This window comes from Gilliamella mensalis (genome assembly GCF_900103085.1).
GTDB lineage: Bacteria > Pseudomonadota > Gammaproteobacteria > Enterobacterales > Orbaceae > Gilliamella > Gilliamella mensalis.
Window position 1 is genome coordinate 1 of the sequence record NZ_FMWR01000004.1, and the last position, 56,737, is coordinate 56,737.

51 protein-coding genes and 2 pseudogenes are annotated in these 56,737 nt (G+C 35.6%); 19 read left to right on the forward strand and 34 right to left on the reverse strand.

Going from position 1 to position 56,737, the window contains the following annotated elements:
* From BQ5209_RS02215 to BQ5209_RS02255, 9 genes and pseudogenes are all read right to left on the reverse strand, one after another.
* Window positions 1-314 (reverse strand): annotated as a pseudogene (locus tag BQ5209_RS02215) (hypothetical protein); the annotation flags it as partial.
* A 77-nt stretch (window positions 315-391) separates the two neighbouring features.
* Window positions 392-3,217, reverse strand: a complete 2,826-nt coding sequence (gene tssH, locus BQ5209_RS02220; RefSeq protein WP_085246950.1) for a type VI secretion system ATPase TssH — start codon at window positions 3,215-3,217, stop codon at window positions 392-394.
* Window positions 3,218-3,294: 77 nt separating this feature from the next.
* Window positions 3,295-3,783 carry an Hcp family type VI secretion system effector gene (locus BQ5209_RS02225; RefSeq protein WP_085246995.1) on the reverse strand — a complete coding sequence of 163 codons (489 nt, stop codon included), beginning with the start codon at window positions 3,781-3,783 and terminating at the stop codon, window positions 3,295-3,297.
* A 40-nt stretch (window positions 3,784-3,823) separates the two neighbouring features.
* Window positions 3,824-5,584 carry an OmpA family protein gene (locus tag BQ5209_RS02230; RefSeq protein WP_085246951.1) on the reverse strand — a complete coding sequence of 587 codons (1,761 nt, stop codon included), beginning with the start codon at window positions 5,582-5,584 and terminating at the stop codon, window positions 3,824-3,826.
* 9 nt (window positions 5,585-5,593) lie between these two features.
* Window positions 5,594-6,259, reverse strand: coding sequence for a type VI secretion system protein TssL, short form (tssL, locus tag BQ5209_RS02235; RefSeq protein ID WP_085246952.1), 666 nt, complete (start codon window positions 6,257-6,259; stop codon window positions 5,594-5,596).
* Window positions 6,260-6,269: 10 nt separating this feature from the next.
* Entirely contained in the window at window positions 6,270-7,622 is a 1,353-nt protein-coding gene (tssK, locus tag BQ5209_RS02240) for a type VI secretion system baseplate subunit TssK (RefSeq protein WP_085246953.1), read from the reverse strand.
* Between the two features lie 27 nt (window positions 7,623-7,649).
* A complete protein-coding gene (gene tssC, locus BQ5209_RS02245) occupies window positions 7,650-9,182 on the reverse strand; it encodes a type VI secretion system contractile sheath large subunit (protein ID WP_085246954.1) in 1,533 nt (510 codons plus the stop codon).
* Between the two features lie 74 nt (window positions 9,183-9,256).
* Window positions 9,257-9,757: a type VI secretion system contractile sheath small subunit gene (gene tssB, locus BQ5209_RS02250; RefSeq protein WP_085246955.1), complete on the reverse strand. Its 501-nt coding sequence runs from the start codon at window positions 9,755-9,757 to the stop codon at window positions 9,257-9,259.
* 355 nt (window positions 9,758-10,112) lie between these two features.
* On the reverse strand, window positions 10,113-10,874 hold the full coding sequence (locus BQ5209_RS02255; RefSeq protein WP_085246956.1) for an IS5 family transposase: 762 nt from the start codon (window positions 10,872-10,874) through the stop codon (window positions 10,113-10,115).
* A gap of 180 nt (window positions 10,875-11,054) precedes the next feature.
* On the opposite strand from BQ5209_RS02255, the gene BQ5209_RS02260 reads away from it, so the two are divergent.
* The 6 genes from BQ5209_RS02260 to lysS all read left to right on the forward strand — a co-directional run bounded on the left by BQ5209_RS02260 (window position 11,055) and on the right by lysS (window position 16,242).
* Window positions 11,055-11,783 (forward strand): type 1 glutamine amidotransferase, encoded by a 729-nt coding sequence (locus BQ5209_RS02260; protein ID WP_085246957.1) that lies wholly within the window; start codon window positions 11,055-11,057, stop codon window positions 11,781-11,783.
* A 239-nt stretch (window positions 11,784-12,022) separates the two neighbouring features.
* Window positions 12,023-12,226 carry a VanW family protein gene (locus BQ5209_RS10925; RefSeq protein WP_208609925.1) on the forward strand — a complete coding sequence of 68 codons (204 nt, stop codon included), beginning with the start codon at window positions 12,023-12,025 and terminating at the stop codon, window positions 12,224-12,226.
* Window positions 12,177-12,515 (forward strand): VanW family protein, encoded by a 339-nt coding sequence (locus BQ5209_RS10775; protein ID WP_208609926.1) that lies wholly within the window; start codon window positions 12,177-12,179, stop codon window positions 12,513-12,515. The genes BQ5209_RS10925 and BQ5209_RS10775 overlap by 50 nt, the downstream gene beginning before the upstream one ends.
* Window positions 12,516-12,783: 268 nt before the next feature.
* The gene (locus BQ5209_RS02270) at window positions 12,784-13,410 is read left to right on the forward strand and encodes a Fe-Mn family superoxide dismutase (RefSeq protein WP_085246958.1); all 627 of its coding nucleotides are present in this window, start codon (window positions 12,784-12,786) and stop codon (window positions 13,408-13,410) included.
* 183 nt (window positions 13,411-13,593) lie between these two features.
* A protein-coding gene (gene prfB, locus BQ5209_RS02275) for a peptide chain release factor 2 (protein WP_143421830.1) occupies window positions 13,594-14,692 on the forward strand; the annotation gives its coding sequence in 2 pieces (ribosomal slippage) (window positions 13,594-13,668 and window positions 13,670-14,692; 1,098 coding nt in all).
* A gap of 32 nt (window positions 14,693-14,724) precedes the next feature.
* A complete protein-coding gene (gene lysS, locus BQ5209_RS02280) occupies window positions 14,725-16,242 on the forward strand; it encodes a lysine--tRNA ligase (RefSeq protein WP_085246959.1) in 1,518 nt (505 codons plus the stop codon).
* A 756-nt stretch (window positions 16,243-16,998) separates the two neighbouring features.
* Here lysS and BQ5209_RS02285 read toward each other — a convergent pair.
* Entirely contained in the window at window positions 16,999-18,267 is a 1,269-nt protein-coding gene (locus BQ5209_RS02285; RefSeq protein ID WP_208609927.1) for a uracil-xanthine permease family protein, read from the reverse strand.
* A 92-nt stretch (window positions 18,268-18,359) separates the two neighbouring features.
* The gene (upp, locus tag BQ5209_RS02290) at window positions 18,360-18,986 is read right to left on the reverse strand and encodes a uracil phosphoribosyltransferase (RefSeq protein ID WP_085246960.1); all 627 of its coding nucleotides are present in this window, start codon (window positions 18,984-18,986) and stop codon (window positions 18,360-18,362) included.
* A gap of 249 nt (window positions 18,987-19,235) precedes the next feature.
* On the opposite strand from upp, the gene BQ5209_RS02295 reads away from it, so the two are divergent.
* Complete coding sequence (locus BQ5209_RS02295) at window positions 19,236-19,598, forward strand: DUF805 domain-containing protein (protein ID WP_085246961.1); 363 nt, start codon at window positions 19,236-19,238, stop codon at window positions 19,596-19,598.
* 54 nt (window positions 19,599-19,652) lie between these two features.
* Here BQ5209_RS02295 and gntR read toward each other — a convergent pair whose 3' ends face one another.
* Complete coding sequence (gene gntR, locus BQ5209_RS02300) at window positions 19,653-20,657, reverse strand: gluconate operon transcriptional repressor GntR (protein WP_085246962.1); 1,005 nt, start codon at window positions 20,655-20,657, stop codon at window positions 19,653-19,655.
* Complete coding sequence (ung, locus tag BQ5209_RS02305; protein WP_085246963.1) at window positions 20,650-21,342, reverse strand: uracil-DNA glycosylase; 693 nt, start codon at window positions 21,340-21,342, stop codon at window positions 20,650-20,652. The genes gntR and ung overlap by 8 nt, the downstream gene beginning before the upstream one ends.
* A 449-nt stretch (window positions 21,343-21,791) precedes the next feature.
* Here ung and grcA point away from each other — a divergent pair, with 449 nt between their 5' ends.
* Window positions 21,792-22,175 (forward strand): autonomous glycyl radical cofactor GrcA, encoded by a 384-nt coding sequence (grcA, locus tag BQ5209_RS02310; RefSeq protein WP_085246964.1) that lies wholly within the window; start codon window positions 21,792-21,794, stop codon window positions 22,173-22,175.
* A gap of 460 nt (window positions 22,176-22,635) precedes the next feature.
* Here grcA and dnaJ read toward each other — a convergent pair whose 3' ends face one another.
* Together dnaJ and dnaK are read right to left on the reverse strand one after the other, a co-directional pair.
* On the reverse strand, window positions 22,636-23,763 hold the full coding sequence (gene dnaJ / locus BQ5209_RS02315; protein ID WP_085246965.1) for a molecular chaperone DnaJ: 1,128 nt from the start codon (window positions 23,761-23,763) through the stop codon (window positions 22,636-22,638).
* A 127-nt stretch (window positions 23,764-23,890) separates the two neighbouring features.
* Window positions 23,891-25,810 carry a molecular chaperone DnaK gene (gene dnaK, locus BQ5209_RS02320; protein WP_085246966.1) on the reverse strand — a complete coding sequence of 640 codons (1,920 nt, stop codon included), beginning with the start codon at window positions 25,808-25,810 and terminating at the stop codon, window positions 23,891-23,893.
* A gap of 231 nt (window positions 25,811-26,041) precedes the next feature.
* Here dnaK and satP point away from each other — a divergent pair, with 231 nt between their 5' ends.
* The gene (gene satP, locus BQ5209_RS02325) at window positions 26,042-26,620 is read left to right on the forward strand and encodes an acetate uptake transporter (protein WP_085246967.1); all 579 of its coding nucleotides are present in this window, start codon (window positions 26,042-26,044) and stop codon (window positions 26,618-26,620) included.
* A 68-nt stretch (window positions 26,621-26,688) separates the two neighbouring features.
* On the opposite strand, the gene asnB is transcribed toward satP, so the two are convergent.
* From asnB to polA, 6 genes are all read right to left on the reverse strand, one after another.
* The gene (gene asnB, locus BQ5209_RS02330) at window positions 26,689-28,365 is read right to left on the reverse strand and encodes an asparagine synthase B (protein ID WP_085246968.1); all 1,677 of its coding nucleotides are present in this window, start codon (window positions 28,363-28,365) and stop codon (window positions 26,689-26,691) included.
* Window positions 28,366-28,565: 200 nt separating this feature from the next.
* Window positions 28,566-28,910 (reverse strand): YdbL family probable chaperone protein, encoded by a 345-nt coding sequence (locus BQ5209_RS02335; RefSeq protein ID WP_085246969.1) that lies wholly within the window; start codon window positions 28,908-28,910, stop codon window positions 28,566-28,568.
* Window positions 28,911-29,015: 105 nt separating this feature from the next.
* A complete protein-coding gene (locus BQ5209_RS02340) occupies window positions 29,016-29,201 on the reverse strand; it encodes a YnbE family lipoprotein (RefSeq protein ID WP_085246970.1) in 186 nt (61 codons plus the stop codon).
* A gap of 11 nt (window positions 29,202-29,212) precedes the next feature.
* Window positions 29,213-30,862, reverse strand: coding sequence for an intermembrane phospholipid transport protein YdbH family protein (locus BQ5209_RS02345; RefSeq protein ID WP_085246971.1), 1,650 nt, complete (start codon window positions 30,860-30,862; stop codon window positions 29,213-29,215).
* 18 nt (window positions 30,863-30,880) lie between these two features.
* The gene (gltX, locus tag BQ5209_RS02350) at window positions 30,881-32,311 is read right to left on the reverse strand and encodes a glutamate--tRNA ligase (protein WP_085246972.1); all 1,431 of its coding nucleotides are present in this window, start codon (window positions 32,309-32,311) and stop codon (window positions 30,881-30,883) included.
* Window positions 32,312-32,596: 285 nt separating this feature from the next.
* A complete protein-coding gene (gene polA, locus BQ5209_RS02355; protein ID WP_085246973.1) occupies window positions 32,597-35,374 on the reverse strand; it encodes a DNA polymerase I in 2,778 nt (925 codons plus the stop codon).
* Between the two features lie 202 nt (window positions 35,375-35,576).
* On the opposite strand from polA, the gene folE reads away from it, so the two are divergent.
* The 5 genes from folE (at window position 35,577) to ispH (ending at window position 41,746) form a co-directional block, all read left to right on the forward strand.
* Window positions 35,577-36,236 (forward strand): GTP cyclohydrolase I FolE, encoded by a 660-nt coding sequence (folE, locus tag BQ5209_RS02360; protein WP_085246974.1) that lies wholly within the window; start codon window positions 35,577-35,579, stop codon window positions 36,234-36,236.
* Window positions 36,237-36,451: 215 nt separating this feature from the next.
* Complete coding sequence (gene ribF / locus BQ5209_RS02365) at window positions 36,452-37,390, forward strand: bifunctional riboflavin kinase/FAD synthetase (RefSeq protein WP_085246975.1); 939 nt, start codon at window positions 36,452-36,454, stop codon at window positions 37,388-37,390.
* A gap of 37 nt (window positions 37,391-37,427) precedes the next feature.
* Entirely contained in the window at window positions 37,428-40,235 is a 2,808-nt protein-coding gene (gene ileS / locus BQ5209_RS02370; RefSeq protein ID WP_085246976.1) for an isoleucine--tRNA ligase, read from the forward strand.
* A gap of 91 nt (window positions 40,236-40,326) precedes the next feature.
* On the forward strand, window positions 40,327-40,797 hold the full coding sequence (gene lspA, locus BQ5209_RS02375) for a signal peptidase II (protein ID WP_085246977.1): 471 nt from the start codon (window positions 40,327-40,329) through the stop codon (window positions 40,795-40,797).
* Window position 40,798: 1 nt separating this feature from the next.
* On the forward strand, window positions 40,799-41,746 hold the full coding sequence (ispH, locus tag BQ5209_RS02380; RefSeq protein ID WP_085246978.1) for a 4-hydroxy-3-methylbut-2-enyl diphosphate reductase: 948 nt from the start codon (window positions 40,799-40,801) through the stop codon (window positions 41,744-41,746).
* A gap of 2 nt (window positions 41,747-41,748) precedes the next feature.
* Here the strand turns inward: ispH and BQ5209_RS02385 are convergent, their stop codons facing one another.
* Window positions 41,749-42,003: a YfhL family 4Fe-4S dicluster ferredoxin gene (locus tag BQ5209_RS02385; RefSeq protein WP_085246979.1), complete on the reverse strand. Its 255-nt coding sequence runs from the start codon at window positions 42,001-42,003 to the stop codon at window positions 41,749-41,751.
* Window positions 42,004-42,349: 346 nt separating this feature from the next.
* Between BQ5209_RS02385 and BQ5209_RS02390 the strand changes: the two genes are divergently transcribed.
* On the forward strand, window positions 42,350-43,465 hold the full coding sequence (locus BQ5209_RS02390; RefSeq protein WP_085246980.1) for an efflux RND transporter periplasmic adaptor subunit: 1,116 nt from the start codon (window positions 42,350-42,352) through the stop codon (window positions 43,463-43,465).
* Window position 43,466: 1 nt separating this feature from the next.
* Window positions 43,467-45,434: a MacB family efflux pump subunit gene (locus BQ5209_RS02395; RefSeq protein WP_085246981.1), complete on the forward strand. Its 1,968-nt coding sequence runs from the start codon at window positions 43,467-43,469 to the stop codon at window positions 45,432-45,434.
* A 99-nt stretch (window positions 45,435-45,533) separates the two neighbouring features.
* On the opposite strand, the gene BQ5209_RS02400 is transcribed toward BQ5209_RS02395, so the two are convergent.
* Together BQ5209_RS02400 and BQ5209_RS02405 are read right to left on the reverse strand one after the other, a co-directional pair.
* Window positions 45,534-46,259 carry a DsbA family protein gene (locus BQ5209_RS02400; protein ID WP_085246982.1) on the reverse strand — a complete coding sequence of 242 codons (726 nt, stop codon included), beginning with the start codon at window positions 46,257-46,259 and terminating at the stop codon, window positions 45,534-45,536.
* 14 nt (window positions 46,260-46,273) lie between these two features.
* Complete coding sequence (locus BQ5209_RS02405; RefSeq protein WP_085246983.1) at window positions 46,274-46,543, reverse strand: YihD family protein; 270 nt, start codon at window positions 46,541-46,543, stop codon at window positions 46,274-46,276.
* Between the two features lie 307 nt (window positions 46,544-46,850).
* On the opposite strand from BQ5209_RS02405, the gene mobA reads away from it, so the two are divergent.
* Entirely contained in the window at window positions 46,851-47,435 is a 585-nt protein-coding gene (mobA, locus tag BQ5209_RS02410) for a molybdenum cofactor guanylyltransferase MobA (RefSeq protein ID WP_085246984.1), read from the forward strand.
* A gap of 123 nt (window positions 47,436-47,558) precedes the next feature.
* On the opposite strand, the gene BQ5209_RS02415 is transcribed toward mobA, so the two are convergent.
* On the reverse strand, window positions 47,559-48,587 hold the full coding sequence (locus tag BQ5209_RS02415; protein ID WP_085246985.1) for a threonine aldolase family protein: 1,029 nt from the start codon (window positions 48,585-48,587) through the stop codon (window positions 47,559-47,561).
* Window positions 48,588-48,671: 84 nt separating this feature from the next.
* On the opposite strand from BQ5209_RS02415, the gene mobB reads away from it, so the two are divergent.
* The gene (mobB, locus tag BQ5209_RS02420) at window positions 48,672-49,166 is read left to right on the forward strand and encodes a molybdopterin-guanine dinucleotide biosynthesis protein B (RefSeq protein WP_085246986.1); all 495 of its coding nucleotides are present in this window, start codon (window positions 48,672-48,674) and stop codon (window positions 49,164-49,166) included.
* A 69-nt stretch (window positions 49,167-49,235) separates the two neighbouring features.
* Window positions 49,236-49,922, forward strand: coding sequence for a monofunctional biosynthetic peptidoglycan transglycosylase (mtgA, locus tag BQ5209_RS02425; RefSeq protein WP_085246997.1), 687 nt, complete (start codon window positions 49,236-49,238; stop codon window positions 49,920-49,922).
* Between the two features lie 10 nt (window positions 49,923-49,932).
* Here mtgA and cobB read toward each other — a convergent pair whose 3' ends face one another.
* The 9 genes and pseudogenes from cobB to BQ5209_RS02470 all read right to left on the reverse strand — a co-directional run.
* Window positions 49,933-50,616 (reverse strand): Sir2 family NAD+-dependent deacetylase, encoded by a 684-nt coding sequence (gene cobB / locus BQ5209_RS02430; RefSeq protein ID WP_085246987.1) that lies wholly within the window; start codon window positions 50,614-50,616, stop codon window positions 49,933-49,935.
* A gap of 56 nt (window positions 50,617-50,672) precedes the next feature.
* The gene (locus BQ5209_RS02435) at window positions 50,673-51,488 is read right to left on the reverse strand and encodes a hypothetical protein (protein ID WP_085246988.1); all 816 of its coding nucleotides are present in this window, start codon (window positions 51,486-51,488) and stop codon (window positions 50,673-50,675) included.
* 4 nt (window positions 51,489-51,492) lie between these two features.
* Window positions 51,493-51,702 carry a helix-turn-helix domain-containing protein gene (locus BQ5209_RS02440; protein WP_085246989.1) on the reverse strand — a complete coding sequence of 70 codons (210 nt, stop codon included), beginning with the start codon at window positions 51,700-51,702 and terminating at the stop codon, window positions 51,493-51,495.
* 12 nt (window positions 51,703-51,714) lie between these two features.
* Window positions 51,715-52,293, reverse strand: a complete 579-nt coding sequence (locus BQ5209_RS02445) for a DUF2975 domain-containing protein (protein WP_167370298.1) — start codon at window positions 52,291-52,293, stop codon at window positions 51,715-51,717.
* A 163-nt stretch (window positions 52,294-52,456) separates the two neighbouring features.
* A complete protein-coding gene (rpoH, locus tag BQ5209_RS02450) occupies window positions 52,457-53,317 on the reverse strand; it encodes an RNA polymerase sigma factor RpoH (RefSeq protein ID WP_085246991.1) in 861 nt (286 codons plus the stop codon).
* Between the two features lie 200 nt (window positions 53,318-53,517).
* Complete coding sequence (gene ftsX / locus BQ5209_RS02455; RefSeq protein ID WP_085246992.1) at window positions 53,518-54,486, reverse strand: permease-like cell division protein FtsX; 969 nt, start codon at window positions 54,484-54,486, stop codon at window positions 53,518-53,520.
* Window positions 54,486-55,145, reverse strand: coding sequence for a cell division ATP-binding protein FtsE (ftsE, locus tag BQ5209_RS02460; protein ID WP_085246993.1), 660 nt, complete (start codon window positions 55,143-55,145; stop codon window positions 54,486-54,488). Before ftsE ends, ftsX begins: the two co-directional genes overlap by 1 nt.
* 9 nt (window positions 55,146-55,154) lie before the next feature.
* Window positions 55,155-56,078: pseudogene (gene ftsY / locus BQ5209_RS02465) on the reverse strand (signal recognition particle-docking protein FtsY); the annotation flags it as partial.
* A 143-nt stretch (window positions 56,079-56,221) separates the two neighbouring features.
* A partial coding sequence (locus BQ5209_RS02470; protein ID WP_085246994.1) for a pseudouridine synthase occupies window positions 56,222-56,737 on the reverse strand: 516 nt, incomplete at its 5' end.

The following is a 56,737-nucleotide window of genomic DNA, read 5'->3' on the forward strand; positions in this document are numbered from 1 at the left end:
GTGGGTAAGTCACTTAATGAGCGGATAGCGGAAGTGAATGGTTTGGTGATAACCGGATTAAAGGAAAAACAAGCTTTTTGATTGAGTACCGCCGCAAAGGATAACGCTTTATCCGAACTGGTAAAGGTAATTATATAACGCCACGGCTGATTTAGCCGCTCATCACCGTCAACATGCAACACCGATATCGGCGCACCCAGTCCATCAATGGTTAAGCTATAGCGGTTATGGCTCACCCCGCCCAAACCACTGACTAATCCATTAACCAATCCTTCACCTAATTGATTTATCAGATGATTAAGCGACCTCGCCATACTGTTTCCCTTTATCTCTATATTTAATCTTACCGTTATTTATATTAGTTTTTATTTTTCGTGACTTTTGTTATCTTTTACTGCTTGTTGTTTACTGTTCTCTTTTTTCCTCTTTTTGGTCTATTTTGGGTGGTTGCTTCTGCTACTTTGGTTGTTTCTATTGGTTCAGTTTTCGTTGTAACCTTTTTAGCTTTTGTTGACGTCGTTTTATCCTTTTTTGTTACCCACTCAAGTACAATGCCATCTTTTTCGTTAAAGTCGAGTTGTAACGTTAGTGCTTGATTGTTGTGATTGTTAACTCGTTGTAATAGCAGGTTAGATACCACAGGTAAAATTTGTTGATTTAAAATACTATCAATGTTACGTGCTCCTGTATCTGGCAATAAACATGCCGAAACCAAGGTATCGTAAAGTTTTTCACCGACATTAAACTCAATTTTGTAATGTTTTTGTAATCGGCTGGCAACTTTATTTAATTTCATTTCAACAATTTTGCGTAATGCTATATCACCTAATGGGGTATAAATAACCGTTTGAAAGCGTGCCAGTAACGCAGGTTGAAAATGTTCACGTATAATTGGGCGTAACAATTCATGTTGTGTTGCTATGTCGGCATTTGGCATTTCATCAAATAATGCCATTAATTCATCACTGCCTAGGTTAGAGGTCATTAATATTAAGGTATTACGAAAATCAATTTCACGACCTTCACCATCCCGCATAAAACCACGATCAAACACTTGATAAAATAGATTTAATACATCGCGATGTGCTTTTTCAACTTCATCTAACAATACAACGCTATATGGGCGTTTACGAACCGCTTCAGTCAATATACCGCCTTGGCCATAACCTACATATCCAGGTGGTGAACCTTTGAGTTGTGATACAGTATGCGCTTCTTGATACTCTGACATGTTAATTGTGATCAATGATTGTTCACCACCAAAGAGTGTATCAGCTAAAGCTAATGCAGTTTCGGTTTTACCTACCCCTGACGGTCCAACTAATAGAAACACACCCATTGGAGCATCTTCTGATGTCAGCCCTGTTTTTGCTGCACGGATCCGTTTTGCTATCTCAAATAGTGCGTTATCTTGACCCACTACACGCTGATGCAAATCATCCTCAAGTGCAAGTAAATGGCTTTGTTCATCTTTTAATAAACTTTCTAGTGGAACACCAGTCCAATCTGAAATAACTGAAGAAACAATACGACTATCAACATCTAACGAAAGTAAAGGTGTACTGCCTTGTAGTGCAATTAGCTGTTGTTGTGTTTCTGTCAATTGCTTGCGTATTTTGTTATCCGTTTTTGAAGTTAATTGTTTACGTAACTCAATTAGTTTTTCAACAAGTTCTTTTTCTTTTTCAAATTGTGTTTGTTGAATGGTCAGTTTATTTTGTAATTCATTAAGTTGCCGATCGATTTCAGCTATACGATCGGGTAATATATTTTCACCAAGAGCTAAATCTGCTTGTATAGCTTCTTTTTCGATCACAAATGAGGCAATTTTGGCTTCAAGTTGCGTAATTATCTCAGGTATAGTGTCAAGCCCCATTCGCACGCGTGCAGATGCGGTATCTAATAGATCGACCGCTTTATCTGGAAGCTGACGACCACTAATATAGCGCCTAGAGAGCGAAACGGCTGTTTTAACCGCATCATCTAATATATGAACACCATGATGTTTTGCATAACGTGACTTTAATCCACGTAACATAAGGCTGGCTTTTTCATCATCTGGTTCATCAACTTTAACAATTTGAAAACGACGCTCTAGTGCGGCATCTTTTTCAAAATATTGTTTGTACTCAGACCATGTTGTAGCTGCAATAGTGCGTAGTTCTCCCCTAGCTAGGGCTGGTTTTAATAAATTTGCTGCATCAGCGCCACCAGCGGAATTTCCTGCACCAATAATGGTGTGCGCCTCATCAATAAAAAGTAATATTGGGTTCGGTGATTGTTGAACAGCCTCAATCACATTTTTTAATCTTTGTTCAAATTCGCCTTTTACGCCGGCACCGGCTTGTAGTAAACCAAGATCAAGCGTTAATATGCTAACGTTTTCAAGGTTTTTGGGTACGTTACTTTCTGCAATGCGTAGCGCCAGTCCTTCAACCAATGCTGTTTTACCTACCCCTGGTTCACCCACTAAGATTGGGTTGTTTTTACGACGGCGAGATAAAATATCAATCATCTGCCTTATTTCACTATCACGACCAAACACTGGATCAATTTTACCTGCTTTTGCTTTTTCGGTAATATCTTCGGTAAATCGACTAAGTGCTGCTTGATAATGTTTTTGCTGTACCGCTTGCTGTTGGTTATTTTTAGTATCAGCAGTTTGCAAATCTTGTTTAGAATCCATTTTTGATTGCGCTGTGCCATCAATACCATTATCTACATAATAGCTATATTGATTTACTGGGCTTTCATCTGATGTTTCATTTAATTTAGTGCGCATTTTTTGTAATGAAACAACAGACAAGCTAAGTAGCTGCCATGCATCTTGTGCTTTTAAGCAGTGAGGCATTTCTTGTAGGGCTTGCAAAATATGTACAGAGCGAATGATATCTTCCTGATCTTCAAGTGAAGCCTTTAGCCATGCTGACTGTAATACCGCAATCAATGATGAGGATAAACTTGGTTTTGTATTAATGGTATGTGGTAATGTGTCTAGATAATTTAACAGCCCTTGCCACACTTTATCCATATCTAACTGATAATGCCTTGCAATAAATGTAATATCACCTGATCCTTGCTCTAATAATTTTATTAACCAATGTTCAAGTGTGATTTCGGTATGTGCTCTGGTTTGGCATAATTCAGCTGCCGCTTCAAGTGCTTTTGCACAATACGGATTGAGTCGCCTTAATAAAATAGACGGATCGGCAATCATTACTATTCCTTTCATTATATTATTGTTTATTAAAAAATGTTGATTCTGTCATAACAACAGAATCAACAAAAATCACATTAGCCTCTACTTTCTACCCAGCTATCTGAATGGATGATGTTGCCATCTTTATAAGTCCATGTGATTTTTTCATAACGTAATTCAATACGCTCTAAATGATTGTATTGTTCTTTTGTTGGATCTTTGATGTTGTGCATTTCAGGTTTAATAGAAACAACTTTTACGCCATCCATTAATGTATTGAAATATTCAACTTCTTGTCCTGCATCATTAATTTTGTACCATTTAATTTCAACAGACTTTAAGTTTTGACCTGTTGTTACAGCTTTGTAAAGGTAAGGTGATGAAGCATCAACTTCTTTAACAAATTCAAGTGCTTTATGAACACGTGTTCCTGTTAATTTACCTGTATTACCATCTGTTGGAATATAGACTTTGTGATCAAATTCAACCACTTCAACACTACCTTCACGACCTGCTACAGTTACAGAACCTTTAATTTCTGCACCGCCATCGTCTTTTAAAAACATGTACGCTGGAACTGCCATTATTTTTACTCCTTTTTGTTTTTGTTTTTGTTTCACATATTTAGTTTTCATCAGCCAAAATACAATTTGACATTTGAGGAACTAAACTAATTTCTACTCGTCGGTTTTTTGCACGATCCTCTAAAGTATCGTTACTAACTAACGGTTTTTTTGCTCCATACCCTTGTATAGCAAAACAGGTTTCAGGGATATCACTAGTTTTTATAATCCAGTTTCGTACCGCTGTTGCACGATCAAGTGATAATTGAATATTTTTATCTTTATCACCTGTTGAGTCGGTATGCCCTGCAATTAAAATAAGCCACCCTGTGTCGTGATTAGCATTTATCTGTTTTTTCATCTCAACTAAAGCATTAATTAATACCTTAGTTGAATCTGATTTTAAGCTTGATTGACCACTCTCAAATAATGCTAAACTATCTAAACGAATCACCGGCAGTGGTTCTTTTGTGATAATTTCTTTTTTTGTGATAATAATTTTTTCTGGTTCTGGCGGTTTAGCCACATAATCACTCATAGAAACATTTAATGGTTCAACTAATTGTTGCCCGTGATAAAGCCCCATTCCCAAACGAACAGGTTCTCCTTGAGCTAAATATTGATCTAACATTGTTCTATCTTCTTTGAGTTGTTCAAGTGCTTGTCGCTTTTCTTCATAACTATCCATTGAAATCAAACGATAATAATGAATATCATTTTGAATTTTTTCAGAAAGTTTAATATTGTTCCAAAACGATGCGCCTAAACATCCCATAATAAACAAAGAGGTGATCGTAATTAAGCCACAAATCATCAAGCAAATAGGTGAAAAAGGATAAGCTATTGGCATAAATCTAATTAGGGCATCTGGTGGGCTTACGTTATCTTCGACTTTATGATTATTTGGTAGTGATAAAGTCGTGATACTTTCCCATCTTTTTTGTATGATATTGTCATTGACAATAGATTGATTTATAGGATAAATCGCTATTGCTGTCGGTTCACATTTTGCAATAGGCTGTTTTGTGTCAGCTAATGTTTTTAATATGACATTTTCAATCCAAGATTGTGTTTCATTTAAAAATGGTGTTAATCGTAATCGTCTTTCTCTTTCACTAGTCGGTATTTTGATATCATTAACCCAATTATCTAGTGGTGATAAATAACGATCAAGCAAGCACAATTTGTGATTGAGTAATTGAAACCAGTAAACAGGTAATGGATTTTGTTCATCATAAATTAAATTATTTAGACCAATATGCGTCGATAAATAAACAGGTAGTTGATATTTTGCAATTCGACATGTGTCTACCCAGGATTGACGAAACGCTTGCAAGTTAGCAATGAATAGCCCTTGTTTGTCCTCGAGTTCTGGTACTAATGCAAGAAATACGCCAACTCGACCTATCATATCTGGCCATTTTGCGATCAATGAATCATAGACGATTGATAAGTGTGAATACTTCTCAACATAGATCCAAACCGCTTCTGATGATACAACAATATTCGATTCTGCGAGTGATAAATCCTTAGGGAAAAAGTCTTTTGCTCCGCTACCTACTACCAATAAAATAGGTAAACGATAACGCTGCCTTGCAGGTAATAAATCAAGTTTTTGGGTTAAAAATTCAATATTTGTTGTTGATGATGCAAGTATGCGCCGATAGCATTTCATTCGCCATAGTAATCCACCTGAAATAACTAAGACTAAAAGCGCACCTATGATCTTCCAACCGATGGCTATTGGTAAAAAAACAAATAGAAGCAACAGAGCTAATATGGACGCATAAATAATTTGAATTTGTTTAGGGTAATCGCTCATAAATTTCCCTTAACCTACAATTTTTTTAATCAACATATCAAGTCGATAATCTAATACGAAGTAAAGAATAATAACCGCAAGCACAGATAATACTGTACAGGATAACAACATCGTTTTACGACCTAAATAACGATAAGTCTTGGTTTGTTCAATAATAGGATGAGATTGATCGGGTTCATACTCTCGTAAAGCTTCACGTAGGGCTAAAACCAAATGTTCTCGCTCCATCTGTGGTTTATCAAGGTAACATCCTTGAAAACCAAGCCCCAACACTCTATCAAAGCAACTTAATACAATTGAATCTTTTTTATCCTCTTTTAAGCGCGTACGCACTTTTTCAAATAAATCATAACCTGCATTATGTGTATTAAAAAAGATCACTTGTAGTGGAGCACCTAACCACTCATCATAGTCTTGGTTTTTGGGATTATCTCGATGACAGAGTAATACGGTTTCATCTAATAATGCGCATAATGCATAACTAATATCATCAATCACATCTTGGCTATATTGTGCGTTATATAGTGTTTCACGAACAGTCGTTACTTGCTGTTTGCAAATTTCATATAATTTATGCCCAGATGGAATATCAGCTTTTACTTTTAGTTGTACAACAACCAATATCGAATCTCGTAATAATTCATCAATGACTATTGTTTTTGGTTCTATACTCATAATCTTGACCCTATGATCGCAAAACAGCGAAAAGTTCTAATGAAATATCAGGCATTGCTCGTGGTACATAAAATTCACAACATCGGGTGAGCAACATATTTTTGGCCGCTTTATGAGATAGATCCAATGCAAAATATTGATTTTCTAAACGTATCGGTATTGCCGCAGGAACATGACTAAGTGCTTTTATTGGGATCCCCGATAACGCTGAATGTATAATTTGTCTTACATCATCTGGTGCACCGGCTTTACATAATATTGGGAATTGCGACTGTAATTGGTGGCCAGGCATACTTGAGCGTACTGAGAGATAAAAGTCTGCATCTTCGACAAGACGAGCGTCATTTAAGCGACCTGTCCATAACGTGTCTTTGTCATGTACCAAATCAATTTTAATCACCCTAGATGGTAAGCTTTCTTCTAACAAGTTACGTACTAATCCAAATAGTGGCGGAAAAACGTCATTTAGATTGGTATGTTGATAAGCTGGAATATTATCAACATCATTTTTCAATGAAAATGTTAATAATGCACCGGTTAATGCAGTTAATGTTTGATAAAGGTTTTCTGGGTGAATAGTTGGGTTATCACGTAAAAACTTAAGTTGAGGCTCAAATGTGTTGAGTGCATTTAAAAGCCAAAATAGAGATACATCAGCTATCGCAAATTCAGCCATTTGATCATTACGTTCGTGCCGCATTCCCATTAACCGCTGGCGTTTAGCCTGCATTTGAATACACAGTAACTCCAACTCTTTTATTAATGTTCCACTTTGAGTAAATAGATTAATTAGTGGTGGAAGATAATCAAGATCAAGCACAAAACGACCATTTAAATCACGTTTCAGACATGCTATTGGACATGTTAAATAATCACTGTGATCTTCAAAATCAAATAAAAAAGTGAGAGCATAACGCTCAACTGCAATCGTTTCAGTATTTTGCCCAAATAAATCGATTACTTCTATCCATTCTTGCCTATAACGAAGCGGTCTTTCAATTTGTTGGTTGTCTTGTAAACAGTTACCCCCATTAGCCTGTAGCAATGGAATACCAACAAACACGGTGACCTCTTCACGTTCAGGAGGAATATCGGTATTGAGTGTTCTAGCTTCTGGTAATTTATCTGCTGTATCAGTGTTAATTAGCACACCATCGTGAAAGCGAATACTAATCGACTCTGCCTGCAAGCGATCTATTGCCAGTGCTTGTGTATCAATGACTAACTTTTCAATACCCCAAGGATTAGCTACTGCCATAGTAGCTAACTTTTGAGAGGAAAACTGTTGCCATAATGCTTGTTGTTGGAATTGTTGAGGCGTCAAAAAGACGCCTTCATTCCATAAAGGACGAAAAATTTTCATGAATCCTACCACCCAGATTTTTTGATATTAAGCTTTAGCTTTTGGCATCTGTGATACCATCGATAAATTAATATCCATTCCTTCAATCTGGAAGTGTGGGATTAAAAATGTTTTAACACGGAAAAATCCTGGATTATCTTCAATATCTTCAACTATTACTTTCGCTTCACGTAATGGATGAGATGCTTGTACTTCGTCACTTGGATCGGTCATTTCAGTAACCAGATTGCTGATCCATTTATTTAACTCAAGTTCAAGAACTCTACGATCTTTTGTTGCTCCAATGTTTTCTCGCTGGATCACTTTTAAATAATGAGCTATACGTGATAATAAGAAGATATACGGTAAACGGGAATTAATACGGCTATTTGCAGTTGCTTCTTTTGTATCGTATAACGCAGGTTTTTGTGCTGAATTTGCAGAGAAGAAACATGCATAATCTCTATTTTTATAAAAAGAAAGAGGGATAAAGCCCAAATTAGCAAATTCAAATTCACGTGTTTCTGGAATAAGAACTTCTGTTGGGATCTTAACTTGATTACCTGTACCTAAATCATAGAGGTGAATAGGTAAATCTTCAACTAGACCTCCAGCTTGAGGACCTCGAATTTGTACACACCAACCGTTACGAATAAAGCTGTTTACCATATTAGCTGCAAAAGCATATGAAGCGTTTGCCCATAAATAACGGCTATGTTCAATACCTTTAACATCTTCAATGTAGTTAAAACTTCGAACCGGTACAGTATCTGGACCATAAGGTAAACGAGCTAATACTCTTGGTAATGTTAATCCAACATAACGTGAGTCATCTGTTTCACGGAAACTATTCCATTTAGTGTATTCCGCACGATCAAAGTAGTTAGCAATATCTTTGATTGCTGCCACTTCTTCCATCGTTTCTTTACCAAAGAATTTTGGACCAACAGAGCTTACAAATGGCATATGTGCCGCTGCTGCCACTTTCGAAACATTACGTAATAAAGCTATATCTTGTGGGCTACGATCAAATTCATAATTTGAAATAGTTACCCCAATTGGCTCTCCACCTGGTGTGTCATATTCTTGAATATAAGTGTGTCGGTAAAAGCCTGTTTGGCTAATTTCTGGTGCATCTTCAAAATCTTGGCGAAGTTCTTCTTTTGAAGCATCTAATAATTCAATTTTTACATTGCGTCTAAAATCTGTACGATCGACTAAAAATTTTAAACCTCTCCACGTCGCTTCGATCTCTTGGAAAGTTTCGTTATGCATAATCGCATCGAGTTGTCGACTTAGTTTTTGGTCGATTTGGCTAATATGGTAATCTAATAAATGTTTATCTAACTTTTCAACTTTTTGTGATGAACTTTGAATCAATTTGAGTAAAATATCAACGGCCATCGTAACCCGTTCATCTTGTGAGGTTTCAAATAATACATCATTGTCTTCGTATTTATCGATCTCACCTGCTTTTTCGATAGTGTTTAAATTTATCTTATCAAATAAAGATTGATAAACACTACCGTTATCCTCTAAAACAGTTTTATTTGCAGTTTTTTGTTCTTTTTGTTCGCTCATCGTTTTTTCCTTATTGCTTATCTATAGCGATATAATTTATTTCGAAATTAACCGAGATTATTTATTAAAAACACTTATTTTGTGTTTGCAGATACAATTGATTCTAATTCAGCTCGCAGCTCATCAGATAATTGCTCATCTTTTACTATTTTCTCTAGTTCGTAACGAAATGTAGCGTTATCTAGTAAGTTAGATTTCAAATCTCTTAATAAATTACGCATAGCAAGCAAAGAACGAAGTTGAGGAATATTTCTTGCGACTTGTTCTGGTTTAAAATCATTCATTGATTCAAAAGCGAGATCAACACTAATATCACTACCATCATCAGCAATAGTATTAGGTACACTAATTTTGGCAGTAGGTCTAAACTCTTTTAATACTGCATCAAAATTATTTTTATTGATAGATACTTTCTCTTTTTCTGAAAGTGGGCGTTTATCTTTGCCACGACCATAATCACCAATCGATAAAATTTTTAACGGTAATTCAACTTTCTTCTGGGCCCCGCCAGTGTGAAGATCTAGTTGAATATTGACTCGAGCAGGTGGAACTTCGTTTTGATAACTATTTGACATTTTCTATTCCTTATAAAATCGATTATTTACTTTATCTAAACAGATAAACATTTTAGCATAACAAACTACTCTATTTCTTGAAAAATTACAATAAAATCTAAAATTTTATAAGTGGTTATAAAAAATACAACCTTATATCTTTCAACATTTTTCTAAATGCCAAAGCAAAATATTTTGGTTGCAAAATATCTATAACAATTTGATATATAAAAATTTTATTCATAATGCATATTCATTGTTCCGTTTAGTAAATATAAAAAAATAAATGCGAAATATTTTGTCTACATGAAAATTTTTTAATAAAAAGTTTAGCTTTTTTATTAGGGGCTGTTGATCTTTGCTGTACATAAATCACTCAACAATACATTGGCAGCCACATTAACATAAATGCCAGTGATACCATACTGGCATAATTCCTTTCTAACTTATCGTATCTAGTTGATATTGAACGATATTGCTTGATTCTAGCAAAGGCATTCTCGACTAAATGACGATAGCGATAAAGGCACCTATCCATACTGCTCTTATCTATATCCTTACCATAATTACGTTTAGCAATCACCGTTCGTCCGCCTTTTTGACGAACAAAGCACCGAAAAGGCTCGCTGTCATAACCTTTATCGGCTATCACTGTATTCACTTCATCGAGCTTTTCAACTAGGGTTTCTGCATAAGTGATATCATGTCGTTGTCCTTCAGAAAGCTCAAAACAAATAGGCAAACCACCACTATCAACCGCAAGATGAATTTTAGTTGAATGACCACCACAGCTCTGACCTATTTGCTCGGAATGCTCCGTTGCAGCGCCTGTACTGTGTTGATGAGCCCTGATAATCGAGCCATCTAGGAACACCCATTCAAAATCCGCTAGTTGTGATAAATGTTTGAAAATATCAACTAATATTCCTTTTTTAGACCACAAATTAAATCGTCTATAGACGGTGCTCCATTCACCCAACTCTTCTGGCAAATCTCGCCAAGGAATACCGGTTCTCATTCGGAAAAGGCTCCCTTCAAACGTCATCCGATGCTCGGATTTATTATAAACTCGCCCGGTATTTTTCATTATTTGTAGTAGCTTTTCCCACCGTTTATCTGTTAGCATTGTTCTTGGCATGATGAATCGAGTTATGGTTGTTTTTTGCAGAATTATTATAACTCACATCATGCCGTCTAAAAAATAATCACGAAAGATCAACACGCCCTAATGTACCACGGCAAAAGCATATAAAATGTACAATTGAATATAACTAAATAAATTTATTGATGATAGTTACCATAAAAGGAGAGTGCATTAATGCATATACATTTTATTATTCATGAAGCCTTCGAAGCACCTGGTGCCTATGAACTGTGGGCTAGAATGCATCATCACTCCATAACCTATTGTCGCGTTTATCTTGGTGAACCACTTCCTAATTGCATTGATGATATCGACTTTCTTATTGTTATGGGTGGTCCACAATCGCCATCAACAACCAAACAAGAGTGTGCTCATTTTGATTCTATAGCAGAACAAGCTGTGATCTTATCAATGATAAATGCCGGTAAAATAGTTATTGGCGTGTGTCTAGGCGCTCAATTAATTGGTGAGGCGTTAGGCGCAAGTCATGCCCAAAGCCCAGAAAAAGAGATTGGAAAATTCCCAATTACATTAACGCAACTCGGTAAAACCAATCCTTTATTTGCTGATTTTGGCAATACATTAGAAGTCGGTCATTGGCACAATGATATGCCTGGTTTAACCAAAAATGCCCAAATTATAGCTTATAGTGCAGGGTGCCCTCGGCAAATCATTGCTTATAATGACTTCGTTTATGGATTTCAATGCCATATGGAGTTCACGCCTGAAGTCGTTGAATTGCTGATTGCCCATTCGCAAAAAGAGCTTAGTCAAGCTACAAATTACCGCTTTGTTGATACGCCTGATACGCTTCGCTCGCATGATTACACGGCAATGAATCAAAAACTTTTCGCTTTTCTCGACAAGTTGAGCGAGCACTATCTGTCATCTTTAGAAAAATAACTGATTATATATTGTAGATAAAGGAATGGAAAAATATGAAGGATATCATTGTCGATAAACCGCTAAAACGCAGTAAATGAAAGCTAAAATTAGGCAAAGAGTATTTTATCTTAAAACGAAAATTTGAGTGGTGGCGACATCGTCACTCCTATAGCACTATCGACATAAATAATAATACCTGTTGTTATTCACACAAAAAACATCAGTCTGTTTTATTAAGACCGCTAAAAGATGTGGATATGTATTTACAATATAATAAAATTACTAATCTTAGATTAGCCATTGAAAAACTTAATGGTTCAATCATTAAGCCCAATCAACATTTTTCGATCTGGCAAAAAGTAGGACGCCCATCGAAAAAACGAGGATTTTTAGAAGGACTATCATTACATAATGGGGCAGATAGGCAAAGACATTGGCGGAGGATTATGCCAATTAGGTAATTTGATTTATTGGATTGTGCTACACTCTGATCTCACCATTATGGAGCGTTGGCGGCATAGTTTTGATGTTTTCCCTGATATCAATCGTACAATTCCTTTTGCTTGTGGCGCAACCTTGTCTTATAACTATGTTGATTTACAATTAATCAATAAAACTAATATCACTTACCGGCTTAATCTTTGGCTTGATGATAAGTATTTACATGGTGAATTACTTACTAATATCCCATTAACTCATCATTATGCAATCCTAGAAACCGATCATCGCATTGAACAACAGTGGTGGTGAGGCTATACCAGACATAATAAAATATGGCAACGCCAAACACATTTAATTGATAACCATGTCGAAGAAAAGCTCATCAGCGAAAATCATGCCATTATGATGTGTACCCCATTTATCGCAAGTAATGAAAGCTAATTGGAAAAATAATAATCACCCTAATTGCAGATAGCCACTAACTATCTAAGTGATAGTTTGAGGGCTATACTAATAGCCCGTATACTCACAAGATAAAGTAGTTAATAATACCTAATATATGAAAGGAGCAAATTTCATGGCTTATACTTTACCTCCCTTACCTTATGCTTATGATGCATTAGAACCTTATATTGATTCTGAAACAATGCATCTTCATCACGATAAACATCATCAAACCTATGTCAACAATGCCAATGCTATCATTGAAACTTTATCTACTGAAATTAAAGAATTTAGCCCAAGCGATTTATTAAAAAATTTAGATAAAGTGCCCGCTGATAAACTTACAGGCATTAAAAATAACGTAGGTGGTCATGTTAATCACACTCTTTTTTGGGAACTATTAAAAGTCGGTACCGAACTTAAAGGTGAACTTAAAGCAGCCATCGAAAAAGATTTTGGTTCAGTTGATGCATTTAAAGAAAAATTTGCAGCAGCGGCAGCCACTCGATTTGGATCTGGTTGGGCTTGGTTAGTATTACAAAATGGTAAACTTGAAGTTGTTTCAACAGCTAACCAAGATTCACCATTGATGGGTGAAAAATTTGCTGGTGTTTCTGGTACGCCTATCCTAACGCTTGATGTTTGGGAACATGCTTATTACTTGAAATACCAAAATCGTCGTGTTGATTACATCGGTGCATTTTGGAATGTGGTTAACTGGGATAAAGTTGCTGAGCTATATGCTGAAGCAAAAAAATAACCCAGCTTACACTCATTATTTTCAACTTAAAAGATGGCGCTTGATGCGCCATCTTTGCTTTTCAAACCAATACTTCATTTATCAAGTTCAAGCCAAAAATGGCAATTGCTAAATTATGCCCAAATCCGCTACAATGAACGCTTGTTAAAAACAATCATAAAACTGAGCAAACCAATTTAAATCATGTTTGAAATTAATCCTGTTAAATCAAAGATAGCAGAACTTACCGAACGCACGGCTGTGATTCGGGGGTATCTTTGACTATGATCTAAAAAAAGAACGGCTCGAAGAAGTTAATGCTGAATTAGAGCAATCTGAAGTTTGGGCCGACCCCGAAAAAGCACAAGCGTTAGGTAAAGAGCGCGTTACATTAGATGAAATTATCAATACTATCAATTCGTTAAATCAAGGTCTTGACGATGTTGAAGGTTTACTTGAGCTGGCTATTGAAGCGGACGATCAAGAGACTTTTGATGAAGCAAATAGCGAACTTGAACAACTAGAAAAAAAACTGGCCGGACTTGAGTTTCGGCGTATGTTTTCAGGCAATTACGATAGTGCAGATTGTTATTTGGATATTCAATCTGGATCGGGCGGTACTGAAGCACAAGATTGGGCTGAAATGCTACTGAGAATGTATTTGCGTTGGGCTGAATCAAAAGGCTTTGCAACCGAGGTAATGGAAGTCTCTGATGGCGATGTTGCCGGTATTAAATCAGCAACGATTAAAGTATCCGGTGATTATGCTTACGGTTGGTTACGTACTGAAACAGGCGTACATCGCCTTGTCCGTAAAAGTCCATTTGATTCAGGCAATCGACGTCACACCTCGTTTTCGTCAGTGTTTGTTTATCCTGAAATTGATGATGATATTGATATCGACATTAACCCAGCTGATCTTCGCATTGATGTATACCGTGCATCGGGTGCGGGTGGGCAGCATGTGAATAAAACTGAGTCTGCTGTACGTATTACCCATGTGCCAACGGGTATTGTGACGCAGTGTCAAAATAACCGTTCACAACATAGCAATAAAGATCAAGCCATGAAACAGTTAAAAGCAAAACTGTATGAGCTTGAGATGCAGAAAAAAAATGCCGAAAAGCAACAGATGGAAGAAAACAAATCTGACATCGGCTGGGGTAGTCAAATTCGCTCTTACGTACTTGATGATTCGCGTATTAAAGATTTACGCACTGGCGTTGAAACACGTAATACACAGGCCGTATTAGATGGCAATTTAGATCAATTTATTGAAGAAAGCTTGAAAGCAGGGTTATAAAAACAGCTTAGTTATAAATAAAAGGGAAAACTATGTCAACACAGCAGCAAGAGCAACAAAACCAAATTGAAGAGTTAAATAACGAACTAAAAGTACGTCGCGAAAAGCTCGCTCACCTTCGGGAACAAGGTGTTGCTTTTCCTAATGATTTTCGCCGTGATGCGATTTCCAATGATCTCCACAAACAGTATGGCGATAAAACTAACGAAGAACTTATTGAAAATAAAATTACCGTAACAGTTGCTGGGCGTATGATGATGCGCCGTATTATGGGTAAAGCGTCGTTTGTTTCTTTGCAAGATGTTGCTGGGCAGATCCAACTTTATGTTACCCGCGATGATCTCCCTGAAGGTTTTTATAACGAACAATTTAAAAAATGGGATTTAGGTGATATTGTCGGTGCGAAAGGTTACCTATTTAAAACGAAAACAGGCGAACTTTCTATTCATTGTGAAGAAATTCGCTTATTAACCAAAGCACTACGTCCATTACCTGATAAGTTTCATGGGCTTGCCGATCAAGAAATGCGCTATCGTCAACGTTACTTGGATCTTATCACCAATCAAGAGTCAAGAGAGACGTTTAAGGCTCGTTCAAAAGTGGTTAGCGAAATCCGTAACTTTATGCTTGAACATCACTTTATGGAAGTTGAAACTCCAATGATGCAAGTCATTCCAGGTGGAGCATCAGCTAAACCATTTATTACGCATCACAATGCACTTGATTTAGATATGTATATGCGTATTGCACCCGAACTTTATTTAAAACGTTTAGTTGTTGGTGGTTTTGAGCGTGTTTTTGAAATTAACCGTAACTTCCGTAATGAAGGCGTATCGCCAAGACATAATCCAGAATTTACCATGATGGAAATGTATATGGCTTATGCTGATTATAAAGATCTAATTGTGTTAACAGAAGCCTTATTCCGTCGTTTAGCGATTGCTGTGACAGGTGATGCTGTTGTGCAATATGGCGATCATACTTTTGATTTTGGTAAACCATTTGTCAAAATGACGATGCGTGAAGCCATTTGCCATTATCGTCCTGAAACCAATAATGCCGATTTAGATGATTTTGAAAAAGCGTGTACCATTGCGCAATCTGTTGGCATTAAGATTGAAAAAGGCTGGGGACTTGGTCGGGTTGTCACTGAAATTTTTGAAGAAGTGGCTGAAGCAAATTTAATTCAACCAACGTTTATTACTGAATATCCTGCAGAAGTATCACCACTTGCTCGCCGTAACGATGACAACCCATTTGTTACTGATCGATTCGAATTCTTTATTGGTGGTCGTGAAATTGGTAATGGATTTTCAGAACTTAATGATGCGGAAGATCAAGCACAGCGCTTTGCTGACCAAGTGTCACAAAAAGATGCGGGTGATGATGAAGCCATGTTTTATGATGAAGATTATATCACCGCACTTGAACACGGCTTACCACCTACAGCAGGACTTGGGATTGGTATTGACCGCACCGTGATGCTATTTACCAATAGTCATACTATTCGTGATGTTATTTTATTCCCGACTATGCGTCCAATCAAATAAATAACTTTTTACTAAAAACACACTTATTTTATGATAAGTGTGTTTTTATACTCAAACACTTTTATACTCAAACACATAGTTTCCTGAAACTTTTTGACAAACAACTGTAATAACCATATAAAAACCTTCACCTTATCACGGATAAGCAGCTTATATCATAAATAAAATTGTAAAATGCATTGAATAAAAACAGGCAACATAATTTTATACATAAGTTGTGTACTAACTATGAGGTATCTACCTACCTATTCAATTTTTAGGTTATATTTTTTGTAAAAAATATTCAGGAGTCTATACCGTTTCGTGATTAATTGAGTATTTGTAGCATCGATTTGTGATAACCATGGTATCAATCAACAATTCACAAAATGGCTTGCCCACCAATGCATAAGAAAACAGAAAGAGATGGTGACTTTAATGAAAATGGGATATGCACGTTTGAGTGATATTTTTGTAAAAAATATTCAGGAATCTATACCGTTTCATGATTAATTGAGCATTTGTAGCATCAATTAGTAATAACCATGGTATCAATCAACAATTCACAAAATAGCTTGCCCACCAATGCATAAGAAAACAAAAAGAGATGGTGACTTTAATGAAAATGGGATATGCACGTTTAAGTGATATTTTTGTAAAAAATATTCAGGAGTCTATACCGTTTGGTGATTAATTGAGCATTTATAGTAATAGGTTAACATAGCCATATTATAATTATCGTTGACTATAAATATAGTCAACGAAATGTGAATTCATTTAGTGGCTATCAGTCGGTTTAACTTGATGTGGTAAGATCAGATTTAACACAATGGCTAAAATACCGCACAAACTGATACCTTGTAGAGCATATGACCCAAAATCAAAAATCATTCCACCAATCCCAAAAACTAAGACTAATGAGACAATACACATATTTCGAGGCACGGATAGATCTACTTTATGTTTGACTAAGATATTAATGCCTACTGATGCAATTGAACCAAACAATAGCACCATAATTCCCCCCATGACTACAGTTGGAATTGATCCTAAAAATGCACCGATTTTGCCAATAAAAGACATTAAAATAGCCCAAATTGCCGCCCATGTCATAACGCGAGTTTTAAAATTACGCGTTAATGTAACCGCACCAATCACTTCGGCATAAGTAATACAAGGTGGTCCACCAAAAAATCCAGCTGTCGAAGTTGCTAATCCATCACCGAGTAATGTGCGCTGTAAACCAGGATCACGCGTATAATCTTTACCTGTAACGGTACTAATTGCCATAATATCACCAACATGTTCAATGGTTGGTGCAATCACAATTGGCAGCATATACAAAATCGCTTGCCAGTGAAATTCAGGAAACGTGAAATCAGGTACTTTAAACCATGGTGCATCAATCACCGGTTGAAAATTGACAATACCAAACAAACAAGAAAGCGCATAACCAACCACAATACCGGAAATAATTGGTAATAATTTTAAAAACCCTTTTGCCCAAATAGCCACCACTAAAGTTGTTAATAGTGAAGCCATTGAAATAAGAATCAATTGATAATTTTCAGCTTGCAGACCACTATTTTTACCCATTGCCATCCCAACAGTAACCGGTGCAAGCGATAAGCCAATAACCATAATAATTGGACCGGTCACAACCGGCGGTAAAATGCGGTCAATAACATGATTACCATTCATTTTGACTAAAAAAGCAAAAAGCATAAATACAAAACCAGCGGCAACTAAACCACCTAGCGTAGCGGGAATCCCCCACTGAGCAACACCAAATGAGATAGGAGCAATAAAAGCAAATGATGAAGCTAAAAATACCGGCACTTTACCTTTAGTGGTTAATTGAAATAGTAAAGTACCAACTCCAGCAGTAAACAGCGCTACATTTGGATTTAACCCCGTTAACAACGGTACTAACACTAATGCACCAAATGCGACAAATAACATTTGTGCGCCAGTAAAAATATCCTGCCAAGAATGCTTATGCAGAGATGTTATATTTTTTGTTTTGTCTGTTGTGATATTGCTCACATCGCGCCTCTCTTACTTAACTAATTTGTTGTATAACTTGCCTAATTGACAGGCATAAAAAAACCGGATTAACCGGTCTAAAATTTGAGATTTTATTTTGTGCCGAAGATTTTATCTCCAGCGTCCCCAAGTCCTGGCAATATGTAGCCTTTTTCGTTCAACCTCTCATCGATTGATGCAGTATAAAGTTCAACGTCAGGATGAGCTTGTTCAAGCACTTTAATGCCTTCTGGTGCAGCAACCAAAACTAATACTTTAATATTTTTACAGCCTGCTTTTTTAAGCAGATCGATCGTCGCAACCATAGAACCGCCTGTTGCCAGCATTGGATCAACAACCAAAGCCATTCGCTCTTCAATATCAGAGGTTAACTTTTGGAAATAAGGAACTGGTTCAAGGGTTTCTTCGTTACGGTAAAAACCCACAACGCTAATTCGGGCGCTTGGTATATGTTCAAGCACACCATCCATCATACCTAAACCTGCACGTAAAATTGGTACTACCGTAATTTTTTTACCTTTAATTCGTTCAACTTGCACAGGTCCACACCAACCTTTTATAGTCACTGTTTCAGTTGGTAAATCAGCAGTTGCTTCATAAGTTAATAAACTGCCAACTTCGCTGGCAAGGTCACGAAAGTCTTTGGTGCTAATATCGTGTTCGCGCATTAATCCAATTTTATGGCGTACAAGAGGATGTTTTACTTCAACTATTTTCATGGAGGGCCTCAGTGCTATTTTCTATAATCTGTTAATCGGTATAAATAACCACTGAGCGATAATTCTAACATAGTTATCACTTTATGAAAACCTCGAATCAACAAGCTATCAATGATATAACTATCGATAAAAAAATAAAAAATAGGAAATTTAATCATAAAAATAATTTTTATTTTCATTTTATTTTCATTAAAATAACTAATATAAATAACTTGTTTTATTAATTAAACTAAAAAGGAATATAAAGAAATGAATTGGTTTATTGATTGTATTACAAAAAATTATGCAAATTTTAATGGACGAGCGCGTCGTAAAGAATATTGGATGTTCGTTTTATTCAGTGTTATTTTAGCAGTTTTAACAATCATCATTGATAAAATAATTGGAAACGACCTGATGATTGTAACCTGTATTTTGTCGTTAGCACTGCTTCTTCCTAATTTAGCGGTTACTGTACGCCGCTTACATGATACAAATAAATCCGGTTGGTGGATTTTGTTGCAATTTATTCCATACGTAGGTGGTATTATAATATTTGTCTTATGCATGCTAGACTCAACACCAGGTAGCAACCAATACGGTGAAAATCCTAAAGGGATGAACTACCATTAACCTTATCACTAAAAGTGATAAGGTTAAATCATTCAAAATGCACTTTATGTTTTATCAAATACTTTCCCCGTCTAAATACTCAACCGGCAAATCAATCACTTTTTTATCAATTTGTTCACCATTAATCCGTTTTAATAACAGCTCTGCGGCAATTTTTCCCATTTCAATCCTTGGTGTCTGTATAGACGCCAATTTGGGATTCATAAATTGACCAATTTGATGTCCATGAAAACCAACAATCGCTATTTTTTTGGGCACTTCAATCCCCATCCGTTGACATTCAAGTAATACCCCTAGAGCTAAGTCATCATTAGTACTAAAAATACCGTCAACACAAGGAAATTCTGTTAAAATTTGATGCAAAAATCTCGCCCCCAATTCGTAAGACGACGCTTCTTTAGTCGCTAGTGTTCGTGGGATTAATCCTGCATCTTCCATCGCCTTTTCATAACCTTGTTGACGAATAATACTCCGTTGATCTTGCCTTGCGCTAAAATAGACAATATTTCGACGCCCTTTAGTTATCATGCGCTGAATCATATTTTTAGTCGCAGTAAAATTATCAAATCCAACTGCCATATCAATGCAAGGTGAAACACTATCCATAATTTCAACCACAGGTATGCCCGAAATTTCAATCATTTTTAAAGTTGCTGGAGTATGTGTTCTTTCGGTTAGAATTAATCCATCAATATTATAAGAAAGTAATGATCGCAACCGTGATTCTTCTTTATCTGAACTGTATCCAGTATGGGTAATCATGGTTTGATATCCCCGAGCATCCGTCACCGTTTCAATCCCTTTTAAAATATCAGCAAAAACTTGATTGGTAAAAGAAGGAAACACAATACCAATTGCATTGCTTTTAGCATTAGATAGCATATCAGGGGCTTTATTCGGAATATAGCCTAGCTCATCTATCGCAGCTGAAATTTGTAATTGAAGAGGTTTAGAGACCAAATTAGGATCACGTAAAAAACGGCTAACTGTCATTTTACTAATCCCAATTAAATTGGCGATTTCTTGCAAACCCGTTCGACGTTTTTTATGGCTATTCATTCACTTTTTCCGGTAGCGTTGGCTGCCAATTTATAGCTACCTTACCTTGTTGTATAATAATATCATTTGCTTTTGAAAAATGCTTACAGCCCAAAAATCCACGATGAGCAGATAACGGTGATGGATGCACTGACGTTAATACATGGTGTTTTTGACGATTAATAAACTGCCCTTTTTTTTGTGCTGGCGATCCCCACAATAAAAAAACCACACCCTCAAGATGTTTATCAATTGCTGCTATCACATGGTCAGTAAAGGTTTCCCAACCTATTTTTGCATGAGAATGCGCCTGCCCTGCTTCAACAGTGAGCACATTATTTAATAATAATACGCCTTGAGTCGCCCAAGAAGCTAAATAGCCATGAGAAGGAATTGTAAACCCCGCAATATCCGTTGATAGCTCTTTATAGATATTCATTAACGATGGTGGTGGCTTAATTCCCGGTAAAACAGAAAATGAAAGTCCGTGAGCTTGATTAGGTCCATGATAAGGATCTTGCCCTAAAATCACGACTTTGATTTGATCAAATGGCGTGAAGCGAAACGCATTAAACACATCATGCTGGGGTGGATACACAATCTTACCATTAGCGCGCTCAGATGCCACAAATTGTATTATATGTTGAAAATAGGGCTTCTGTTTTTCACCGCCGATGACGTCATGCCATGTTAATTGATTACTCATACAATACCTATACTATAATTTTATATGACTCAACAACACTATTTGCTGATTACAATAATTATACCTAAAAATCATAATAAACCTAATGCTAATCAGCTTAAACCTCACTACAGCAAGATTATTAAATATTCAGTTAGACACGCAATACAACCAAGTATTTAATGCTTCAATATTAATGACATATTTTTACAAAATTTTAAATCACAATCAGTTTGGCTAAATCGAATATTAAGTTGTGCTCCTTTATTGTTAAAAAGACAATTGATAAGGAGGAATAAATAAAAAAATAATTAATGTAATAAATAGTTTTCATACAATCATAACTAAAATACTAAACAAAGGTATTACTTATTGAATCGATAGCTTTTTTTGACTTTAATCAAATATTCAAAGTGCTATATTAACCCTAATTATTTTAGGGCAATAAGGCCCCGTTAGGAGGATTTAAAATGATTACAGGTATCCAAATTACTAAAGCAGATAATGCAGCACTTCTTAACTCTTTCTGGTTATTAGACGACGCCACAAAAGAAGCGCGTTGTGTAGCTGCTAAATCAGTTTATAAAGAAGATCAAGTGATCCCAACTGCAGAACTAGGTCAATTCGAATATCGTGAAGTTCCATTAGATGTTGCCCCTACTGTTAAAGTTGAAGGTGGTCAACATTTAAATGTTAATGTACTTCGCCGTGAAACATTAGAAGATGCTGTAAAAAATCCTGAAAAATACCCACAATTAACTATTCGTGTTTCTGGTTATGCGGTACGTTTTAACTCACTAACTGCTGAACAACAACGCGATGTTATTGCTCGTACATTTACAACTAAAATCTAATTTTTTGATGCCAAAATTTATAAACCCAGCAAATGCTGGGTTTTTTTTATGCATAAAATTGAAATAAATTGCCCTACCTATTTTTAACTTTTTAGTTCTGTGTTAATTAAAGTCTATTTTAATTAGGTTTTGGATGTTTTATTCATTTGGTGTAAAAAGTCGCTACTATGATAACCTTCGCCCCCCTGATGACCTTAAATTACTTATAATAATTTAATTTATTTGAAATAATCCAAAAAACTTTAATATAATCAACAATCTATCTGAATGATTTTTATAGAGTAATATAACTTACATAACATCGAAAGATGCGAATATGATTGTCTTTTTCTGGCGTTGGTATGTGCCAACATATAAGAATTGAATTGAAACAAAGTGCTATACTATTTTTAATAATCAGTGCGGTTGATAGAATAACCCGTTTTCAACCGCCCTATTATTAATTTATTTTTTTATTACATTAGCCAAAAAACTTTTTCACTTTGTCAAAGAAGCTTTTTTCTTTGGGACTGTGTTTAGAGTTTTTATCGGCTTTAAAGCTTTCGCCTAGCTCTTTAAGCAGCTCTTTTTGTTTGCTCGTTAGGTTAACGGGTGTTTCAACCACAACATGGCAGTAAAGATCACCCACCGCACTACCACGTAATGATTTGATGCCTTTACCTCGTAGTCGGAACATTTTACCGGTTTGTGTTTCAGCAGGAATCGTTAAGCTGACCTTGCCATTAAGGGTTGGTACTTCAACTTCGCCACCAAGTGATGCCAATACAATATTAATTGGAATTTCGCAATGCAAATTGGTGCCGTCTCGCTCAAAAATAGCATGTGGTTTAATTTGCATTTGAACATATAAATCACCTGCTGGTGCGCCATTTAAACCGGCTTCGCCCTCACCAGATAGTCGAATACGGTTGCCTGTATCAACACCGGCTGGAATAGTAACAGACAATGTTTTCGTTTTTTCAACACGACCTTCACCATGACATTTTTTACATGGATTTTTAACCACTTTACCCCGTCCATGACAAGTTGGACACTCTTGTTGCACGGCAAAAAATCCTTGTCGCATTTGTACAACACCTGCACCATGACATGTATTACACGTGACCACATCAGAAGATTTTTCAGCGCCTTGCCCATGGCAAGTATCACAACTTACCCAAGTTGGTACTTTAATTTCTTTATTAACGCCTGCTGCGGCTTCTTCTAATGTTAGAGAGATATTGTATTGTAAGTCATTACCGCGAGATGCGGTTTGACTGCGTCCACGACCGCCACCAAAGAAATCACTAAATATATCGTCGAATGCACCGCCGCCAAAACCACCAAATCCGCCGAATCCACCAGATCCACCCTGTCCTTGTTCAAAAGCAGCATGTCCATATTGATCATAAGCTGCTTTTTTTTGCGGATCAGTTAGGATTTCGTAAGCTTCTTTCACTTCTTTGAACTTTGCTTCGGCTTCGGCTTTGTTATCTTGATTCTTATCAGGATGATATTTCATCGCTAGGCGTTTATAGGCTTTTTTTATCTCACTTTCACTGGCACTTTTACTAACGCCCAATGTTTCATAATAATCTTTCTTCGCCATAATTAACCTTTATTTTTTTATGATTGTATAAACAACTAAACGGGCTTGAGTTACCTCGCGCCCGTTTAACTTGTTATATGCTTAAAACTTGTTGAAATAACTCATTAAAAAACATTGTAGTTAATGTTTATTTTTTATCATCATCAACTTCTTTGAAGTCTGCATCAACAACATCATCTTGCGCATTAGTGTTTCCACTATTTGCTTGACCCGCACCTTGAGCTGCTTGGGCTTGTTGTTGTGCTAATTCAAGCAATTTTTTAGATGCTTCCATTAATGCATTAATTTTAGCTTCAATTTCTGCTTTATCTTCGCCACGAGCGGCAACTTCTAAAGCACTAACTGCATCTTCAATTGCTTTTTTATCATCAGCTGATAACTGATCACCGGCTTCAGTCACTTGTTTACGTGTTGAGTGAACAAGATGATCGGCTTGGTTACGAGTTTGAGCTAGCTCTTCAAATTTACGGTCTGCATCGGCATTAGCTTCTGCATCGTTAACCATTTTTTGAATTTCTTCTTCACTTAATCCTGAAGAGGCTTTAATGGTAATTTTTTGTTCACGTCCAGTATTTTTGTCTTTCGCAGATACATGTAAAATACCGTCAGCATCAATATCAAAAGTAACTTCAATTTGTGGCATACCGCGAGGTGCAGCTTGAATACCATCTAGATTGAATTGACCTAATGATTTGTTATCGCCCGCACGTTTACGTTCACCTTGTAACACATGAATGGTTACAGCTGATTGATTATCTTCAGCAGTTGAGAACACTTGACTATGTTTAGTTGGAATAGTTGTGTTCTTTTCAATTAAAGCGGTCATTACACCGCCCATAGTCTCAATACCTAAAGACAATGGCGTAACATCAAGTAATAACACATCTTTAACATCACCACCAAGTACACCACCTTGAACAGCCGCACCAACAGCAACCGCTTCATCAGGGTTTACATCTTTACGTGGTTCTTTACCAAAGAAGTCAGCAACCGCTTTTTGAACCATTGGCATACGTGTTTGACCACCAACAAGAATAACGTCTTTAATGTCAGAAACAGAAAGACCTGCATCTTGTAATGCTGTTTTTACAGGATCCATTGAACGTTTAACTAAATCTTCAACTAAAGACTCAAGTTTAGCGCGTGTTACTTTAATATTTAAATGTTTTGGACCACTTGCATCAGCAGTGATATACGGTAAATTAATATCAGTTTGTTGTGCTGATGATAATTCAATTTTTGCTTTTTCTGCCGCTTCTTTTAAACGTTGCATTGCTAGCGGATCATTTTTTAGATCGAAGTTTTGTTCACGTTTAAATTCGTCAACTAAATAGTTGATTAAGCGTGAGTCAAAATCTTCACCACCTAAGTGAGTATCACCATTTGTTGCTAATACTTCAAAGGTTTTTTCGCCATCAACGTCGTCGATTTCGATAATAGAAATATCAAATGTACCACCACCAAGGTCATAAACAGCAATAGTACGGTTACCTACATCTTTATCTAAACCATAAGCAAGGGCTGCAGCTGTTGGTTCGTTGATGATACGTTTTACATCAAGTCCAGCAATACGACCAGCATCTTTGGTTGCTTGACGTTGTGCGTCGTTAAAATAAGCAGGAACAGTAATTACCGCTTCAGTCACCGCTTCACCAAGATAATCTTCTGCTGTTTTTTTCATTTTCTTTAATACTTCAGCAGAAATTTGTGGTGGTGCAATTTTTTGACCTTTAACATCAACCCATGCATCACCATTATCGGCTTTTACAATTTTATATGGCATGATGCTAACATCGCGTTGTACTTCGGCATCTTCAAAACGACGACCAATTAAACGTTTAATGGCAAATAATGTATTTTGTGGATTAGTTACTGCTTGACGTTTTGCTGGTTGACCAACTAAGATTTCACCATCTTGAGTATAAGCAATAATGGAAGGGGTTGTGCGATCACCTTCTGCATTTTCTAATACTTTTGCTTGGCCATTGTCCATGACAGCAACACATGAATTTGTTGTACCTAAATCAATACCAATAATTTTACCCATAATCTTTTCTCCTCAAAATCTGTATTTTATTTCTTGTATATAGGTCTTAAATATTAATTTTCAAGCCTTTATTTCACAAAGAAATGTTTTTGTTTTCACATAAATGGGAACATTATTATTAATATCAAGGGGGGCAAAAAAATAATTTTCTCGGAAATCTTGATTATCGCGTTTTCTGCACTTATTATTGCCGCTCTTTTTTAATCATCAAACTTAACTTATAGGATCCTTATGGAACAAACAAAACTTGCAAATCCTGGCCCACTTGGTTTAATGGGATTTGGTATGACAACAATTTTATTAAATATTCATAATGCTGGATTTTTTCCTGTTATGACAGTCATTGTCTCAATGGGTATTTTTTATGGTGGTCTTGCTCAAGTCATTGCTGGTATTTTAGAATTTAGAAAAGGCAATACATTTGGTACAACAGCATTTACTTCTTATGGTTTCTTTTGGATTGCGTTAGTGGGCATTTGGTACTTACCTACTTCGCCAGCAACAGCACCATCTGATGCAACTTTTGTGGGTATCTTCCTTGCTTTATGGGGTATTTTTACTGGCTTTATGTTTATTGGCACATTAAAAGGTAACCGCGTATTACAATTTGTTTTTGCTAGTTTAACCGTGTTATTTGCTTTATTAGCTATTGGTAATATTTCAGGTAACCATGACATTCTTCATATCGCTGGTTTTGAAGGTATTATTTGTGGCGCAAGTGCCATTTATTTAGCTATGGCTGAAGTGATTAATGAGCAATACGGTCGTACCATTTTACCTATTGGTGCACCAAAAGGCGCTGCACATTAATAAATTTTACTTAATTTCAATAATAAAAAAACGGGGAATTATCCCCGTTTTTTTATTAGGTTTTATTATTAACTATTTTTATAAGCATCGTTATGAACACCAACTGCCGCACGTCCAGACGGATCGTTTAGGTTCTTAAATGATTCATCCCATTCAATCGCTTTCGCAGTTGAGCAAGCAACTGTTGGACCACCAGGCACACAATGTGCTGCACTTTCAAGTGGGAATAGTTCATCAAAAATCTCACGATACATATAAGCTTCTTTTGAAGTCGGCGTATTGTACGGGAAGCGGAATTTTGCATTTTCTAATTGCTGATCAGTAATTTTACTTTCGGCAATCTCTTTTAATGTATCAATCCAGCTATAACCCACACCGTCAGAGAATTGCTCTTTTTGACGCCAAACAACCGATGCTGGTAAGTAAGATTCAAATGCTTCGCGGACAATGTGTTTTTCCATTTTGCCATTACTACCACACATTTTATCTTTTGGATTAATGCGCATAGCAACATCTAAGAATTTCTTATCAAGGAATGGAACGCGCGCTTCAACGCCCCATGCCGCCATCGCTTTATTAGCACGAGCACAATCATACATATGCAGTGCCGCTAATTTGCGTACGGTTTCTTCATGGAACTCTTTGGCATTTGGTGCTTTGTGGAAATAAAGATAACCACCAAACACTTCATCAGCACCTTCACCCGATAGTACCATTTTAATGCCCATAGCTTTGATTTTACGTGCCATTAAATACATCGGTGTGGACGCGCGAATAGTTGTTACATCATAAGTTTCAATGAAATAAATTACATCACGAATGGCATCAATACCTTCTTGAATAGTAAAGTTAATTTCATGATGAACTGTACCTAAATGATCCGCAACCGCTTGCGCCGCTTTAAGATCGGGTGCACCTTTTAAACCAACAGCAAATGAGTGCAACTGCGGCCACCATGCTTCTGATTTTTCGTGATCTTCAACACGGCGCGCTGAGAATTTTTTAGTGATTGCTGAAATGACTGAAGAATCAAGTCCTCCTGATAATAACACACCATAAGGCACATCAGACATCAAATGACCTTTTACTGACTCTTCTAATGCAAGGCGAAGTTCATTGATGTCTGTTTTATTATCCTTAACATTGTCATAATCCATCCAGTCACGTTTGTAGTAGGTTTTGATTTCACCTTCGGTACTAGATAAGTAACATCCTGGAGGAAAAGCCTCAATTGTTTTACAAACAGGCACGAGTGCTTTCATTTCAGAGGCAACATAAAATGTGCCATTTTCATCATGACCAGTATACATTGGAATAATACCGATATGATCACGACCAATAAAATAGCTACCTTTATTAATATCATAAAGGATAAACGCAAACATGCCTTGTAATTCGTCAAGACAGTCAATACCCTTTTCTTGATATAAAGCAAGAATTACTTCACAGTCTGAACCGGTTTGAAACTCATAACGATCTTTGTACTGATTTCGGAGTTCTTGATGATTATAAATTTCGCCATTCACCGCTAAAACTAGAGTTTTATCTTTATTATAAAGAGGCTGAGATCCGGTATTAACATCCACAATTGATAAACGTTCATGAGCAAGAATAGCTTTATCAGACGCAAAAATACCAGACCAATCAGGGCCACGATGACGCTGTAGACATGATAGCTCTAATGCTTTTGTTCGTAGTTGTTCTGGATCTGATTTAATATCAAGAATACCTAAAATCGAACACATTGATTTTCTCCATTTCAAATCGCATAAGCGATACTATTACAAGTAAAAAAACTAACTAGATAAAAACTTCACATCTTTTTTATTTTTATTAAATATAAAAAGATAATGAACAAATATTTAAACAAACAGCATACACATTATTAATACACAATTAAAGTACAATGTCATTATACTTTTTCTATCGTTGCAAAAAGTGATGATTATTTTTTTAACCATTGACCTTGTTGCTTTATATATTGACCTACTGGGGTCTTTTCTTGCGCTTTACTACCCGCTTTTTTTTCTACTTCACTTAAAGGAACATTGCTTTCAGCGGACACTTTTTGATACTGTGCTTTACGAGCTTGATTAATCAGTTGCGCAATTTCGGTGGCATTACCTTCATTTTTCACAACGCCTAAATAACCATCAGCCTGTTCGCCAACGATACCTTGTGCTTTGGCTTGACTCAATGAATCAATAGCTTGCTCTAAATTTAATGCAAATACAGAAAAAGACAAAACGACAGACAATAATGCTACAGTTGCTTTTTTACAGATAGTCATAACAAACTCCTAAATAAATACATCATATTTTATTAATTTGAATGCGAATACAGTTTTTTCTATTAGTCACCTTCAAAAGGATAGATGAAAATAAAACCGATTAATTTAATATAATCCAGATTTATTGATGATATTATCTAACGCCTTATCAACCTTAATATTAATTTCATGGTCTATCTTAACATTCAAATTGATATTAATCGGTTCGCTCGGCGCTTGCACTTTTACTGTTGGCGAACATCCGATTAACGCACTACTTAGCATCATTATTGCAATAACATTTCGTACCATAAAATAACCTCTTATTTTGAAGCTTCCTTTTTTAAACGTGCTTGAATTCGTTTACGAACTGGCTCACTAATTTGATCAGATAACTGTAAGCTCATCAGCAATTTAGCCATATTTTCTTCAAGATTGATATTTAAATTCACTGCTTTGCCATTTTCGACATCCAAATTGCTGCCTTGAATATTCAATCCTAGTTTGGCAATGTCATTAGCGTAATCAACTGTACCTTGTAACTTAGTATAATGAAAATTTTTAATAATATCAGTGAGTATTTTCATATTTGGGTTACTTTGCGCATAATTTTTTAAGGCTGAATTTTCAAACTGTAAATAACCTTGATTAATTGTGGTTAGCTGCCCATTTTTAATTGCCAGTTCAAATGCCACCTCACTCTTTGTTTTCGCTTTTAATAATGTAATCGGTAAAAAACCATCAATTGTACCGTCGCCAGCAAGCCCTTCGGTTGGATATTTAGCAAGAATATCTTTTAATTGTATCTGTTTTATCTTTAAATTTAATTGTTGGGGTAATTTAGCTAAATTCAATTTACTCGGTTCAATAAAAACTGAGCCAGAAAAAATATCAGCTTGGAGCTTTTTCCAAGTAACTATTCCTTTGCTAGGTGCTTTAAATGAAGCGGAATAACTTCCAGCTAATTTTAGCTTTTCAAAGGCGATACCCATGTTTACTTCTTGAACATTTAACGCGGGCGTCGAAACCGTAAATTTGTTATCTTTAATAATAATATTAACATCACCTGTCACCGATTTGATTTCACTACTTTTATAAATACCATTGAGCTTATTAACCTTTAGCATTGCTGTAACAGAAAGTTTATTGCTATCAAACGGAATTTTTGATTGAAGTTGCATATTCAAATGCCCTGTGCCAGAACCAAGGATTAAATCGTCAGAAATATTTGCTTTATCTAAGCTAATTGAGGCGTTATCTGAAGTTGTTAATGCCAATTGATCAGCAGATACCCAACCTGTAAATGGTAATGTTAAGTTGCTATTTTCTAGACCAAATAGCTTTAAAGATGTTTTAAAAAGACCGTTTTGTATATCAAAACGTGAAGCTGTTTGATTAACCAACAAAGTAGCCGACAATTGTGCAATCTCTTGGGTATTAGTTGATACATTCAGTTGTATCGCTTCTTGCTGTTTACTGATATCGACTTTTAAATCGAATTGTTTTTTATCTTGTTCATAAAATCGCAATGTATCTATATGAATCGTCTTAGGTGACCAATAAATAATCGTTGGAATCAAAGAGAGATCAAGATCGGATTGATTAAGATTATCAGTAGCAGTATCAACTACATTTTCGACAGAATCTACGACCGTTTCAGATTGATTTACTTGCCAGTGGATATCCAAATTATTTGCAGATAAATATGACCATGAAATTAATAGATTTTTAGCTGTTATAGAGATTTGAGATTGCTTGCTAACAGTAAGTTCATCAAAAGTAAGACCTTCAAAACCAAGGCTAGCACCATGCCAATCGACCATAATTCCATGTTTCTGCTTAAATGACTGCCAATAGTGCCACCCATATAAGCAAAACAGTACGATCAAAAATAAGATACTTAGTGAGATCCAATAGCGTTTTTTTAAGCGAACCATAGAAGTGCTCGATTTGGCGAAAATAATTGCAGGCATTACCCTGCAATAAATAGATTAATTTTGAGATTGCTCACGCTGAGTAATATATGCCAGAGCTTTATCAATTCTAGCAAGTGTGCGCTTTTTACCAACGGCAAAAACAGTTGCATCAACCGATGGTGATTGCCCGATACCGGTTACTGCAACGCGTAGTGGCATGCCGACTTTTCCCATACCAACATCCAGTTCAGCTGCCGTTTGTTCAATGGCATGATGAATTTTATCTATTTGCCAATCAAAATCGGCGATCGCTTCAATTTTGGCTTTAAGTGTTTCTAATGGCTGTTTAGCCACTGGGCGAAGATGTTTTTTAGCTGCATCTGCATCAAAATCGGCAAAGTCTTGATAACAATAAGAACAAGATTCAGCCATTTCTTTCAGCGTTTTACAACGTTCGCCAAATAGCTTAATGATGGTAATAAGATCGGGACCATTAGCTAAATCATAGCCTTGCTGGTTCATATGCCAAACTAAATACTGAGCAACATAATCTGCATCTAAATGATTAATATAATGGTGATTTAACCAAAGTAATTTTTCAGTATTAAATGCACTGGCTGATTTACTCACTGCATTTAATGAAAAATAACTAATCATTTCAGGCACTGAGAAGATTTCTTGATCGCCATGTGACCACCCAAGGCGTACTAAATAGTTCAGTAGCGCTTCGGGTAAATAACCATCATCACGATATTGCATTACACTGACCGCACCATGGCGTTTAGATAATTTTTGTCCATCATCTCCTAAAATCATCGAAACATGCCCATACTCAGGCAATGGTGCACCTAACGCTTTGAGAATGTTGATCTGACGAGGTGTGTTGTTGATGTGATCTTCACCACGAATAACATGGGTAATTTCCATATCCCAATCATCAACAACCACACAGAAATTATAAGTTGGTGATCCGTCTGTGCGACGAATAATAAGATCATCAAGCTCTTTATTGGCAATCTCGATCGGTCCTCGGATTAAATCATTAAAGATAACAGTACCATCAATAGGATTAGCAAAACGAACAACATGAGGCTCATCATGAGAATGTTCTTTTTGTACCGAATCACAACGGCAATGACCATCGTAACGCGCTTTTTCACCTTTCGCCATCTGTTCTTCACGTAGCTGGTCAAGGCGTTCTTTAGAACAGTAACAACGATAAGCTGTACCTTTGGTTAACATTTCTTCAATAACGAGATTATAACGATCAAAACGTTTAGTTTGATAATAAGGACCTTCATCCCATGATAATTTTAACCAATTCATACCCTCCATTATTGCTTCAATCGCTTCTGGTGTTGAACGCTCAAGATCGGTATCTTCAATACGTAATACAAATGAACCTTTTGCATGGCGAGTATAAAGCCAAGAATAAAGCGCTGTACGTGCACCACCTACATGTAAATAGCCTGTTGGGCTAGGTGCAAAACGGGTTTTGATTTTCATGAAATAATCCTAATAATAACAGTAAAGCGAGCTTAAACGACAAAAAGACTGCTAGCGCCCTTTTCCTTAATTCTGCCAGAATCAACAAGCAAAATAACATGTTGATATCAATTCAATTTAGTTGCTTATTCTAACATGCCGAAAGGTTTCGGCAATAGTTCCATTAATGTCAGAAAGTTAACTCACAATTTATAAAAATGTTTCATAAATTTATGTAGTTAAGTACAAAATTCAGTCTTGACCAATTTATTTAACACTGATTCATTTAGTACTGATTTAACATAATTAATGTGCTTCATCCCAATTATCCCCCATTCCCACATCTACTTTTAATGGTACAGATAGTTGATAACAATTTTCCATGATCGATTTTATTTGAGTGCGATACTGCTCAGCCAATTCTTCTTTTACTTCAAATACGAGTTCATCGTGTACTTGCATAACCATTCTAATATTACCTACAGGCAGACTTTTAATCCATTCACTCACTTTAATCATCGCTGTTTTGATAATATCAGCCGCCGTGCCTTGCATTGGCGCATTAATGGCAGCACGCTCTGCACCGCGTCGCTCAATACCATTGGTTGAAGTAATTTTAGGTAAATATAACCGGCGACCTGATAACGTTTCAACATAGCCATGTTCAGCAGCCAATTGGCGAGTGTTTTCCATATAGTTTTGCACGCCTGGATAACGTTCAAAGTAGCGTTCAATATAAAATTGTGCTTCTTTGCGAGCAATATTAATCTGTTTAGATAAACCGAAAGCGCTCATTCCATAAATTAGACCAAAGTTAACGGCTTTAGCTCGTCGCCTTTCTTCCGAACTCACATCCGACTCTAATTTACCTAAAATTTCACTAGCTGTCACACGGTGAATATCTTTGTCGTTAGCAAAAGCATCGAGTAAACTTTTATCTTGTGATAAATGCGCCATAATGCGTAACTCAATTTGTGAATAATCGGCTGAAATAATTTTATAACCCGTTGGTGCAATAAAGGCTTGACGAATTCGACGCCCCTCTTCATTACGCACAGGAATATTTTGTAAGTTTGGATCATTTGACGACAATCGCCCCGTTATGGTGCCAATTTGGTTATAATTGGTATGAATCCGCTTATCTTTCGGACTAATCATTAATGGTAGTTTATCTGTGTAAGTATTTTTAAGTTTAGCCAATCCACGATAAAATAAAATCATCCTTGGTAACTCATAATCATTAGAAAGCTCGCTTAACACTTCTTCACTGGTTGATGGATCCCCTTTGGGTGTCTTTTTCAGTACCGGTAATTGATGCTTATCAAATAAAATAGTTTGAATCTGTTTAGGGGATGCGGGATTAAATTTTTCGCCAGCAAGGCATTGCAATTGCATTTCAGTTTCTTGCAACTGTTTGCTAAGTTCATTAGAAAACTCATTAAGCAGTTTAACATCCACAAGTACACCTATTCTTTCCATTTCAGCCAGCACAATTGCAAGTGGCATTTCAATGTCAGTAAATAGTTTGGTTAATTTTTCATTTTTTTCGACAGTTAACCATAATTTATGATGTAATTGTAACGTGATATCAGCATCTTCAGCAGCATATTGCGTGGTTTTTTCTATTTCAATTTCATCAATAGTAAATTGTTTTTTATTAATTTTAGTTAGTTCATCATAAGTAATGGTTTTATGGTTTAAATAGCGGTTTGCCATACTGTCCATATCGTGGCGTTCGGTGCTATTTAACACATAAGATTCCAACATGGTGTCAAACGTAATCCCACGCACTTCAATACCATAGTTGGCAAGCACACTATAATCAAATTTTGCATTCTGAGCTATTTTTTGAATTTTTGGATTTTCAAGTACAGGTTTTAATTTGGCTAACACATCATCTATCGGTAATTGCTGTGGTACACCTAAATAATGATGCGAAAGCGGTATATAAGCTGCTTGATGGGGATTAACACTCAGTGAAATACCAACTAATTTTGCATGAAAATGATCAATACTGTTCGTTTCAGTATCAAAAGCAAATTGTTTACTGTTAGCTAATTTATCCACCCAATTATCTAACTGCTCATGAGTTAAGATACATTGATAATCAGTTGCTATGTTTTGTTTAACAGACTTATCATCCATTTCAAATAAAGATGAATTATCTGTAATTTCAGCCGCTGAATTTTGTTGTTTTTTTAAAAAAGTACCTGAAATTAACTCTTTTTGCCAACGATGAAAACCATAATAAGCAAATAAATCAACTAGTGCATCGATATCAATATTATTAACCATCAATTGTTCATTAGTAAAATCTAACTTCACATCGGTTTTGATTGTTGCGAGTAAATAAGAAAGTTCCGCATCTTTTTGATTATCAATCAATTTTTGTTTTAATGATTTTGCGCCTCGGATGGTTAATTTTTCAATCTCATTCAATCGTTCATAAATATCTTTTACACCATCAAATTCAGTTAATAAACTTTGCGCCGTTTTTTCACCCACTCCAGGCACACCTGGAATATTATCTGATGAATCACCTCTTAACGCTAAATAATCAATAATTTTTTCAGGTGGAACACCAAATTTTTCAATTACACCTTTTGGATCAAGCACTGTGTTATTCATGGTATTAATAAGCGTGATTTTATCACTCACTAACTGAGCCATATCTTTATCACCAGTACTAATCAATACTTCAAGATTTTCCTTTTCTGCTTGTCTCGCCAATGTGCCAATTACATCATCTGCTTCGACACCTTCAATACAAAGTAGTGGTAAACCCATGGCTTTTAAGATAGTGTGAATAGGTTCAATTTGTGGTCGAAGATTTTCAGGCATTGCCTCGCGAGTTGCTTTATATTCGCTATAGATCTCGTTACGAAAAGATCCCCCCTTAGCATCAAAAACGACCGCAATGTGCGTAGGATTATATTGGTTTAGTAAACTACGAATCATATTAATGACACCAAAAATAGCGCCTGTTGGCTCACCTTTAGCATTGGTTAACGGAGGGCATGCAAAAAAAGCACGGTAAAGATAAGATGATCCATCAATTAAAATAATTGGTGTGTTATTTGGCATTTTAGCTACCTAAACATTATTCAATTTAATGACTGATAGTATAACCTAAATTAACAATAATATTCTTACGTAGACCATAAGATAATGTAAAAAAATTTCAGGAAAATCTGCATTTCGGTATAAAACGCTCCGTAAATAACTGTATATTGTATAATGAGTATTATATAATACTGTATTCATCTTTCGCTTGAGTATGTAATAAATGACAGAATTAAGTCTTGCTGCGCAAAAAGTAAAAGCGGCACTTGCTGCTAGAAGCCTTGAAACGCCATCATGCCGATTAGCAATGGATAATAGTGAGCGTAAAGCAAAAATCGAGTCACATTTTCGTGAAATTATGAAGCTAATGGAATTGGATTTGACTGATGACAGCCTTGCCGAAACGCCCCATAGAGTATCGAAAATGTTTGTTGATGAGATTTTTTCTGGTCTTTATTATGAAAATTTTCCAAAAATCACGCTGATCGAAAATAAAATGCAAGTTGATGAGATGATCACCGTTCGCGATATTACACTAACTAGTGTTTGTGAACATCATTTCGTCACAATAGACGGTAAAGCCACCGTTTCTTATATCCCAAAAGATAAAGTGATAGGACTGTCTAAAATCAATCGCATCGTTGAGTTTTTCTCGCAGCGTCCTCAAGTACAAGAAAGACTAACCCAACAAATTTTAGTTGCCCTGCAAACGTTACTTGGTACTGTCAATGTTGCTGTTTCAATTGATGCCACCCACTATTGCGTAAAAGCAAGAGGTATTAAAGATTCAAGTAGTATGACAACAACAACGGCGCTGGGTGGTGGATTTAAAACCAATCCAAGCACGAGACAAGAGTTTTTGCGCACTTTAAACCATAATTAGTCAGCTAAATCACAATATATTCGAGCAAATCATTGCTTAAATATCACAATTTTTAGGTCTAAAGTGGTTGCAACATCGAGTAGTAAGATATTTTGTCCTCAAAACAGACATTAAATACTAAGCAGCAAAAAAGCCTATTTTATATTGTGTGCATCTTCAAGAAAGATTGGTATAATTTACGGCTATTTACTATAAATAACATTAACATTGTTTTCATGAAAATTATTCGGGGCATAACTAATTTAAAAAATCAATTTACTCAGTGTGTACTAACATTGGGTAACTTTGATGGTGTGCACTTAGGGCACCAGCAATTAATTAATCACTTAATTAACAAAGGCAAAGAGTTAAACTTGCCAACGGTGGTTATGTTATTTGAACCTCAACCTTTAGAGTTTTTTAGTCCCAATAATGCACCTTCACGTTTAACCTCTTTTCAAGAAAAAGTCATTTTTATTGAAAAATTAGGTGTCGACTATATTATTGCTATTCCATTTACACAAACTTTTGCCAATATGTCTGCCGATCGTTTTATTCAAGATTGGTTGATTAACAAGCTACAAGCTAAATATATTACTATTGGTGATGATTTTCGATTTGGATTTGACCGTAAAGGGGATATCAATCTTCTACAAAAATATGCCCACAACAACGACTTTGTAGTAGAAAGCATGCCAACATTTGTTTGGAATAATTGCCGTATTAGTAGTACTGCTGTTCGCCAAGCACTTTTAAACAGTGATTTTCATTTGGCTCATTGCTTATTGGGTCGTGATTATACGATTCAAGGCCGTGTAGTCCATGGCAATGCATTGGCAAGACAATTAGGGTTTCCAACAGCTAATATTCATTTGCACCGAAAAAAACCTGCTTTGCAAGGCGTTTATCTTGTTAAAGCAAAAAACAGCTGTAGTAATCAATCTTATCATGGTATTGCTAATATTGGCATAAGACCCACAATTGATGGAAAAAAAGCCATTTTAGAAGTGAATCTATTTGACTTTTCAGATGATATTTATGGTCAATATTTAGACATATCTTTCGTTCAAAAATTACGTGACGAGAAAAAGTTTGATTCATTAGCAGAATTAAAACAACAAATTACACAAGATGTTTGCACTGCGAAAAAGATCAGTGCACAATTAACCAATTAAAAAGTAGTATCAACAAATTTAACTGGAATAAATCAGCATGACAGACTATAAAAACACATTGAATTTACCGGAAACCGGATTCCCTATGCGGGGCGATTTGGCTAAACGTGAACCAGCTATGTTACAAAACTGGTACGATAAAGAACTTTATCGCAAAATCCGCCAAGTAAAAAAAGGAAAAAAAGCCTTTATTCTGCATGATGGTCCTCCTTATGCAAACGGTAAACTTCATATTGGTCATGCAGTTAATAAAATTATCAAAGATATTATTATCAAATCAAAAGGCTTAAGCGGTTATGACTCCCCTTATATTCCAGGATGGGATTGTCATGGCTTACCAATTGAACAAAAGGTCGAAGAGCAAGTCGGTAAGCCCGGAGTTAAAGTATCACCAGCTGAATTTCGCCAAATTTGCCGTGATTATGCGGCCTCACAAGTTGAACTACAAAAAGCTGATTTTATTCGTATGGGTGTACTTGGTGATTGGCAAAATCCTTATCGCACCATGAATTATGATACAGAAGCCAACATCATTCGTGCTTTAGGCAAAGTGATTAAAAATGGTCATTTAGTTAAAGGCGCAAAACCGGTTTATTGGTGTACTGATTGCATGTCTTCTTTAGCGGAAGCCGAGGTTGAATATTATGATAAATCATCGCCAGCAATTGATGTGAAATTCAAAGCGGTTGATAATCAAGCTGTCGCAAAAAAATTTGGTATCAATACCGATTTAACCATTTATGCAGTTATCTGGACAACCACGCCTTGGACATTACCTGCTAGCCGAGGGATTGCTTTAAATGCAGATTTTGAATACCAACTGGTTCAAATCAATGATAACGAGTGCTTAATCTTAGCCACTGATTTAGTTGAAACAGTGATGAAGCGAGCTAATATCAGCGAATGGAAAGTGTTAGGTAGCTGTCAAGGTAAAGCACTTGAGTTATTACGCTTTAAACACCCATTCCTTGATTTTGATGAACCTGTGGTACTTGGCGAGCATGTTACTATTGATGCCGGTACAGGTGCAGTACATACCGCACCAGGTCATGGTACAGAAGACTTTATGGTCGGTCAAAAATATGGGCTTGAAGTAGCAAACCCCGTTGGTGGAAATGGTTGTTACTTACCTGGGACCGGCGCCGGGTTAGATGGTTTATTTGTATTCAAAGCGAATAAAGTTGTCGTTGAAATTTTAAAAGAACATAACGCATTATTTCATTTTGAAAATATTGAACATAGTTACCCATGTTGTTGGCGCCATAAAACACCTGTTATTTATCGCGCTACACCACAGTGGTTTATCAGCATGGATAAACAAGGCTTGCGAACGCAATCATTAAAAGAAATCAAACAAGTTCGCTGGATCCCTGATTGGGGGCAAGCACGGATTGAAACCATGGTTGCTAATCGTCCAGACTGGTGTATTTCTCGTCAACGTACGTGGGGCGTTCCTATGACGTTGTTTGTTCACAAAGAGACCGAAGAACTTCATCCAGATACGTTAGCATTAGTTGAAAAAGTCGCTAAATTAGTTGAAAAAGATGGCATTCAAGCTTGGTGGGATGCTGATATTAAAGATCTCTTAGGTCCAGATGCTGATGATTATCGTAAGGTGCCTGATACGTTAGATGTGTGGTTTGATTCGGGATCAACATTTTCATCAGTTGTTCGCGTTCGTCCAGAATTTGAAGGGCATGAAGCCGATATGTATTTAGAAGGCTCAGATCAACATCGTGGATGGTTTATGTCTTCGTTAATGTTATCAACAGCAATCGATAATAAAGCACCTTATAAACAAGTATTAACGCATGGCTTTGTGGTTGATGGGCAAGGCCGCAAGATGTCTAAATCACTTGGTAATATTGTCACACCACAAGAAGTTATGAACAAACTTGGGGCCGATATTTTACGTTTATGGATTGCATCTACCGATTATTCAGGTGAAATGAGTTATTCGGACGAAATTATTAAACGCGCAGCTGACAGTTATCGCCGAATTCGTAATACCGCACGCTTTTTACTCGCTAACTTAAATGGTTTCGATCCAGTGAAAGATATGGTTAAACCAGAAGATATGGTCGTGCTTGATCGTTGGGCAGTTAGTATGGCAAAAGAAGCTCAAGAACAAATTATTCAAGCTTATGAAAGTTATGATTTCCATAAAGTGGTACAACGTATTATGCAGTTTTGCTCAATCGAAATGGGATCATTCTATTTAGATATCATCAAAGATCGCCAATATACAGCTAAAAGCGATAGTATTGCTCGCCATAGCTGTCAAACAGCGTTGTATCATATTGCTCAAGCTATGGTTCGCTGGATTGCACCCATTTTATCATTTACCGCCGATGAAATTTGGCAATACTTACCAGCGGCAGAAAAACAAGAATTTGTTTTTGAAGATGAGTGGTACAGTTCATTATTTACACTGTCAGACAACGAAACTTTAAATAGTGAATATTGGGCGCAGATTTTAGCTATTCGTAGCGAAGTGAATAAAGTGCTTGAACAAGGTCGTAACGATAAAGTGATTGGTGGCGCACTTGAAGCGGCTGTTACACTTTACGCGAATGAAGAGATTGCAACAGCACTAGCAAAATTAGAAAATGAATTACGCTTTGTCTTGCTTACATCACAAGCGAGTGTTAAACCATTACAAGCTGCACCAGCCAATGCTGTACAAAGCGATATTCAAGGACTGAAAATTGAACTTGCTAAGGCTCAAGGTGATAAATGCCCTCGTTGCTGGCACTATACCGTCGATAATGAACCAACTACACACTTATGCAAACGTTGTGAAGAAAATATTCACGGCAAAGGCGAAGTGCGGCATTTTGCATAACGATAAGCCGTTGAGTACATTAAAATAAGCTATCGAGTACCCTTTCCGCCGACAATTGTCGGCGGAAATATAATAATGAGCACAGACTTATATGAAAAAAGATAACGGACTTTACTGGTTATTATTTGCAATCATTGTTTTTATCATTGATATCGCAAGTAAATTTTGGATTTTAAATAACTTTTCGCTATTTGAATCAGTGAACCTATTACCCTTCTTCTCAATTACTTATGTACGTAATATTGGCGCTGCCTTTAGCATTTTTGAAGGACAACGTACGATGCTTGCCGCTATTTCCTTGATCATCAGTGCCATGATTATGCATATGTTATACCGCAATACCCGCCAGCAAAAATTAGAAAACTTTTCATTAGCGCTGATTTTAGGTGGTGCATTAGGTAATTTATTTGATCGCCTTTATCATGGTTTTGTCATCGACTTTCTTGATGTCAATTTTGGTCATTGGCACTATCCAACCTTTAATATCGCAGACTGTGCAATCTGCGTGGGTATTGGATTATTTATCTTCTGTAATTATAAAAAACCGAAAAAGACTGTATAGTATGCAAATTATTTTAGCTAATCCTCGCGGTTTTTGTGCCGGTGTTGATCGTGCTATCACCATCGTTGAACGTGCACTAGAACTCTTTGGCGCACCGGTTTATGTTCGTCACGAGGTAGTACATAATCGCTATGTTGTTAATCGTCTAAAAGAGTTAGGGGCGATTTTTATTGAAGATATTAGCGAAGTACCTGACAACACCATTCTTATATTTTCGGCACATGGCGTGTCTAAAGCGATCCGAGAGGAAGCCAAACAACGTAAACTCCGCGTTTTTGATGCGACTTGTCCACTTGTAACCAAAGTACATATGGAAGTTGCTCGCTCAAGCTATCGTGGCGAAGAGGTGATTTTAATCGGTCATGCTGGTCACATTGAAGTAGATGGAACAATGGGGCAATATAGCAATCCTGAAGGTGGCATCTATTTAATTGAATCAATTGATGATGTACAAAAGCTACAGGTAAAAAACGAAAATAATCTTTGCTTTACCACCCAAACAACGTTATCAGTTGATGATACAGCAGAGATCATTGCAGCTTTAAAAAAACGTTTTCCTGATATTCGCAGTCCTCGTAAAAATGATATCTGCTATGCCACAACCAATCGCCAGCAGGCCGTGAAGCAATTATCATCACGTGCCGATATCGTCTTTGTCGTTGGTTCTAAAAATTCGTCTAATTCCAATCGCCTAGCTGAACTAGCAAGACGAAATAGTAAACAGGCTTATTTGATTGATTTTGCTTCTGATATCCAAAAAGAATGGTTGGTAAACGCACATACAATTGGTGTAACAGCTGGCGCATCTGCTCCTGATATTTTAGTACAGCAAGTGATTGATCACTTAAAAAGTCTAGGTTGTACATCACTCATTGAAACTGATGGCATTTTAGAAAATATCACCTTTGAAATTCCCAAAGAGCTACGGATTGATATAAAACCAACCTAAATTTAAGAAAAAGCCTTAATTCCCTGAAATTTGGCTAATAGCTCTTCTTGTGTTTCAACATGTTCAGGATCGGCGATAATCGCATTTTGAATAGGGCAAACACGCTGGCAAGTCGAATGATCATAATAACCCACACATTCGGTACATTTATTAGGATCGATTTCATAAGTGTCAAAGCCCATAGAGATAGCCTCGTTTGGGCACTCGGGCTCACACATATCACAATTAATACACTTAGTAGTTATTTTTAACGCCATTACTTTTCTATCTTTAGATGCTACCAAAAATTTGCGTCATTATAGCGCAATCACCAATAAATCCTAATAAAGATTGATGTTAGTGCTTATTAATATGCTTAACTATGGTAAAAAATTTTCAGGAAAGTATGCGTTTTAGTATAAAATAGACAATTTGCATAAGATAATTTTCACAAATATTACAGTTTATTAAGAATAGTTATCAATTTCATTTTTATTTATTACGATAAAATGTAAAAAAAATGACAAATCAGTTAAAGGATGAAAAGGATTGTTAAAGTCTATTAAAATTAAATATATAGTGATAGCTATCATCTGCTTTGCAATTACTTGTATTGCATACTTAATGATATCTAATTCAGAACCTACAGTTAATTATATTACATCTGCCGTTACTCGAGGTAACATTGAAAAAACGGTACTGGCCGATGGTACAATTAGTGCTTTTAAACAAGTTAATGTTGGTGCTCAGGTTTCTGGTCAAATTAAAAAACTCTATGTTGAGTTGGGTGACGAAGTTAAACAAGGCGATATGATTGCAGAGATCGACGATCTTAAGCAAAGCAATGATTTAAAACAATCAGAAGCTTCACTTAATAGTTTAGAGGCACAACGTGAAGCCAAAAAAGCAAGACTAATTAACTATCAATTAACCTATGATCGTCAGCGCAAACTGGTTAATAAGGGAGTGGGCATTCAATCAGATTTGGATACAGCAAAAGCCGAACTTGATGCAATCAAAGCCGATATTGCAGCACTCAGCGCCGATATTGTTAAGGCGCAAGTTGCGGTTGATACCGCGAAAGTTAACTTAGGATATACTAAAATTCGTTCACCTATTGATGGAGTGATTGTTGCTATTCCTGTAAATGAAGGACAAACCGTTAACTCTGTCCAAAGTGCACCAACCATTGTTAAAGTAGCCCAGCTTGATAAAATGACGATTGAAGCACAAATTTCTGAAGCCGATGTAATTAATGTTAAAAAAGGGATGCCTGTTTATTTTACCATTTTAGGTCAACCTAATAGGCGTTTTGATGGTTTAATGCTACGTGCTATAGAGCCTGCACCAGATTCAATTAATACCGAGACAACCTTGTCAAGTTCATCATCAACTACAAAAAGCGCAATTTATTACAATGGATTATTTGATGTAGATAATCCCAATCATGTTTTAAGAATTTCAATGACAGCACAAGTTTATATCGTCTTATCTGAAGCAAAAAATGTGCTAACCATTCCTTCTCAAGCAGTCCAAAAAAAATTAGACAATAATAAAGCCATTATTTATCTATTAAATAAACGCCAAGAAATTGAAGAACATCAAGTTACCTTAGGGATCGATAATAATGTCAATGTTGAGATAAAATCGGGCATTAAAGAAGGAGATAGGGTTGTGATCAGTGGTACTAATGGCGCTTCACTAGGTAATAATGCAAGAACACCAAGGATTCGATTCTAATATGGCGAATAATATATCTCTTATCAAGCTTGAGAATATTGTTCGTGAATTTCCAGCAGGAGATTCAACTATACAGGTTCTTAAAAGCATAAATCTGACAATTAATGCTGGTGAAATGGTAGCAATTATTGGGGCATCGGGATCTGGTAAATCCACCTTGATGAATATTTTAGGTTGTTTAGATAAACCTAGCGCTGGCACTTATTCCATTGGCGGACGTACAACAAGTGAATTGTCGCTTGATGAGTTAGCTCAATTGCGTCGCGAACATTTTGGTTTTATCTTTCAACGTTATCACCTGTTAAATGCACTAACTGCACAAGGGAATGTAGAAATTCCTGCCATTTATGCTGGTGTAACCAGTGAACAGCGACAAAAAAGAGCGAGCAACATTTTAACACGTTTAGGGCTTGCCGATAAAATACACAATAAACCTAACCAGTTATCAGGCGGTCAACAACAACGAGTCAGTATTGGTCGAGCTTTAATTAATGGTGGACAAATTATTTTAGCGGATGAACCAACCGGTGCTCTCGATCGTAAAAGTGGCTTAGAAGTGATGGCCATCTTGCAAGAGTTACACCAACAAGGGCACACAGTTATTATTGTCACACATGATTCAAATATAGCCCAAAGTGCCCAGCGAATTGTTGAAATTAGTGATGGTAATATTATTTCTGATTCGATTAACCCTAACTATCAATCTACACAAGATAGTAATCGGCAAGTTAAGCACATCCAAGCAACTAAAACCCAAGATAATCTGTTGGCTAAATATTACCGTTTTCGAGATGCTTTTAAAATGGCTATATTGTCAATGCTTTCACAGCGGTTACGTACCTTCCTAACTATGTTAGGTATTATTATTGGTATTGCTTCTGTGGTGTCTGTTGTTGCATTAGGGCAAGGTACAAAGCAGAAAATTTTATCTAATATTAATTCTTTAGGAACTAGTACGTTAGAGATCTATGCTGGCACAGGTTTTGGTGATCGTAATGCAGATAAAATCACAACACTACGCTCATCTGATGCTGACTTTTTGGCACAACAAAGTTTTGTTCACAGCACCACACCTAATCTTGCAACCAGTGTTTATTTCCGAATTAACAACTTAGCTCTGACAGGAACAGTAAATGGAGTTGGCGAGCAATTCTTTGCAGTTCGTGGTTATACTATTTCCCAAGGAAAATCATTTGATGAAACAAGTATTATTACTTCAGCACAAGATGCGGTAATTGATGAAAATACCGTTAAACGACTATTTGCAAATCAAAACCCTATTGGAAAAATTTTAATGGCTGGGCAACTACCAGTAAGAATCATTGGTGTTGCTACTAAGCAACAACAAGGATTTGGTAGTAATGAAAGCTTGAATATTTGGTTACCTTATACCACCGTTATTAATCGTATGGTGGGACAAACTTCGTTAAAAAGCATCACTGTACGAGTTAAAGATAATGTCGATTTATCGATTGCAGAACAAGCTATTAATCAAATTATGTTAAAACGACATGGTACAAAAGATTTTTTCATCTTTAACTCTGACAATATACGAGAAACCATTAACTCATCAGCTTGGGTAATGACATTATTGATTTCTGCCATTGCGCTCATTTCACTTGTTGTTGGTGGCATTGGGGTGATGAATATCATGTTAGTATCGGTCACTGAAAGAACGCGAGAAATTGGTGTACGTATGGCCGTTGGTGCTCGTTCAAGCGATATATTACAACAATTTTTAATTGAAGCTGTATTGGTTTGTTTAATTGGTGGAACTATTGGCATTTTACTTTCATTTGCCATAGGATTTATTTTTAATTCCGTTGTCACCTCTTTTGCAATGAGCTTTTCAGCAATAGCCATTATCGCAGCATTTAGTTTCTCAAGTATAATCGGTATTATTTTTGGCTATTTTCCAGCTAGACGAGCAGCTAAACTTGATCCGATTTATGCTTTAGAGCGAGAATAATCATCTTACTACAATAAAAAATCCCTTTGTACATAACAATAATGCAAAGGGATTTAAAAATTAATTTATGCAGGTTATTTTTTTAAACTTAATAACCATTTATTTTTTATTAGAATGAGTTTTTTCTTTTACTTTTGCATTAGGATCTAACCCAGCTACAAATGCTGTCACTCTTGCATAATCATTAATAAATGCTTCATCACTAGTTCTATTAAGCTTATTTGCTATGATATAAAACTTACGATTCACAATAATTGTAGGGATAGACTCTGGTTTCATCTCTTTAATCGCATCAGCTTGTTGTGCCATAAATGCTTTAACTAAAAAGTTGTCTTTCGTTTTATCATACACTTCACCACTGATACCTAATTTTTCAAAAACAATTTTAATATCATCTGCTGTTTTTATTGTTTTATCTTTTTGAACAGCGTTATAAAGTGCATCTGAAGCTTTATCTTCAATACCAAGTACATTAGCCACAGCCCATGCTTGTGCAAGCTCTTTAGCTAATGCTCCAAAATCCTCTAAATGGTAGCGTTTAAATTTGACGCCTTCAGGTAAAGATTGACCAATAGTTTGTGAGCCTTGATTTTGAATTTCAAATCTAAAACAGCTAGGGCAATTAAATGAAAAGAATTCAATGACTTCTTTGTCGGGTGATGGATTTGTTGGCAGTGCTGCATATTGTTTGCCTAATTCAATCGGCTCTGGTGCATTGGTAGAGGCTGTTTGTGATTCATCGGTTTTAGTTATTGTTTTTCCTTCATCTGCAAAACAACTTACAGAAGAAAGTAAGACAGTAATTGCGATAAGTGTTTTTTTCATCTTAATAATTCTCCTTATTCTTTTATAATCCCACGTGCTTTTAATAATGCAGATTTAAAATCTTCTTCATAATCTTTTTTTAGACCAGGAATAGCTTCATTCTTATCCGAGCCGCGCATTTTTAAATGATAAATTAAAACTTCGTCACTCAACTCTTTTAATTCACCTTCAAAACCAGCCTCTTGCCCTAACTTAGCTAAAAATTGTAATAAGTTAAGATCGGAATCACTTTCCCAAGCTGGTTGTAATAATTCCATTACTTCATCAATACGATGACATTTCATAATTAATACCTTTTTTAATCCTTCGTGTTCATTGAAGGGGGATGATATAAAATCTTATTTATCTATACCTAATAAATTATTTCATAAAGTAAGGAAATAATAGGCTTGCTCATTATTGCCAACCTAAAAATCAACACAATAATCATATTTAATTTATTAAACTACACCTTAAAAAGAGACTGGTATAGAGTCAGTTTCAATAAATAGTTGAGTCACTCTGTTTAAAATGTGTAGACTGTGACTTTAAATAGCTTTGCTATATAGTAATGTTATTTTGTTTTTTCGCAATGTAAAAGAGAAATAATTTATGGAAAAACTGTCTATTACTGCAATCATTTTAGCAGGAGGAAAAAGCACACGCATGAATGGTGATGATAAAGGTTTACTATTATTAAATCAAAAACCGCTCTATCAACATGTCATTGACCGCATCAAACATCAAACTAATTCCATCATGATTAATTGTAATAATAATGTTAGCCAATATCAAACTGCCGGCTATCCAGTATTTAGCGACGTTCTAAAAGGGTATTTTGGTCCATTATCAGGTGTTTACAGTGGGTTATTATGTAGTACAACTGATTGGAATTTGTTTGTTAGTTGTGATACACCCTTTTTACCAAATAATTTAATCGCACGTTTAGCTACGCATACATCAACTCATAAAGCAATCTATCCTTTTGATGGTAAATATCATCACCCAACCATTTTGCTTATTCACAAGAGTGTTATCCCACAACTTAGGATTTATTTAGAACAGGGTAATCGTAAATTAATGTTATTTTTAGAAAAAATTTCAGCAAAATCGGTCTATTTTAATGATCAGGCGTCTTGTTTTATTAATATCAATACACCAGAGGAGCTAAAACAAGCAAATCAGATGATAAAGTAACCAAAAAAGAAAATAAGATAAATATATACCGACATTAATGCTATTTATTCATATATAATATAGCCGAAATAATGAACAATATAGTGTTCATATTCATTCCGGCTTCTAATATCAATCAATACGTCACACTAACCATTTTTTTAATTGCTCAGCAAATAATGCGATCTCTTCATCTTGAGTAGACCACGAAGTACAAAAACGCAAGCCAATATGGTTAGAGTCAGTTTGACCGAGATTATCCACAGTATAATGTGCAAGAATTTTCTTAGCTAACTTATTAGGAAAATTAACAAACAATTGGTTACTTTGTGGTTTAGCTGCAAACGTTAACCCAATATTTTCAAAAATTGTTTTTAATTTTTCAGCCATATCATTACTGTGTTTACCCAGTTCTAAATAAAGATCATTTTGCATTAGTGTATTGATTTGCGAAGCTACAATCCAGCTTTTAGCTAAAATTGCGCCTTTTTGTTTCATACTAAAACGAAAATCTTGATTAACTGATAAGTTATTAAACACCACCGCTTCACCAGCAAAAGCACCAACTTTAGTACCACCGATATAAAATACATCCGTGTATTTTGCTAAGTCAGGAAAAGATATATCATTATCTTTCGCCGCTAAAGCCATGGCTAAACGTGCTCCATCTAAATAAAGATAGAGGTCATTTTTTTGACAAAATAGATATAATTGTTTGATCTCCTGCTTGGTATATATCGTGCCGAGCTCGGTTGTGTTTGAAATATACACAAGCTTAGGTTGTACCATATGTTCATCACAATGATCAGCTAAAACTGGCTTAATCAGTTCTGGCGTTAATTTTCCATCTTCTGTTTGTACTGTTAATACTTTATGCCCAGTTGCCTCAATAGCCCCTGTTTCATGCACATTGATGTGCCCAGTATCAGCCGCAATCACCGCCTGATAAGGTCTTAAGATATGTGAAATGACCACTAAATTAGTAATCGTACCGCCCGGCATAAAATGAATATCAGCATTAGGCGACTGTAACTGTATTTTTATGTTCTCTCTTGCCTGATTACAACATTGATCTAAACCGTACCCACTGAATTTCTTATCAGTCATATCAATAATGCTTTTGAGCAATTTAGGATGAACAGTTTGATTATAATCATTCAAAAAATCATGCATATAATTACCTTTATCGTTTAGCTTTGTATAAAATGATGTAATATTAATTACACATGAATATAACACTTTTAAAATATAGGTTCTATGAACAAACAAAAAATTATTGGCATTAGCGGCTATAGTGGCAGCGGTAAAACAACATTGCTGAAAAAGATCATTACATTGCTTGTTGAACAAAATTTTAAAGTCGGCTCATTAAAACATACTCATCACGATATTGAAGTCGATATTCCAGGTAAAGATAGCTATCAATTACGTAAGGCCGGATCGTTACAAACAATTGTTGCTTGTGATGAGCGATATGCAGTAATTTGCGAAACACCAAACAAGCCAACCGATTTAATCACCCTCATTAATCAATTTAACGATATTGATATAATACTAATAGAAGGATTTAAACACGAAAAAATCCCTAAAATTATTTGCCACCGCAAAGCAAATAAAAAAGCACTGTATATTGACGAGTTTACAATAGCGGTTGCAAGTGATGGACCGTTAGAAACTTCTTTGCCTGTGCTTGATATCAATCAACCAATTCAAATTGTTGAATTTATAAAAAGTTATTTATTTAAACAATAATATAGCGTATCTTATTTACCAATTTTTTACTTTGTAGTTTATAAAATTTGCATGATTCCTTTATTAAAAATATTAAAACGCATTTTAATCATTACCAAAAAAGGAATCATTGGACTGATGTTGCTATCTATCTTTGCCACCTTAATTATGCGTTGGGTAAATCCGCCATTCGGTTCTATGTTAATAATAGAGCGCAAGATAATGCATTGGAATACACCACAACAACGAATCTGGAAAGATTTGGATGAAATTTCAGACAATATAAAAATTGCAGTCATAGCGTCAGAAGATCAGCATTTTCCCACGCACAGGGGATTTGATTTTAAAGCTATTCACCTAGCGCTAAGCAATAACAAAAATAGTAAAAAAATTCAAGGTGCTAGCACAATCACTCAGCAAGTAGCTAAAAATATCTTTTTATGGCCATCTCGAAGTTGGATCCGTAAAGGAATTGAGTCTTGGTTTACATTATGGATAGAACTATTTTGGTCAAAACAGCGTATACTTGAAATCTATTTAAATTGTGCAGAATGGGGGGAAGGTATTTTTGGCATTGAAGCCGCTTCTCAGCACTATTTTAACGTAAGTGCCAAGCAGTTAACGCCAAAGCAAGCAAGTTTACTTGCGGCAGTATTACCTAATCCAAGGCGTTGGAGTCCAATAACACCAAGTGGACGAGTCCAGAAAAAAGCAAAATGGATTCAAGCCCAAATACGTAATTTAGGCAATAACAGTTATCTTAAAAAACTAAGATAGCCACTTATTACTAAATAAATTTTTGGATAAATTCAGTCACAATTTTACTTGCTGGCCCGTAAATTTTGGTTTGAAACAGACTTTCACCTAGACTTGGCGCTAAATTAAGTTCAATCGATTTAGCGCCCGCTTGATTAGCTATTTGTACAAAACCAGCAGCAGGATAGACATTGCCTGATGTGCCAATGGATATAAAGTAATCTGCTTGCGAAAGTGCATCATAAATTTGTTCCATTTGTAGGGGAATTTCACCAAACCAGACTATATGTGGGCGAATTAATTGGTTTTGTTGATAATTCACATCGTTAAAGCAATCAATTATCTGTCCTGTTTTTTCATTACGCACTTTTAATAACTCACCATGCATGTGTATTATATTTTTAGATCCAGCTTGTTCATGTAAGTTATCCACATTTTGTGTCACAATTAAGACGTTATCAGTGCCTAATTTCTGTTCTAACTCAGCCAGCGCAAAGTGGGCAGCATTAGGCTTTACGTTTGGATTTTGTAATTTACGGCGCAGCATATTATAAAAATCATGTACCGCTGTTGGGTTGCGCATATAGCCTTCGTAAGTTGCTACATCATTAACATCATAGCCTTCCCATAATCCATTTTGGGCTCGAAAGGTTGATAAGCCCGATTCGGCCGAAATGCCAGCACCGGTTAGAATAACTATTTTAGGTATCGTCATAATTCATTACACCTTTACAATTTAACTAAGGTTATTGAAAATAAAATATTTGCCAATTATTGGCTGTATTCGGTGGTAAAAATATGCAAAGCTGGCTTGCTGAGTTTTTGATATTGACTGTAAGCACTTGCCACTTTTAATCGAATATCAGCCTTGGATTCGCCATTTAACCAACTGTTAATCATTGCATTTACACTATAAGCTTCTGGCGCCATACGGTGCAAAGTTAAAATAAGTGGCGTAATACCTAGGCGCGATAGTGGTGGTGTAAAATATTGTTGGCTTTTGCAAGCAAATACCGCCGCATAACGTGATTTTTGTTTTTCTTGTTGTTCTTTTGATAATGTATCCCAACGCCAGCTATCGGGTAAATATTTTTTCCATGACCATTCCATTAATGAATCGTGGCCAATATAGACAACCAGATCAGCACTACCACCTGCTATGATCGTTTTATCACTTAATTTAAACGCTTTTACCTTTTTGCCTGCTGAGTAGTCAATAAAATCATCAACAGTATCGTTAATATATTTGCCATTATACGCCTGTGCAATGAGATAAACATCTTTGTCTTGGTGTTTGTAAATGATCTCTTCTAATATTATTCCTGATTTGGGTCGATTAATTTGTACAATTTGCCACTCTTTTTGCTTAGAAAAATAGGTTTTAAACCCGTAAGCAGCCCCCCAATAAAGGTTGTTTTTGGGATTTTGACCGTTTCCTATCGCCTTTGGAACAGGTGCAATCTTTTGATATTTGTTATCACAAAGCGCCACCAAAACATGGATCACTTTGGGATCGGCAAAACAGGGCAAGGAGAGTATGAAATAAATAGTAGTTGCAAGCCATAACTGTGATTTTATTGCCTTCATTAATCTACTCTTTATCTGTATATTCTAATATATCACCTGGTTGGCAATCTAGATGTTTGCAGATTGCTTCGAGTGTTGCTAGTCTAAATCCTTTTACTTTACCTTGCTTAAGTAATGATAAATTTTGTTCTGTAATACCAACTGCTACCGCTAGATCTTTTGATTTAACTTTACGTTTTGCTAGCATTACGTCTAAATTTATTATAATTGGCACATATGGCTCCTTTTAAATAAATTGTTTATTTTCTTCAGCTAGTTGGCAAGCTTTTTTCAATATTTGACCTATAAGCATAATACTCATGGCAGGAAATAGCGTTATAATATCATCACTAGAAAAAGAAATAGAAAAATAACGTGCTGACGACTCTTGATTATAAGTTAAGATCATTGTTAATAAAGGTTCAGATAAAAAACTTATAACCACCCAAAAAACAAGCAATTTGCCAAATACGTAACAACGGTTAGCTGATTTTACCGAAAAATACTGTGATTGACTGTAATAAATAAACAATAATCTAAGTTGATAAAACGCATAAGCTAAAATAAATATTAATGAAGTATCGATTAACGTTGCGATAGTCGCTTGCCATCCAGATAACGATTTAGGATCAACATTATCAATCCCACTTTGGATAAAAGAAAATCCTCCGAATTCAAGCCCAATATTTTGCATATCAAAAAAATAATACAAGAATGGGAATATTGAGCTAATTAACATAATTAGAATAGGAATTAATGTTAATAATGCCATAAAGCGACAATATTGATTCAATCGAGAATGTGTTTTAGCCATATCTGTGTTCATCTTTATATCCTTTCTTTTATAAAACTGTACACAGCATAACATAAACCAAATTAAAAAAAATAAAAATAAAACGATAATTTTTTATTGTTTTATTAATTTAAAGTATAAAAAAAACCTTACTTTTTTATCAGTAAGGTCTAAGAAGTTAACAATAACAAATCGATTATGCTTCAATCGCAACTCGTAATTTTTTCATTGCGTTTTTTTCGAGTTGGCGAATACGTTCAGCTGAAACACTATATTTATCAGCTAAAACTTGTAATGTAGATTTACTATCATCCGAGTCTAACCAACGTGCTTTTATAATATCTTGACTACGTTCATCCAATTTTAATAATGCATCATGTAACTTATCTGTTGCATCATTTTCCCAATTATCGTTTTCAATTGATTTTGAAAAATCAGAATTACCATCTTCTAAGTAAAGTGCTGGTGCAACAATTGAATTATCATCGTCATCACTATCTATATCAAATGACATATCTTGTGCTGACATGCGTGATTCCATTTCAAGTACATCTTTACGACTTACACCTAACTCATCAGCTACCATATCAACTTCAGCATTATTAAACCAACCTAAACGTTGTTTGGTCTTTCTTAGGTTAAAAAATAACTTTCTTTGTGCCTTAGTCGTAGCCACTTTAACAATACGCCAATTTTTTAATACGTATTCATGAATTTCGGCTTTTATCCAGTGCACGGCAAATGAGACTAAACGCACACCCATTTCTGGATTAAAACGACGCACAGCTTTCATTAAACCAATATTACCCTCTTGAATTAAATCTGCTTGCGGTAATCCGTAACCGGAATACCCACGAGCAATATGCGCAACAAAACGTAAATGAGATAATATCAATTGTCTTGCTGCATCAACATCGTCATGATAATAAAGTTTTTCACCTAATGATTTTTCTTCTTCTGCTGTTAGCATCGGATAGGTATTAATCGCACGAATGTATGATTCAATATTACCTTGTGGAATTAAAGCACCTACTTGCATTTTTATATCAGTACTCATTTAACTCCCCCTTTAAATTAACTGGCTTTTGCTACATAAATAAAATGCAACAATTAAAAACGTTAAACTAACGTTCGTTTATTAATTAGACCTTCAAGCTATAAATTAGTTCATATTTTTATTTAAAATTAATAAAATATCTTGCTAGGATCAGCGCTTATTAAAACTAATATATATTTTAATTAGTTACGTCGAAATAGCTAGGTAATTTGTGTCATTTTTAAATATTTTTTAGTCGCAACAAGCGATGAAAGCCATCCAATAATGATAGTAATAAGTATAATTAATAGGCTCTCATCCCATGATAGACCTTCAATATGAATAATTGTCCCAAAAGCATCAGAAACATTCAATATAATTGATTCTATTTGAAAGATAAATATTTCCGATAATATCAAAGAAATAACAGAACTAACAAAACCAATAAAAATCCCACTATATAAAAAAGGACGTAAAATGAAACCTTCAGTTGCGCCAATTAATTGCATAACAATTATAGTTTGTTTTCTAGCAAAAATATTTAAGCGGATACTATTACCTATTACAAGTGACACAGCAATAATCATAAATACTGAAATGATCCAAAAAACAGATTTAACCATATTAGTTAACGCAGTTAATCGAGTAAACCAACTATCGTCTAACTTTATATCATCTATGCCATCAAGATTAAGTAATTCAGATTGTAACCTATGCAATATAGTTGTTTTTTTCGCTTCTTCTTTAGGTATAACAATGGCTACTGCCGGTAGTGGATTTTCATCTAATAAATCTAATGCGCTACTGAATCCAGACCATGTTCTAAATTCCTCTTTTGTTTCATCCCGAGAAAGATAATCGACTCTATCAACCTCAGGGTAAGATTTGAGTTTGGCTAGTAATTCAGTAGTTTGATCTAAAGTTAATTCTTTGTTGATATAAACAGTTAAGTTAGGTGTTGGATACCATTGATGTGCAGCTTGATTGGCATTTTTCCAAAGTAAATAGCTAATAGTTGGTAGTGTAATAGAAATCGCAATAACAAAAATGGTCAGTAATGATGCCAAAATATGTTGTGTAAAATCATTAAAGGTATTGCACCAAGCGTAACTAATTTGCCTTTTCCAACGAGACAAAAAAGTATTTTGATTATCTTTCGATTTAGTAGGTTTGATAGTGAAATTACGCATCAAATTTTAACCTCTAAACGCCCTTGATTTAAATGTAGTATTCTATGGTGCTTGCGACGAATAAGCCCCATATTGTGAGTTGCCATCAAAACAGTTACACCTGATCGATTAAACTCTTCAAAAAGCTTTAAGATATCTTTGGAAAGCTTATCGTCTAAATTACCGGTCGGTTCATCAGCAAGCAAAACACTAGGATGATTAACAATTGCACGAGCTATACCCACTCGTTGCTGTTCTCCACCAGATAACTGTATAGGATAAAATTTCATTTTATCTATCAATCCGACTTTATCCAATGATGCTGAAACCCGCCTGCGAATTTCTTCAGCTGGTTTACCTAAAATGATTAATGGGATCGCAACATTATCATAGACGGTATGATCCATTAATAACTGATGATCTTGAAATACCATACCTATAGTGCGACGTAAAAATGGCATATCTTGTTTTTTTAGGTTTGAAACATTAGTACCATTTAGTAATACTTTACCATCATTGGCTTTCTCTAAACCACAGATTAACCGCAGTAAAGTACTTTTACCCGCGCCAGAATGCCCTGTTAAAAATGCCATTTCTCCAGATGATAAAGTAAAGTTTATATTCTGTAATGCCGGTTTACCACCAGAATAAACTTTACTTACACGCTGAAATTCTATCATGGCTTTTCTCTATTCATCTGTTTCATCAAATAAGGCATTTATAAAGTCATCAGCAACAAAAGGCCTTAAGTCTTCAATTTTTTCACCAACGCCTATATAGCGTATAGGAATATTAAACTGATCTGCAACACTAAAAATGATACCACCTTTTGCTGTACCATCTAATTTGGTCAATGTCATTCCTGTTACACCGACAGCTTCATTAAATAGTTTAGTTTGACTAATAGCATTTTGACCGGTACCCGCATCAATGGTTAACATTATTTCATGAGGAGCAGTTTCATCTTGCTTCTTAATTACTCGTACTATTTTTTTCAACTCATCCATTAAATGAGACTTATTTTGTAAACGACCTGCGGTATCAGCTATTAATATATCTATTTTTTTTGCTTTCGCCGCCTGTATTGCATCAAAAATAACAGAAGCTGAATCTGCATTAGTATGCTGTGCAATAACAGGAATGTGATTACGTTCTCCCCACACTTGCAACTGTTCAACAGCGGCAGCACGAAAAGTATCACCAGCAGCAAGCATAACCGATTTACCTTGTTGTTGAAATTGACGGGCTAATTTGCCAATTGTCGTTGTTTTACCTACGCCGTTAACACCAACCATTAAGATAACAAATGGATTATGGCTATTAATATCAAGAGGTTTATCAACTCCATCCAAAATAGATTTCATTTCTTGTTTTAAAAGCACATGTAATGCATCTGCATCTTTTAACTCTTTTCTTGATGCTTGTTTTGTTAGGTTGTCTATAATTTTTTGCGTTGTATCAAAACCCACATCAGCAATAAGTAACTGTTCTTCTAGCTCTTCAAATAAGGCATCGTCGATCTTTTTTCCTTTAAATAGACTTAAAAAACCAGATCCAATATTCTGTTTAGTCTTGAAAAGACCTTTTTTTAAACGGGAGAAAAACCCTTCTTTTTTTTGTTCAATCATAAATAATTTATCCCATGATCATTTAAAGATCATTGTATCTTATTTTAGAATAAAGCCCAATGCATTCGATCTTTTAAAAAGATTAAAAAAGAAATATTTCGTGATCTATAACCAATCAACAATACTGATTACAAATAAAGATCTCGAGTTGTGATAAATCGCCATTCACTTAATGGTAACTGGTGAGTAAATAGATTATACTTGCCGATCTGCACACGCACTAGTCGTAAACAGGGAAAACCGACAGCAGCACACATTCTTCTAACTTGCCGATTTTTTCCTTCTGAGATTGTAATACTTATCCATGAAGTTGGTATTGTTTTGCGTTCTCTAATAGGAGGCACTCTTTTCCATAACTGCAATGGTTCATCAAGAAAAGTGACTGTGGCTGGCTGTGTAAAAAATTCTTTTAATTGCACACCAGCTCTAAGTTTATCTATAGCCTGTTGAGTGATAAGGCCTTCAACTTGTACCCAATAAGTTTTTGGTAATTTAAACTTTGGTGAACTGATTTTTGCTTGTAATTTCCCATTGCTGGTTAACAATAATAATCCTTCGCTATCGGTATCTAACCGCCCAGCAGGGTAGAATTTAGGTAAGTTTATAAACTCTTTTAATGTCTGATATTTTTCATGTGCTGAAAA

Bases quoted from the DNA above. Each gene is read 5' to 3' on its own strand.
- tssH (WP_085246950.1), bottom strand. From the start codon at position 3,217: ATGATTGCCGATCCGTCTATTTTATTAAGGCGACTCAATCCGTATTGT.
- BQ5209_RS02225 (WP_085246995.1), bottom strand. From the start codon at position 3,783: ATGGCAGTTCCAGCGTACATGTTTTTAAAAGACGATGGCGGTGCAGAA.
- BQ5209_RS02230 (WP_085246951.1), bottom strand. From the start codon at position 5,584: ATGAGCGATTACCCTAAACAAATTCAAATTATTTATGCGTCCATATTA.
- tssL (WP_085246952.1), bottom strand. From the start codon at position 6,259: ATGAGTATAGAACCAAAAACAATAGTCATTGATGAATTATTACGAGAT.
- tssK (WP_085246953.1), bottom strand. From the start codon at position 7,622: ATGAAAATTTTTCGTCCTTTATGGAATGAAGGCGTCTTTTTGACGCCT.
- tssC (WP_085246954.1), bottom strand. From the start codon at position 9,182: ATGAGCGAACAAAAAGAACAAAAAACTGCAAATAAAACTGTTTTAGAG.
- tssB (WP_085246955.1), bottom strand. From the start codon at position 9,757: ATGTCAAATAGTTATCAAAACGAAGTTCCACCTGCTCGAGTCAATATT.
- BQ5209_RS02255 (WP_085246956.1), bottom strand. From the start codon at position 10,874: ATGCCAAGAACAATGCTAACAGATAAACGGTGGGAAAAGCTACTACAA.
- BQ5209_RS02260 (WP_085246957.1), top strand. From the start codon at position 11,055: ATGCATATACATTTTATTATTCATGAAGCCTTCGAAGCACCTGGTGCC.
- BQ5209_RS10925 (WP_208609925.1), top strand. From the start codon at position 12,023: ATGTATTTACAATATAATAAAATTACTAATCTTAGATTAGCCATTGAA.
- BQ5209_RS10775 (WP_208609926.1), top strand. From the start codon at position 12,177: ATGGGGCAGATAGGCAAAGACATTGGCGGAGGATTATGCCAATTAGGT.
- BQ5209_RS02270 (WP_085246958.1), top strand. From the start codon at position 12,784: ATGGCTTATACTTTACCTCCCTTACCTTATGCTTATGATGCATTAGAA.
- lysS (WP_085246959.1), top strand. From the start codon at position 14,725: ATGTCAACACAGCAGCAAGAGCAACAAAACCAAATTGAAGAGTTAAAT.
- upp (WP_085246960.1), bottom strand. From the start codon at position 18,986: ATGAAAATAGTTGAAGTAAAACATCCTCTTGTACGCCATAAAATTGGA.
- BQ5209_RS02295 (WP_085246961.1), top strand. From the start codon at position 19,236: ATGAATTGGTTTATTGATTGTATTACAAAAAATTATGCAAATTTTAAT.
- gntR (WP_085246962.1), bottom strand. From the start codon at position 20,657: ATGAATAGCCATAAAAAACGTCGAACGGGTTTGCAAGAAATCGCCAAT.
- ung (WP_085246963.1), bottom strand. From the start codon at position 21,342: ATGAGTAATCAATTAACATGGCATGACGTCATCGGCGGTGAAAAACAG.
- grcA (WP_085246964.1), top strand. From the start codon at position 21,792: ATGATTACAGGTATCCAAATTACTAAAGCAGATAATGCAGCACTTCTT.
- dnaJ (WP_085246965.1), bottom strand. From the start codon at position 23,763: ATGGCGAAGAAAGATTATTATGAAACATTGGGCGTTAGTAAAAGTGCC.
- dnaK (WP_085246966.1), bottom strand. From the start codon at position 25,810: ATGGGTAAAATTATTGGTATTGATTTAGGTACAACAAATTCATGTGTT.
- satP (WP_085246967.1), top strand. From the start codon at position 26,042: ATGGAACAAACAAAACTTGCAAATCCTGGCCCACTTGGTTTAATGGGA.
- asnB (WP_085246968.1), bottom strand. From the start codon at position 28,365: ATGTGTTCGATTTTAGGTATTCTTGATATTAAATCAGATCCAGAACAA.
- BQ5209_RS02335 (WP_085246969.1), bottom strand. From the start codon at position 28,910: ATGACTATCTGTAAAAAAGCAACTGTAGCATTATTGTCTGTCGTTTTG.
- BQ5209_RS02340 (WP_085246970.1), bottom strand. From the start codon at position 29,201: ATGGTACGAAATGTTATTGCAATAATGATGCTAAGTAGTGCGTTAATC.
- BQ5209_RS02345 (WP_085246971.1), bottom strand. From the start codon at position 30,862: ATGCCTGCAATTATTTTCGCCAAATCGAGCACTTCTATGGTTCGCTTA.
- gltX (WP_085246972.1), bottom strand. From the start codon at position 32,311: ATGAAAATCAAAACCCGTTTTGCACCTAGCCCAACAGGCTATTTACAT.
- polA (WP_085246973.1), bottom strand. From the start codon at position 35,374: ATGCCAAATAACACACCAATTATTTTAATTGATGGATCATCTTATCTT.
- folE (WP_085246974.1), top strand. From the start codon at position 35,577: ATGACAGAATTAAGTCTTGCTGCGCAAAAAGTAAAAGCGGCACTTGCT.
- ribF (WP_085246975.1), top strand. From the start codon at position 36,452: ATGAAAATTATTCGGGGCATAACTAATTTAAAAAATCAATTTACTCAG.
- ileS (WP_085246976.1), top strand. From the start codon at position 37,428: ATGACAGACTATAAAAACACATTGAATTTACCGGAAACCGGATTCCCT.
- lspA (WP_085246977.1), top strand. From the start codon at position 40,327: ATGAAAAAAGATAACGGACTTTACTGGTTATTATTTGCAATCATTGTT.
- ispH (WP_085246978.1), top strand. From the start codon at position 40,799: ATGCAAATTATTTTAGCTAATCCTCGCGGTTTTTGTGCCGGTGTTGAT.
- BQ5209_RS02385 (WP_085246979.1), bottom strand. From the start codon at position 42,003: ATGGCGTTAAAAATAACTACTAAGTGTATTAATTGTGATATGTGTGAG.
- BQ5209_RS02390 (WP_085246980.1), top strand. From the start codon at position 42,350: ATGATATCTAATTCAGAACCTACAGTTAATTATATTACATCTGCCGTT.
- BQ5209_RS02395 (WP_085246981.1), top strand. From the start codon at position 43,467: ATGGCGAATAATATATCTCTTATCAAGCTTGAGAATATTGTTCGTGAA.
- BQ5209_RS02400 (WP_085246982.1), bottom strand. From the start codon at position 46,259: ATGAAAAAAACACTTATCGCAATTACTGTCTTACTTTCTTCTGTAAGT.
- BQ5209_RS02405 (WP_085246983.1), bottom strand. From the start codon at position 46,543: ATGAAATGTCATCGTATTGATGAAGTAATGGAATTATTACAACCAGCT.
- mobA (WP_085246984.1), top strand. From the start codon at position 46,851: ATGGAAAAACTGTCTATTACTGCAATCATTTTAGCAGGAGGAAAAAGC.
- BQ5209_RS02415 (WP_085246985.1), bottom strand. From the start codon at position 48,587: ATGCATGATTTTTTGAATGATTATAATCAAACTGTTCATCCTAAATTG.
- mobB (WP_085246986.1), top strand. From the start codon at position 48,672: ATGAACAAACAAAAAATTATTGGCATTAGCGGCTATAGTGGCAGCGGT.
- cobB (WP_085246987.1), bottom strand. From the start codon at position 50,616: ATGACGATACCTAAAATAGTTATTCTAACCGGTGCTGGCATTTCGGCC.
- BQ5209_RS02435 (WP_085246988.1), bottom strand. From the start codon at position 51,488: ATGAAGGCAATAAAATCACAGTTATGGCTTGCAACTACTATTTATTTC.
- BQ5209_RS02445 (WP_167370298.1), bottom strand. From the start codon at position 52,293: ATGAACACAGATATGGCTAAAACACATTCTCGATTGAATCAATATTGT.
- rpoH (WP_085246991.1), bottom strand. From the start codon at position 53,317: ATGAGTACTGATATAAAAATGCAAGTAGGTGCTTTAATTCCACAAGGT.
- ftsX (WP_085246992.1), bottom strand. From the start codon at position 54,486: ATGCGTAATTTCACTATCAAACCTACTAAATCGAAAGATAATCAAAAT.
- ftsE (WP_085246993.1), bottom strand. From the start codon at position 55,145: ATGATAGAATTTCAGCGTGTAAGTAAAGTTTATTCTGGTGGTAAACCG.